Below are 48,317 nucleotides of genomic sequence, written 5' to 3'. Positions count from 1 at the left end.
GTGGGGGCAGGTGCGGTGCTTGCGGGGCTGCGGGGCTCGCGGCGCGGTTTGCGCTCGCGCTGTTCGCGCGGCTCGCGGCGCGGTTCGCGCTGGCGGCCTTCCGGCGCGGTACGGCGGGAGCGTGACGGGCGCTCGGTCTCGGCCTCGGCCTCGGGGCTGACAGCCTCGCTCTCGACCGACGGCCCGACCTCGGCGCGCGGGATCGCCTGACCGATCAGCTTCTCGACCGCGGCCATCGACTTCTGGTCGGACGGCGCCACGATCGTCACCGCAGTACCGGTGCGGCCGGCGCGGCCGGTGCGGCCGATCCGGTGGACGTAGTCGTCGGGGTGATGCGGAACGTCGAAGTTGAAGACGTGGCTCACTTCCGGAATGTCGAGGCCGCGGGCCGCGACGTCGGAAGCGACCAGGATCGGCAGATCACCCTTGCGGAAGGCTTCCAGCGCGGCCATGCGCGCGGTCTGGTCCATGTCGCCGTGCAGCGCGCCGACGCTGAAGCCGTGACGCTGCAGCGACTTCGCGAGCAGCGCGACTTCGCGCTTGCGGTTGCAGAAGATGATCGCGTTCTTGAGGTCGTTGGCGCCGCGGATCAGCCGGCGCAGCGTCTCGCGCTTCTCGTGCGGCTCGCGGCCGCAAGGAACCTGCGACTGGGTCACCGTCACTGCGGTCGAGGCCGGCTTGCTGACTTCGACCTTTTCGGGATTGTGCAGGAAGGTCTCGGTGATGCGCCGGATTTCGTTCGGCATCGTCGCGGTGAAGAACAGGGTCTGGCGGGTGAACGGGACCAGCTTGCAGATCCGCTCGATGTCCGGGATGAAGCCCATGTCGAGCATCCGGTCGGCTTCGTCGATGATCAGCATCTCGACGCCGGTGAGCAGCAGGCCGCCGCGTTCGGTGTGGTCGAGCAGGCGGCCCGGGGTGGCGATCAGCACGTCGACGCCGCGGGTGAGCTTGAGGTCCTGATCACCGAACGAGACGCCGCCGATCAGCAGGGCGACGTTGAGTTTCTGGCCGGCGCCGTATTTGTCGAACTGCTCTTTGACCTGGGCGGCGAGTTCGCGGGTCGGCTCGAGGATCAGGGTTCGCGGCATCCGGGCCCGGGCGCGGCCCTTTTCCAGCATCGTCAGCATCGGCAGCACGAAGGCTGCTGTCTTGCCGGTGCCGGTCTGGGCGATGCCGAGGACGTCCTTGCGGGCGAGGACGTGGGGGATCGCCTGCTGTTGAATGGGAGTGGGCGAAACGTAACCGGCGGCGGCGACGGCGGCTTGGACTTTCTCGGAAAGTCCCAGATTGGAAAAAGACATCGAGCCTCTGTTGTCGGGGCGCGGCCTGATTCTAACACCATCGGCCGGAACTCGGGGGTCACGCCACTTAATCGAACCGCCGCATGGATTCTGCGAAATCTCTGTCGCGCTCAACCCCGGAGCGGCTAGCAATCGTGCACGGGGAAGTCGGATCGCGGACAGGCGGCTCAATCTGGGTATCACTTGACGCAATACCGGGCCGCATCACGGGCGGAACATAGGCCGGAATCGGCCAAAGTCAATGCGCCGGCGCATGAAACGGCTGAAATAGCTTAATGTTTTTGCGTCTCGGGGCCCCGATCGGGGCGGCAGCGGCGCAGCGTTTCGGTCGGCGATTCCCCGAACGCCTCCCGGTAGTCCTGAGCGAACCGGCTCGGGTTGGCGAAGCCGCAGCGGAGCGCGACGCCGATCAGCGTCGTCGCGGCGCCGGTCTCCAGCAGCTGCTTGGCGTGATTGAGCTTGGCGCGCTTGACGTAGGCCGACGGCGAGTAGCCGCGATGCTTGAGGAAGGCGCGGGTGAGGGTGGAGATGCTGACGCCGGCAATCCGCGCGACGTCCTCGACGCTGATGTCTTCGTCGCGGTGGCTCTCGACGTAGTGCTCCGCGGTGCGGACGTAGCGCGGCACGTCGTCACTCACCGCGTTGGCATTCTCAAGCAGATGGCCGAGATTGTGCCGGCTGCAATACAGCAGCGCCGTGATGCAGGACTGCTCCAGATGGAGCAGCACGTTCTTCGGCCACACCGAGTAGGCCGAGTCCAATCGTGACGCGAGCAGCGTCGTCAGCTCTCTGAAGCCGAGATAGCGTGGCTCGTCGTTGCAGATCGCCGGCTCGAACAGGATCGGTTGCCGCGGCTTGAAGCCGACCAGTGACGAGACGGTCCGCTCCAGCACCCGCTGCGGCATTCGCAGCAACAATTGTCGCGAGTTCTGTCCGAATTCGAGCTGGGCGCTCACCCCCGGCGAACAAATACAAGCTGCGCCTTGCGACAGTTCGACGCGGCGATTGCCGCTGGTGAGTAGCGCATCGCCCTCCAGGCAAAGATGCACCAACGCGATCTCGCGTTCGGGGATCAGTAGCCGGGTCGCACCGGAACTGTGGACGAAATACAAGCCGATATGCGGCAGCTCGGCGAGGTTGGTCCGCATGAAGAAGTCGCTGGGATTCGAGACGATCATGTCGACGCCGTAGCGCCGCAGGATGTCTCTCGCTTCAACCGGATCGTGGCTCCGCACCAGCGGGAAATCCTGCAGTAATTCCTGATCCGAGTATGAAACGATGTCTTCCGAATTCATCTGACGCTCACGCTGACTCCAGTGGATGGTCTCGCTATTTCGACCCTTGTGACAGCTTTGTCGACCCGTCTCCCGGTTTTGTCCTACCTGACCGAATTTGTACTTACTCGCGCTTAGCAGCCTGCTGATACGGACGATGATCGGTGTTGCGTGTTTGGGGCACCACCGTCGGGATAGCGAGCTCTTTGATCAATTTGCGCATCACACGACCACGCCGTGAAGCAGCGAGTTTATCGGAAGCCCGCCCCGTCGGCGCTAACAACATCGGCCAATGCTCGAACGTATGGTGCGACGGGTCGGCACATTAAGGGTTGGGGGTACCTGCCATGCAGCTTTCGAACGTCAAATTGCTCTACAAGATCATCGGGTGTTTCTTATTGCTCAGTGTCGTCGTCGGCTTCGGAGTCTGGTTCGCCGCTTCGAAGATGGAGGAGATCAACCGAACCTACGCGTCGATGCTCGAAAACGAAGTGCAGGGCATGAAAGCGAACTTCCGCGCCAACGCCCGCCTGTTCAATTTCGGACGGATGTCATGGCGGATCATCGCCGAAACCGATCCGGCGGAAATGCAGAAGCTCAGCCGGGAGATTACGGCCAATCATAAGGAATTCAGCGATTTCATCGCGCAGGCGAAAAAAGGCCTGCCGCAATTTGCCGCGGACTTCGATCGGATCGATCGGATGTTCGACGACATGATGACGAAGGAATACCCCCCGCTCGAGCAGGCCACAATGGCCAACAACAACGAGCTCGCGGTCCGTCTGGCCAAGGATATCGCCAAACACAATCAAGCCGTGCGCGATGCTCAATTTGCAATCAGCAATAAGCTCGACAAGGAGCTGAGCGATCGCTCGCAGGCGGCGTCGGCCGATGTCGCCAGCACCATCAAGCTGACGGTTCTGCTGGTCGGCGGCGGCTTCCTCGCCGTGCTGGCGCTTGCCTTTGCGATCGTGCAGTTCGGCATCGCCCGTCCGATTGGTCGGCTGGTCGGCGATCTGCAGGCGATGGCGCGAGGCCAGGACGTCGAGGTCTCGGGGACCGAACGCGGCGACGAAATCGGCCAGACCGCCAATGCGGTCAACGGCATCAAGCTGATGCTCGCCGAGAAGGCCCGGCAGGAGGCCGCGGGCAAGGCCGAGCAGGACCGCATCATTGCGGTCCAGCGCAAGCAGGAGATGGAGAAGCTCGCGCATCAGTTCGAGGCCGCGGTCGGTGAAGTGATCCGCGCGGTGTCGTCCGCCTCGACCGAGCTCGAAGCGTCGGCGACGACGCTGACCTCGAGCGCGCAGCGTGCGCAGGAAGTCACCACATCGGTCGCGGCGGCTTCCGAGCAGGCCTCGGCGAATGTGCAGTCGGTGGCGTCGGCGACCGAGGAGATGGCCTCGTCGGTCACCGAGATCAGCCGGCAGGTTCAGGACTCCGCGCGCATCGCCCATGAGGCGGTGACTCAGGCGCAACGCACCAACGAACGCGTCGGCGATCTGTCGCAGGCGGCGACGCGGATCGGCGATGTCGTCGAACTGATCAACACCATCGCCGGCCAGACCAATCTGCTGGCGCTCAACGCCACGATCGAAGCAGCGCGCGCCGGCGAGGCGGGCCGTGGCTTTGCGGTGGTGGCGGCGGAAGTGAAGGCGCTCGCCGAGCAGACCGCCAAGGCGACCGGCGAGATCAGTCAGCACATCGGCGGCATCCAGGCTGCGACGCATGAATCGGTGAACGCGATCCGCGAGATCGGCGCCACGATTTCGAAGATGTCGGAGATTGCGTCGACCATCGCCTCGGCGGTGGAAGAGCAGGGCGCCGCGACGCAGGAGATCTCGCGCAACGTCCAGCAGGCCGCGCAAGGTACGCAGCAGGTCTCTGCAAGCGTGGTCGACGTGCAGCGCGGCGCCAACGAGACCGGCTCGGCATCGACGCAGGTGTTGGCCGCGGCGCAGTCGCTCGCCAATGACAGCAACCGGCTGAGGATGGAAGTCGGCAAGTTCCTCGAGACAGTCCGCGCGGCGTAAGCGCCGCGGCTCTTCTGCGGACAACCAGTTGCCCCGGGTGCGGACTGCCAAAGCCCGCACCACCCGGCCGGATCGTGGCCGCCATCGACGTCCTTTTCGGTTGAACCGTGCTCGGGTTCTGACCGACTATGGCGCAGGCGGACGCGATCCGGCCGCTTCGTTTTGAGGGACTGGAATGCGATCGATCGGAAGGGCCGGCACGCGGCACGGAGCTGCGCTACTTGCGGCCGTCACCTGCGTGCTTGCGCTGCTGGTCGCCGGCCCCGCATCGGCTGCGAAGCGGGTCGCGCTGGTGATCGGCAACGACGATTACCGCAACGTCCCCAGGCTGCAGAAGGCGGTCAACGACGCCCGCACGATTGGCGACGCGCTGAAGACCCTCGGCTTCCAGGTGATGGTGGCCGAGAACCAAACTCGCGCCGCGTTCAGCCAAAGCCTGCTGGCGTTCGACACCACGATCGAACCCGGCGACACCGCGTTCTTTTTCTACGCCGGTCATGGCTTCGAGATCGCGGGGCAGAACTACCTGCTGCCGATCGACGTGCCGGCCGCCACCGAGGGCCAGGAAGAACTGGTGCGCGACGCCTCGATCATGGCGGACCGCATCATCGACCGGCTGCAGAACCGCGGCGCGCGCACCGCGATCCTGGTGCTCGACGCCTGCCGCAACAATCCGTTCGAACGCCGCGGCGTGCGCGCACTGGCGGGGCGCGGCGGGCTCGCGCCGATGACGACGCTACCTGAAGGCGTATTTTCGATTTTCTCAGCCGGCCCGCGGCAGACCGCGCTCGACCGGTTGTCCGATAACGACAGCAATCCAAACTCGGTGTTCACCCGGGTGTTCGTGAAGCAGTTGCTCGATCCCGGCGACAACCTGGTGCAGGTGGCGCAGCGCACCCGGCGCGCCGTCAGCGAGATGGCCGATACCATCGGCCACAAGCAGGTCCCGGTGTATTTCGACCAGATGGTCGACGACGTCTTCCTGAACGGTCGGCCGCAGCCGAGCGCCGCCGCGACGGAGCCTTCGCAGAAGGTCGCCGCACTGCCGCCAGTCGCGCCGCTGAAGCCGCCGGCCTCGGAGACGCTGAACGCGCCGATCGCCAGCTTCTCCCGGCACAATGGCGGATGGACGGTGTCGTTCTCGATTGCCGATCCGACGCTGGGCATCTCGTGGCGGATGGGCGAGGGCGCATTCCGCGAAACCGGCTTCATGGATGCGCTCGATCCGCGCACCCGCAAGCGGATGCCGAACCCGTCGATCCAGCTTCCCGCGGACGCGCCTGCCGGCACCATCGAGCTGCGCTACATCGATGCGCAAGGCGAGATGCAGGGGCCGTTTCCGATCAAGTTCGAACCGGAGGCGGCGCTGATCCGCGATCAGCGCAAGATCCTCGACATGACGGCGACGAGCTGGCTGTCGTTCCGCGAGTACAATGGCCTGCTCGTGTACTACACGCACCTGATGTCGTATCGCTGCGCGATCCGGGAAGTCCGGATCGGGATCGACAGCGCGGTGCCGGACAAGGTGCTGAAGATGCCGCCCTGCGATATGCGCGATCCGATCGCGATCCCGAGCAGCGCGCAGCCCTATCTGAAGCTGGCGCCGAACGTGCAATCGGTGTCGGTCGAGCTGACCTACCGCGACGGCAGCGTGTCGGAGATCAAGACGTTCCGCCGGTGAGGCTCGTGTCGCTGCGATCGGCTGGGGGCTCGGCTGGAGTAGCACAGGTCCGTCATGAGGCGCCCTTCGCCTCGATCAGTGCACGAACGCGCTCGGCCACCTGCGGCGAGGCAGGATTATAGACGATCATGCCGAGCTCGGGGCGCCCCTCGACCGCGAAGGACGAGAACTCCAGGTCCAGACGACCGGCCTCGGGGTGTTTGATGCACTTGACGCCTTCGCCATGCGCGACGACGTCGTTGTCCTGCCACAGCGCGGCGAATTCGGTGCTGAGCCGGCAAAGCTCATCCACCAGTCGGGAGACCTCTTCAGTACCGGCGGCGCCGGCGCGGGCCACGTCGGCACGGAACGCGCCGACGACGAAGCGCGCCACGCTGCTCCAGTCCTCCTGCCGGGCTCGCTTGCGCGCATTGCCGAACAGCAGGCGCAGGATGTTGCGTTGCTCGCGCGGCAGCTTGCTGTAGTCCGTGAGCAGTGCCGCGGCCGCCTTGTTCCAGCCGACGACGTCCCAGGTTGCGGTCTTGATAATCGCCGGACTGAGCGGCATCGCATCCAGCACCCGCTGCAATCGCGGTGAGATGCCGTCGGCGGGCGTGTATCGCACTTCCGGCGGCCGGCCGAGGCCGAGCATGAACAGATGCTCCCGCTCGGGTTCGGTCAGCATCAGGCCCTTGGCGATGCGATCAAGCACCGCGGCCGACGGCGCGCCGCCGCGGCCCTGTTCGAGCCACGTGTACCAAGTGGAGCTGATATTGGCGCGCTGCGCCACTTCCTCGCGCCGCAGTCCAGGCGTGCGGCGCCGACCGATGGAGAAACCGAGTGCGGCCGGGTCGAGTCGGGTCCGGCGGCTGCGCAAATAGGAACCGAGCGCGTTCTGATCAGGAGTCACGTCTGATCCTATTGATTATTATACCAGGATAATGTCACGGCTTTAACAGGTTTAGACATACCGCCAGATTTGCCGCCGAACAAACTCGGAGGTGTCTGATGCGTGTCTTCCTCACTGGTGCGACCGGCTTCGTCGGCTCGCACGTCCTCAAAGAACTGCTTGCCGCGGGCCATCAGGTGACCGGGCTGACCCGCTCCGATGCGGGCGAGCGTTGGCTGGCTCAGGCAGGCGCCAGCGTTCATCGCGGAACATTGGAAGATGCCGGCAGTCTCGCGCGCGGGGCCGAGCAGGCGGATGCCGTGATCCACACGGCGTTTGATCACACCTTCTCGCGCTATCTTGAGAATTGCGCCAAGGACGCGTGCGTGATCAGCGCGATGGCGGAGGTGCTGAAGGGCTCGGACCGGCCGCTGATTATTACGTCGGCGACTGGCATCGGCGCTCCGGGCGCCGGTCTGCCGGCCGTGGAGGAGGTGGTCGACTGGGCTCACGCTTTGCCGCGGATCGCCAGCGAGCGCGCCGGCCGGGAGGCCGCCGACAAGGGCGTCTCGGTAGCGGTGGTGCGGCTGCCGCAAGTGCACGACACCGAAAAGCAGGGGCTGATCTCGCCTCTGATCGACATCGGCCGGGCCAAGGGTGTGTCGGCCTATGTGGGTGACGGCAGCAACCTTTGGTCGGCTGTCCATATCGACGATGCCGCGCGCCTGTATCGGCTCGCTCTCGAACATCACCAGGCTGGCGCCCGCTATCATGCGGTCGCCGAGGAAGGCGTCAGTATGCGCCGGATCGCCGAGACGATCGGCGCAGGTCTCGGCGTTCCGGTGGCCGCGTTGCAGGCGGACGAGGCGGTCGGTCACTTCGGCTGGCTGGCGCCGTTCATGGCGATGGACATGCGGGCGTCGAGCGCCGCAACGCGTAGCCGGTTGAACTGGACACCTACCGGCCCCGACCTGCTCACCGATCTAAAGGCGATGGACTATCGCAAGCTGCGCACGGCGAGCTGACCATCGTGAGGCGGCCGCTTGCCGCGTGCCGTCTCACGCCTTGCGCGAAATGAAGATCAGCAGCAGCCCGCCGAATGCGGTCGAGGCGCCGTACCACATCCATTGCGACTGGTTGATCATGAAACTCTGAGCCGGCCATTGAATGAGGCCGGCGCCTTGGCCGGTCCAGACCAGCCCCACGAGCAGGGCGATGACGCCGATGACGAGAAACAATGTGCGCATGGACGAATTAGGCACGGTTTGGCCGACCGGCACAAGACCCGCGAAGGTCGACCTGGACTAGCCGCCGCTGAGTGAGCGGCTGATGCGGGTGACAATCGGATCCCAGCGGCGCTTCTCGGCCGCGGGATAGTTGATCAGCACGCAGTGCATCACGCCCGCCGCACGATTGCAGCGATTGTACCAGTGTGAAAAGAGAACGACCATCGCTCCTGTTTCCCATCCCGGCCGGCTGCTGAAGCGAGAACTGGCGGCGCGGAAACTCAGCGCCAACCGGCTGGCGCTGGACATAGGCGTTCCGTCTGGACGGATCACCGACATTCTCAACGGTCGTCGGTCGATGACTGCGGATACCGCGGTGCGGTTGGGTCGTTATTTCGGAAATGCTCCGCAGTTCTGGCTCGATCTGCAGAGCCAGTACGACATCGCCGTCATCGAGCGTGACAAGGGCGCGGAGATCGACCGTCAGGTGCGGCCGGCGGACGCCGCCTGACCGATCGAGTCTTCACACGTCCAGCAGCTCGTCGCTGGCGAACTCGGCCTTCTCGGAGATGAAGGCGAACCGGGCTTCCGCCTTAGTGCCCATCAGCCGCTCGACCGAATTGGCGGTGCCGTCGCGGTCGTCCGGGAGCAGCACGACGCGCAGCAGCGTGCGCTTGGCCGGATCCATCGTGGTCTCTTTGAGCTGCGCCGGCATCATCTCGCCCAGACCTTTGAAGCGGCCGACATCGACCTTGGCGTTGGCGTTGAATTCCTTCCGCAGCAGCTCTTCTTTGTGGGCGTCGTCGCGGGCGTACACCGTCTTGGCGCCATGGGTTAGCCGGTACAGCGGCGGCACGGCGAGATAGAGGTGGCCCTCGTCGATCAGCTTCGGCATCTGCCGGTAGAAGAAGGTGATCAGCAACGAGGCGATGTGGGCGCCGTCGACGTCGGCGTCGGTCATGATGATGATGCGCGAATAGCGCAGATCTTCCTCGCGGTAGTTCACCCCGGTGCTGACACCGAGCGCTTGGATCAGGTCCGACAGCTGGGCGTTCGCCACGACCTTGTCCTTGCCGGCGGAGGCGACGTTGAGGATCTTGCCGCGCAGCGGCAGCACTGCCTGGGTCGAGCGGTCGCGCGCCTGCTTGGCGCTGCCGCCGGCCGAGTCGCCCTCGACGATGAACAGTTCGGAGCCTTCGGCCGCGGTCGAGGTGCAGTCCGCCAGCTTGCCGGGCAGCCGCAGCTTCTTCACCGCGGTCTTGCGCGAGATTTCCTTTTCCTGGCGGCGGCGCAGTCGCTCCTCGGCGCGCTCGATCACGAAGTCGAGCAGCTTCGTGGCCTGCACCGGGTTGCCGGACAGCCAGTGGTCGAACGGATCCTTGATCGCCTGTTCGACGATCTTCTGGGCTTCGGCGGTGGCGAGGCGGTCCTTGGTCTGGCCCTGGAATTCGGGCTCGCGCACGAACACCGACAGCATTACCGCGGCGCCGACCATCACGTCTTCCGAGGTGATCGACGAGGCGCGCTTGCCCTGGCCGGCGCGCTCGGCGTGGTCCTTGAGGCCGCGGAGCAGGGCGCTGCGCAGGCCGGATTCGTGAGTGCCGCCGTCGGGCGTGGGCACGGTGTTGCAGTACGACGACAGGAAGCCGTCGGCATCGGCCGTCCAGGCGACCGCCCATTCGCACGCGCCGTGCGCGCCGTTGCGGCCCGACTTGCCGGCGAAGATGTCCGGGTGCACGAGCGTGTCGTTGTGGATCGCCGCGCCGAGGAAGTCCTTCAGGCCGCCGGGGAAGTGAAACTCGTCCTCGGCCGGGACGTCCTCGATGCCTTTGAGCAGTTCGGGATCGCACTTCCAGCGGATCTTCACGCCGCCGAACAGATACGCCTTCGAGCGCGCCATCTTGAACAGACGCTGCGGCTTGAACGCGGCTTTGGCGCCGAAGATCTCGGTGTCGGGCTTGAAGCGGACGCGGGTGCCGCGGCGGTTGTTGACCTTGCCGAGGTCCTCGAGCTTGCCCTTGGGGTGGCCGCGCTCGAACACCATGCGGCTGAGCTGCTGATTGCGCGCCACCTCGACTTCAAGACGCGACGACAACGCATTGACGACGCTGACGCCGACGCCGTGCAGACCGCCCGAGGTCTCGTACACCTTGCTGTCGAATTTGCCGCCGGCGTGCAGCGTGCACATGATCACTTCGAGCGCCGACTTCTTCGGAAATTTCGGATGCGGATCAACGGGAATGCCGCGTCCGTTATCGGACACGGTGAGGAAGCCGTCGGCCGACAGCTCCACCTCGATGAAGGTGGCGTAGCCGGCCAGCGCTTCGTCCATCGAGTTGTCGATCACTTCGGCGAACAAATGGTGCAGCGCCTTTTCGTCGGTGCCGCCGATATACATGCCGGGCCGGCGCCGGACCGGCTCCAACCCCTCCAGCACCTCGATGTCCGCGGCGGTATAACCGTCCTCGGCGCCGCTCGGCTTCGCCGCCGCCTTGGGCGCGGCGGGCTTTGGCGCAGCCCCGAACAGGTCGCTGGCTGATTTCGATTTCGAGCTTGCCTTCAATGCCTTGGCCATGAGTCCTGGAGTCTGTTCTGATGTCGTGCGAACGGCCGAAGCCGTACGAATCGCTGTGTTGCACTATGCCATGGAAGGGCTACGGGTGTGACGCTGGGTCGAGACCCGGCCAGCGCAGGGCGCCGACAGGGGCTGCAGGCCGGGCGGATGCACGAGAATGTGCACCCCGCAAACCGGTGCCGACCGACTACCGGGAGGCCATATAGGCTCCTCGGGCAGGGTTGAATAGAGCCGACGCGCCTCGGGACCCTGCGTTGCAGCGATACCTTAATACCGGCAATGGCTTGCGCCGGATCAATCTTCCGGGCTGAGGCGCGAGGTCGCGCCGGCTGGCCGCATTGCGGCCATGTCGGTCTGGTCGGGAGGGCGTGTCGCATGTTGGACCGGCCATGGTCCGTGCTATTGCGACAGCCATATGAAAGGTCGCGTCGGGGGACGGCGGCCATCTGAAAGACAATGGAAGCCTATATCCACGACATCGCCGAGTTCGTGCGCCAGCATCAGGCGTGGGCCGCACCCGTCGTCCTGGCGCTGGCCTTTGGCGAGTCGCTCGCCTTCATTTCGCTGCTGATCCCGGCCTGGGGCGCCCTGGTTGCGATCGGGGCGCTGATCGGCGTCTCCGGCCTCAGCTTTTGGCCGGTGTGGATCGCGGGCGGCGTCGGCGCTGCGCTCGGCGACTGGGTCTCGTATTGGTTCGGCTACCGCTACAAGGACAACGTCGCCCAGATCTGGCCGCTGTCGAAATATCCCGGGCTGCTGCGGCGGGGCGAGGACTTCGTCCGCAAATGGGGCGTGCCCAGCATCTTCATCGGTCGGTTCTTCGGGCCGCTGCGCGCCTCGGTGCCGCTGGCGGCCGGCATCTTCGAGATGCCGTTCTGGCCGTTCCAGATCGCCAATGTGGTGTCGGCCTTGGTGTGGTCGGCGGTACTGCTGCTGTTCGGCGACGGCCTGTCGATCGGGCTCGGCTGGATGCTGCGGTCGGTCTGACGGTCCCGATCAAATGCGCGTCATGACGTGATCGCGCCATGAAACGCGCCATGAGTTGCGGCTTAGACTGCGCCGCAATCACCAGCGAGGACACGCCATGGATCTGACCCGACGTCACGCCCTCACTGCGACTGCCGCGCTTGCGGCGGTACCGCTGCTGCGCAGCGCGCCCGCCCACGCCGCGGCGCCGGTCGCCGACAAGCAGGCGCCGAGCTACTACCGCTACCGGGTCGGCGACGCTCAGGTGAATGTGGTGTCCGACGGCATCAGCACCTTTCCGCTGGTCGACGGCTTCGTGCTCAACGCCATGAAGGACGATGTCGGCGATGCGCTGGAAGCGGCGTTCCTGCCCAAGGACAAAGTCTCGATCCATTTCGCGCCGCTGGTGATCAACACCGGCGGCAAGTTGGTGGTGCTCGACACCGGCAACGGCCCCGGCGCATTCGCGTCGAGCAAGGGCAATGTCGGCCAGTTCGCCGGCAACATGGCGGCCGCAGGGGTCGACCCGAAGGCGGTCGACCTGGTGGTCATCTCGCATTTCCACGGCGACCATATCAACGGCCTGCTCGATGCGTCGGGTCAGCCGGCGTTTCCGAACGCCGAGGTGCTGGTCCCGGCCGCGGAGTGGAAATACTTCATGGACGACGGCGAGATGAGCCGGGCGCCGGCGGGCCGGATGCAGAGCGTGTTCCAAACCGCGCGAAAAGTGTTCGACACCGGGCTCAACAAGAAGGTTACGCCGTACGAGTGGGGCAAGGACGTCGCGCCCGGCCTGCTGGCGGTCGAGACCCGCGGCCATACCCCGGGCCACACCTCGTTCGTGCTGTCGTCCGGCGCCGACAAGGTGTTCATCCAGTCCGACGTCACCAATGTGCCGGCGCTGTTCGTCACCCATCCGGGCTGGCACCTGATGTTCGATCAGGATCCGGCGATGGCCGAGACCACCCGCCGCAAGACCTACGACATGCTCGCCGCCGAGAAGATGCGGGTGCAGGGCTTCCACTTCCCGTTCCCGGCGATGGGCCATGTCGAAAAGACCGCCGACGGCTACCGCCTGGTGCCGTCGCCGTGGAATCCGGTGATCTGAGATCGTTCCTGAGGCCTGAGAATCTCGTCATTGCTTCGTGGCGGAGCCTGTGCCCGGACGGCGCGGAGCGCCGATCCGGGTGCTGCTCGCAACGACCGAGGGCTCAGGCTGCGAGCCGCGGGGCGAGGTGGCGGATTAGCGCCACGGCTTCCGGCGGCGGCTTCTGCTCGACCCGACGATACACCCGGCCATCGCGGGTGCGGGTCATCAAGCCGTTGTCGCACATCATGCGTCGCAGCAGCGCGTGATCGCCGAAGCCATGATGGCCGAGCAACAGCTCGTTGAGCTGTTTCTCGCTGAGCTCGCGGCCCGCTGGCACGCGCGACCACATCACCCATAGGCAGAGCAGGCGATGGCTGGCCTTCTTCGGCCATCGTGTCAGCACGCCACTCGCATCGAAGTAACGGGTGGCCTGCGCGACCTTCTGCAGATCGGGGGCCGGCTCCGGTTCGGGCTGGCGCTGCAGCATGTCCTCGGCGTCGAACTGGGCGCGGAAATGCTGGAAGTTGCGATAGCCGGCCGAGCGCGCCAGCAGGTTCAGCATCTCGACATGGCCGAGCTTGTGGCCCTGGGCGTCGAGCTCGCGGTTGAGCGCGCGCGCCAGCGCGGACACATCCTGGGTGGCGAAGGGGAAAGCAGTTCTAGTCATGACCTCATCCTCGATCGTGCCGAACGATGAATGTCGTTGGTCGCTGACTTACGACGGCGGCACGGGATAAGTGTCTGCCGATCAAGGAAACAGGCAGGTTTAGCTTCCCCGAGGGGACAGCGACGCCTTGGTGAACTGCCGACCAGTACGCGGGGAAATACAGCTCCATCGCGCGATTGGCAAGCTATGCGTGCGGCAGCGCCGTCATGAGCGAGACCGAGATCTGCGCCCGTGATGGGTTGACCTGGTACGTAACCGCTCCTATCAACGCGCTATGCTCAACGCGCTCACCACCGCAAAAGCCCGCCGCCGCATTCCCGCGGCATGGGTTGACGCGCGCGTCTGACAGCGTCCTCCCTGCCGCCGGTTACGGTCCGCGGCAGGTGAGCTTCAAATCCCCCTTACGCGCATCGATCCGGCGGCTCCCGTTCAAACCAGGAGCTTATCGCCATGTATGCGCCACCCCAGTTCAAGCCCGACCGGTCCGCCTGCTTCAAGCCCGACCGGTCCGCCTGCCTTGCGTTCGCGGCGGCGCGCGGTTTCGGCCTCGCTTGCGCCCATGACGCCGCCGGGCCGATCGCTTCGCCGCTGCCGTTCGCCATCCAATATGCTAGCGATGGCACCCCGCTGTTGTCGTTCCACATCGCGCGCAATAACCCGCTGGCGCGCTGCGCCGATGCCCGCACACCCCGTGGCTGATGGCGGTGACCGCCGGTCATGCCTATGTGTCGGCCGACTGGTACGCATCGCCGGATCAGGTGCCGACCTGGCTGTATCGCAGCGTGCAGCTGACCGGCCCGGCGGCGGTGATGTCGGCCAGCGAATTGGAGGCGCAGCTCGACGATGTCAGCGCCGTGTTCGAGGCCGCGCTGGCGCCGAAGCGGCCGTGGACGATGGCCAAGATGGCGGCCGGCCGGCGCAATGCGATGAAGCAGGCGATCGTCGGGGTGATGATGCGGGTCGATGCGGTGGCGGGCAGCTTCAAGCTCAACCAGCACAAGTCCGACGCCGATCACGTCGCGGTCGCCACCGCGCTGGCGCGTCAGCCCGACGCCGGCTCGCAGGAAATCGCGGCCGAGATGGTCGCGCTGCGGCCGCATCTGGATTACACCGTGCCGGCACTCGCCGGCGAACCCGCTTGATCAAGGAGCTTCACATGACCCTGACCGACAGCCCCCTCCCAGGCCAGGCGAAGGCTGCGAGCGGCAAGCCGGTGGTGTTCATCGACGGCGCCGCCGGCACCACGGGCCTCGGCATCCGCGAGCGGCTGGCCCGCCACGGCCAGGTCACCGTGAAGGACATCCCCGACGACAAGCGCAAGGATCCCGGCGCCAAGCGGGCGCTGATGGCCGAAGTCGATCTCGTCATCCTGTGCCTGCCGGACGATGCCGCCAAGGAGACGGTAGCGCTCATCGACGACCTCGGCGCGGCGGCCCCGAAGGTGCTCGACGCCTCGACCGCGTTCCGGGTCGCGCCGGACTGGGTCTATGGCTTCGCCGAGCTGGCGCCGGACCAGGCCGACAAGATCCGCGCCGCCAAGAAGGTGGCCAATCCCGGTTGCTACCCGACCGGCGGCATCGCGCTGCTGCGGCCGCTGGTCGACGCCGGCCTGCTGCCGGCCGACCATCCGGTGACGATCAACGCCGTCAGCGGCTATTCCGGCGGCGGCAAATCGATGATCGCGGCCTACGAGGCCGGCACCGCGCCGGCGTTCGAGCTGTATGGCCTCGGCTTCGCGCACAAGCATCTGCCCGAAACCCAGAAGTACTCGGCCCTGTCGCGGCGGCCGATCTTCATTCCCTCGGTCGGTAACTTCCGTCAGGGCATGCTGGTATCGGTGCCGCTGCATCTCGATACGCTGCCGGGCAAGCCGGCGGTCGCAGACCTGCATGCCGCGCTGGCGCAGCGCTATGCCGGCAGCACCTATGTGTCGGTGCCGCCGCTCGATGCTGCGCCGTACGCGGGCGGCCGGATCGAGCCGGAAGCGCTCAACGACACCAATCAGCTCGAGCTCTACGTGTTCGGCAGCGACACGCACCGCCAGGCGGTGCTGGTGGCGCGGCTCGACAATCTCGGCAAGGGCGCCTCCGGTGCCGCCGTGCAGAACATGCGGCTGATGCTCGGCTTGCCTGATACTGGCGGGATCGATTAGCCGTCTCGCTTTGCTGTGGAGTGGCTCCCGTCCTCTCGGTCGGGAGCCTCGTCATTTTTGGAACCTGACATGACTCAAGCTTTCGACGACGACACGCTGCGGTTCTACCGCGGCAATGCCACCGCTTACGCCGAGCGGCAGCCGCGGAGCGCGACGCTGACCAAATTTCTGGGCGAACTGCCGGCCGGTGCCAAGCTCCTCGAGCTCGGCTGCGGGGCCGGCTACCAGGCCGAAGCGATGCTCGCGGCCGGTTTCGATGTGGACGCGACCGACGGCTCCCCGGAACTCGCGGCGGAAGCCTCGCGCCGGCTTGGGCGACCGGTCCGCACCATGTTGTTCCATCAGCTCGACGCGATCGACGCTTACGACGCGGTTTGGGCTCACGCCTGCCTGCTGCACGTGCCGCGCGATGAGCTTGCCGACGTGCTGAAACTGATCTGGCGGGCGCTGAAGCCCGGCGGCCTGTTCTATGCCAGCTACAAGTCCGGCGACAGCGAGGGGCGGGACAAGCTCGCGCGCTACTACAATTACCCGTCCGAGGAGTGGCTTCGTGGGCGTTATGCGGAAGCTGGCACTTGGGCATCGGTCGCGGTCGAGACCAGCGAAGGCAAGGGGTTCGACCAAGAACTCGCTCATTTCCTTCATGTAACGGTCCGGAAGCCGGAGTGACTGCTTACCGTCACGGAGTTCCCGGGCGGCTGTGCAAAGTGAGACACAGTGTTGCTGTTGCGTCTCACCAAGTCGGACGCTGTTCAGTTAGCGCACGGTTAGTACCGCGGCTGCAGCATATGCGATTAGCTTGCAGTGATAATTGAGTGAGTTGTGCCGGGCGTCCTTGCCAGCGCCCGGCGACCTGAGCCAAGCTCCACGCGGGAGGCCGAAGGCGGGATCGCTTTCGGTTGCGACAGCAGGTGGGGGCGGCAATGGCGAGTGTGCAACCGGCGGCGCGGCCGTCGAAGCGGTTCCAGATCGCACTGATCAAACCGTCGCATTACGATGACGACGGCTACGTCATTCAGTGGTTCAGGTCCTTCATCCCCTCAAACTCACTGGCGGTGGTTTACAGCCTGGTAGAGGACGCCCGGCAGCGCCGCGCGTTGGGCGACGTCGAGATCGATATTACCGCTGCTGACGAGATCAACACCCGAACGCGTATTCCGCAGATCATCGAGCGGTTCCGGACCCACGACTTCTTCGGGCTGGTGTTCATCGTCGGGGTGCAGTCCAATCAGTTCCCGCGCGCGATGGACATCGCCCGTCCGCTGCGGGCTGCCGGCGTTCCGGTCGCGATCGGCGGCTTCCACGTCTCCGGCTGCATCGCGATGCTCCCCGGGATCCAGCCTGATCTGCAGCAGGCGCTCGACCTCGGCGTCACCCTGTATGCCGGCGAGCTCGAAGGTCGCTGCGACGAGCTGCTGCGTGACGCCGCCAGCGGCGCGCTGAAGCCTCTGTACAACTATCTGAACGACCTGCCGTGCCTGGAGGGCGTGCCGACGCCGGTGCTGCCGCGCAAATTCCTCAAGGGTACGTTCAGCCTGCAAACCTCGTTCGATGCCGGCCGCGGCTGTCCGTATCAGTGCTCGTTCTGCACCATCATCAACGTCCAGGGCCGCAAATCGCGCGGCCGCAGCGCCGACGATATCGAGCGCTTGGTGCGCGCCAACATGGCGCAGGGCGTCAACTGGTTCTTCATGACCGACGACAATTTCGCCCGCAACAAGGACTGGGAGGTGATCCTCGATCGGCTCGCCGCGCTGCGCCGCGAATTTGCTGCGACCGGGCAGAAGGACATCAAGCTGGTCATCCAGGTCGACACGCTGTGCCACAAGATCGATGGCTTCATCGAGAAGGCGCGGGCTGCGGGTGTGGTCCGCACATTCCTCGGATTGGAGAGTATCAACCCGCAGAATCTCGCTTCGGCGAAGAAACGTCAGAACAAGATCACCGAATATCGGCAGATGCTGCTGGCCTGGAAAAAGGCCGGGGTGATCACCTATGCGGGCTATATCCTCGGCTTCCCGCACGACACGCCGGAGAGCATCGCCGAAGATATTGCGATCATCCAGAAGGAGCTGCCGCTCGACATCCTCGAGTTCTTCTGCCTGACGCCGTTGCCGGGCTCCGAGGATCACCAGCGCCTGTTCAATCAGGGCGTGGCGATGGACAGCGATCTCAACCGGTTCGACATCGAACACGTGGTCACGCCGCATCCGAAGATGAGCCGGGAGGAGTGGCAGGGCGCGTACCTCAAGGCTTGGGAGCTGTACTATTCGGCCGAGCACATCGAACGGATGATGCGCCGCGCCGCCGCGACCGGGGTCGGCGTGTCACGGCTGGCGTCGATGATCTTCCTGTTCTCATCGATGGTCCGGATCGAGAAGGTGCACCCGCTGCAGGGTGGCATCATCCGGCTGAAATATCGGCTGGACCGCCGCCCGACGCTGCCGGTCGAGCCGGCGCTGGTGTTCTATCCGAAGCTGATCGCCGAGAGGGCTCGCAAGCTGGTTCAGAACGTCCGGCACTGGTTCTGGATCGACGGCCTGCGCCGCAAGATCCGCAGCGACCCGAACCGGATGAGCTACACCGACACCGCGATCACCCCGGTCGGCGACCACGAGGTCGAGGAGCTGGAGCTGTTCACCCACACCCAGGCCGCCCAGGACGCCGTGGAGCACATCCGCAAGATCAACCAGCTCACCCACGCCAAATCGGTGGCGTAGGCGGCAGCTGCTTGTCTCCGTCATTCCGGGGCGCGCGCCAGCGCGAACCCGGAATCTCGCGTTATCGTCAAGGAAGATGCCGCACGGTGCGCGGCGGGCGCCGTGCATAAGCACGTCGAGATTCCGGGTTCGCCAGCTTCGCTCGCGCCCCGGAATGACGGCGAGGCGAAGCTCTTTCGGATCTGTTCTCAAGTTCCCGCCGTCATGCTTAAATCGCTCCGTTCCATTCAAACGGCTTCGGAGGCGGAATGACGGTGGCTCCTGTGCTGGTGATCCTCAGCGCGGCGACGGCGTTGGGGCTTTATCTCGGGCTGCTTTATCTGCGCGGCGACCGCAAGCAGGGGCTGGTCGCGCTGCACATGCTGCTCGGCTTTGGCGGGCTCGAGACTCTCGTTATGCTGCTGCACGGCACGCCGGATGGAGCTGCGACGACGGATAGCGTCTCCTTCGGCAAGATCGCGGCCGGTTTGTTCGCAGTATCGGCCTTCTCCGGCTTCATCGCCGCGCTGGCGCGGCGCTCGCCGGTCGGCGCTAACGTCCTGCTCGGCACGCACGTCACCGTCGGTCTCGCCGGTTTCGCGCTGCTGCTGGCTTGGGTGTCGGGGACGTAGCGTCGGTCCCTCGGCCTCAGCGGGCCGCGGTGAGCAGTTCGCCGTCGTCTGCGGCAGCGGGCGCCAACTTCAATTGCGCCTCCTGTTCGATCAGCCGCAATGTCTGCGCCAGATGGCGCTCGGTCGTTGCCACTACACCGTCCCGGTCGCGGCTGCGATAGAGCGCCAGCAGTTCGGCGTGATCGCGGTTGTTCATGTCGCGGATGTCCGGATCGGCGAACAGCGACAGGACAACATAAGGCGAGGCGGCATGGGCAAGGTTGTAGACCACGCTGCCGAGGCGGCCGCCGGTGGTGTTGCCGGTCAGGGCGGCGTGAAATTCCTCGTTGAGATTGGCCCAGCTTTGCGCTGAGACCTTGCCGCACATCTTGCGATGGCAAGCGTCGGCGCGGGCGAGATCGTCGTCAGTGACGCGATCGAAGGTGCGGGCGGCCAACAGAGGCTCCAGCCGCATCCGCATCTGGTAGATCTCCTGCACGTCGTCCAGCGTCAGCCCGCGAACGACGGCGCCGCGCCTTGCGTCGAGTGAGATCAGCCCTTCCGACAGCAGGTCGCGAAATGCTTCGCGCACCGGCGTCGTACTGACGTCGAGCTGACGCGCGATCTCTTCCTGCCGCAGCCGCGTGCCGGCCGGATAGCGCCCCTGCAGAATCTTGGTCCGCAGATCGAGCAGGACATGCTGGCGGACCGTCGTGGGCTGTCCACGTCTCCGCATCTTTCACTCCCTTAAGTGCCGATCGCCGAGGCGATCACGAGGCAGCCGCCGGCAGCTTCGTATCGCGCGCGGATTAGTCGTCGTTTCAATCTCGATATCACAGAACGTGCCCGGACCGGTGCCGCTTCGGTGTGCACAATGCACAATGCATTGGAGCGGCGGGATGGGACGAAGCACGGCGGCGGCGAACGCCGCGAGGGCGGGCGACCTTCCGCTAATCGCCTGCGCTGCAGCGGGAATTGGCGTTCTTCGACCTTTGTCGAATGTGCTGGCATGGGCTTTGCAAAGCATTCGCAAAGGAGCAAATCCATGGCAGAGCCGCAGATCCAACTCAGCGTTCGAGACGTCCGCAAGGTGTTTCCCGGAAAAGGGGGGCCAGTGCCGGTTCTCGACGGACTGTCCTTCGACATCTACGAGCGCGATTTCGTCAGCATCATCGGGCCGAGCGGTTGCGGCAAGACCACGATCTTCAACGTGATCGCGGGACTACTGAATGCCGATAGCGGCAGCCTGATCTATCGCGGTGAGCAGGTCAGCAGTCTGCGCGGCCGCATCGGCTACATGATGCAGAAGGACCTGCTGTTTCCCTGGCGGACGGTGCTGGAGAACGTGCTGCTCGGCCTGCGCGTGCGCGGCGTCGCCGATGCCGAAGCGCTCGACACCGCGCGCGAGTATCTGTCGACCTTCGGTCTATCGGGATTCGAGAAAGCCTATCCCAAGACCTTGTCGGGCGGCATGCGCCAGCGCGTGGCGCTGATCCGGACGCTGATCATGGATCCCGACATCCTGCTGCTCGACGAGCCGTTCTCCGCGCTCGACTACCAGACGCGGCTGTATCTCGAAGGCGTGCTGATGGAAGCGGTAGAGACCTTCAACAAGACCGTCATTCTGATCACCCACGACGTTGACGAAGCGGTCGCCTTGTCCAAGCGCGTCGTCGCCCTGAGCGGGCGGCCGACGCGGGTCAAGAATGTCCATCACATTGACATCGAGCGCACCGGTCCCGTGGAGGCGCGCAGCGATCACCGCTTCTCCGATTATTTCCACATGCTCTGCGGTGAGCTCGACATTCAGACCCGAAAAGTGAAGTCTAACTGATGACCAGCGCAACAGACGTCGCACCCCGTACCGGCGGCACTGCCATCCGGCCCAATCGCGAAACGATCAGCCTGACCCAGCGTCTGGTCGTCACGTTCGACACGCATCTCGGTCGCACCGCGCTGCAGGCGCTCGCGGTGGTCGCGTTCTTCCTGCTGTGGGAGCTCGGAGTCCGCATGGGCTGGATTTCGGAGTTCCTGGTCGGGAAGCCGTCGGGGATCTGGGTGCGGTTCGAGACTCAGTTGCTCGACGGGTCGCTGTTCGTCGACAGCGGCTACACGCTCTACGAAGCTCTGATCGGCTTCGTGGTCGGCACCATCGTCGGTTCGGTTCTCGGTCTGGCGATGTGGTACTCGACCTTCATCGCCCGGATGGTCGAGCCCTTCATCGTGGCGCTCAACAGCGTTCCGAAGATTGCTCTCGCCCCGGTGATCCTGCTGTGGTTCGGCACAGGCTTGTTGTCGAAGGTGGTGCTGGTGGTGTCGATGACGGCGCTGGTGGCGCTGATCGCAGCGTATCAAGCCGCCAAAGACAGCGATAAGGATCTGCAGTCGCTGATGCTGTCGATGGGCGGCTCCAAACACCAGATCTTCTACAGCGTGGTCGTTCCGTCGTCGCTGCCGGCGATCATCGCGACCTTCCGGATCAACATCGGTTTCGCTCTGGTCGGTGCGGTGGTCGGAGAGTTCATCTCGTCCAAGCGTGGCCTTGGCCATCTCGTTTACAACGCATCGAGCCTCTACGACCTCAACTCGGTCTGGGTCGGCCTATTCGTCCTGATGTTTATGGGCTTCGTGCTCTACCACGGGATCGATGCGCTCGAGCGCTACCTGCTGCCCTGGAAGCAGGACACCGGACACGTCCGGATTCAGGCCTAGACGCGGCCGCACCAACTCCCACCACCTCCTTCACCCAACCTCGGAGCCGAAACCTTATGCGTTCGATCGGAAAACTTGTCGGTGCAGCCACCGTCGTGGCGTCGTTAGTAGCTTCGACGGTGGTCCCCACCGCCGCGATGGCCAAGCAGGTCAAAATCTCTCAGGCCTTCCAGTCCATGCTCTACCTGCCGTTCTACGTCGCGCTGGATAAGGGCTTCTTCAAGCAGCAGGGCCTCGACGTCGACAAGGAGACCGCAGGCTCGCCGACCACGGCGTTGTCCGCAGTCCTGTCGGGGAGTGCGTCGTTCTCGATCCACGGCCCGGAATGGACCGCGATCGCCAACTCGAAGGGCGCAGATGTCGGCATCATCTGCAACGTGGTGAATGGCGCGGCCGTGTGGGTGGCTGCCGCACCCGACTTCAAGTACGACACGCTCCAGGATCTGAAGGGCCAGAAGGTCGTGGCCGGCCTGATGCCGACCACCAGCACCTCGCTGTTCATGAAGTTGCTCAAGGACAACGGCATGAAGCCTGACACTGACGTCGATCTGCTGCAGGTGCAGATCGGCTCCGAGCCGGGGCCATTTCTCGGCGGTCAGGCCAAGGTGGCGGTGCTGTATGAACCGGGCCTGGATCAGGTGGTGGCCAAGGGCATGAAGGTGGTGATCGGCTTCCCGAAAGCCTACGGTCCGTATGCGTTCTCGTCGATCACCGCTCGCAAGAACGTCGATCCGAAAGATGCACAGGCGGTGGTCAACGCGATGGAGCTGGCGCTGCGCTTCATGAAGAACAATCCCGATGAAGCGGTCGCGATCGCCCAGAAGGAATTCCCGACGCTCGATCCGAAGATCGTCGAAGCGGCCGTCCGGCGGATGATCGCCGAAAACGTCTATCCGAGCAGCGTGCAGACCACGCAGCAGGCCTACGAGACCGCGATGCAGACCCAGATCGCGCTTGGCAATCTGAAGCTGGCGCCGAAGTACGAGGACTTCGTCATTCAGGATTACGTCAAGCCGGCGCTCGCGCTGAAATAACCATGGCCATTACGCCGGCGATCGGAGGCGATCGCCGGCGTCTTCTTTTGCGTTTCAAGGACGATCTCAATCATGTCGCATCCGCTGGGACTGCTCGCAGTCCATCGCGCGTTCCGTGAAGGAACGTTGAGCTCCGCCGATTACATTGCCAGTTGCACCCAGCGCGCCGACGAGGTCGAGCCTTGGCTGAAAGCGTTCTGTCATCGGCTGCCCGGAGAACAGCTCACGGGAGGAGAGGGACCGCTCGCCGGCATCCCGATCGGCATCAAGGACATCATTGCGACGGCCGGCATTCCGACCACCAACGGATCACGGGTCTATGCCGACCACATCCCGGATCACGACGCGCCGATCGTGGCGCGCATCAAGCGGCTTGGCGGCATCGTGTTCGGCAAAACGGTGAGCACTGAATTTGCTTGGCGCAGCCCTGGGCCAACGGTCAATCCCAACAATCCGCAGCACACGCCCGGCGGTTCGTCGAGCGGATCGGCGGCCGCGGTGGCGGCCGGCATCGTGCCGATGGCGCTCGGCACCCAGACGGTCGGTTCGGTGGTACGACCCGCTGCCTATTGCGGCATCGTGGGCTTCAAGCCGAGCTTCGGCGCGATTGTTCGCGACGGCGTTCACCCATTGGCGCAATCGCTCGATCACGTCGGGTTCTTGACCCGATCTGTCGAGGACGCGGCGTTCGCATTTGGCTTGCTGGCCGACGGCGCCGACGCGGGGGCGGCAGCCCAAGCCGTCGAGGGAGACGTGCTTCCTGTCGCCTCGTCACTGCGGCTCGGTGTGGTTCGCCCGCCGATCTGGGATCGGGTCAGCGCCGAACAGAACCAGGCGTTCGAGGCGGCGCTGGAGACGCTCCAGCGCGCAGGGGCCAGCATCGTGCCGCTTGAGCTTCCGGAGCGCTATTGGAAGGGATTCGATGCCGCGGAGATCATTCTGGTGGCGGAGGCGGCCGCGATCTTCAACGGGCTGATCACGCAACATCCAGATCTGACCAGCCCGCAGCTCAAGGAGCTGGTGGCGACCGGCAACGCGATCAGCGCACCGCGCTACATCGAAGCTCGCCAACTGCAGGCATCCCTGCGGGAGGAGCTTCCGCGGCATCTCAGCGGTCTCGACGGCATCCTGACGGTGCCGGCGCCCGGCGAAGCTCCGGAAGGGCTGGCCTATACCGGCGACGCCAGCTTCTGCGCGCTGTGGACGATGCTCGGCGTGCCGGCCCTGACGATGCCGATCGCCCGGTCTGGCCGCGGCCTGCCGCTTGGTCTTCAAGTGGTTGGAGGCTTTGGCGAGGACGCCAAGCTGCTGCGCACCGCTCGGGTGGTCGAGGCGAAGCTGGCGAACTGACTCGATCGACGCGCGGCTAAAGCTTTGCCGCCTCGCGTCGATCAGGACCTCACCTTGACGTAGCTGCCCGGCGCATCTTCCAGCGGCGGGTAGGCTTCGTTTCCGATGGCGCGGGCGGGGACCTGTTCGTCGTCGAACGCGCCGATCCAGGCGCGCCAGTCCGGCCACCACGACCCCTTATGCTCCTCGGCCCCGTTCAGCCAGTTGGCGACCGAGCCGGCGAAGATGTCGGGATTGGTCCAGAACTGGTACTTGTTCGCCGCCGGCGGATTGATCACGCCGGCGATGTGGCCCGAGCCTGACAGCACGAATTTCACCGGACCGCCGAAGAACTGCGAGCCGTACAGCACCGACTCCGCCGGAGCGATGTGGTCTTCGCGGGTGGCGAGATTGTAGATCGGCACCTTGACCTTGGCCAGGTCGAGCGTGGTGTTGTCCAGCACCATGGTGCCGGCCGACAGCTTGTTATCGAGATAGCAGTTGCGCAAGTAGTAGGAGTGGTTCGCCGCCGGCATCCTTGTGGCGTCGGAATTCCAATGCAGCAGGTCGAACGCCTGCGGCGGCTGGCCCTTCAGGTAGTTGTTGACGACGTAGGACCAGATCAGGTCGTTCGGGCGCAGCATGTTGAAGGCCATCGCCATCTTGGCGCCTTCGAGCACCCCGGTGACCTTCATCTCGCGCTCGACCGCGGAAATCTGTTCCTCGTCGACGAATACCATCAGGTCGCCGGCATGGGTGAAGTCGACCTGCGTGGTCAGGAAGGTCGCCGAGGTGACCCGCACCCGGCGGCGCTCGGCGAGCCAGGCGAGCGTCGAAGCGAGCAGGGTGCCGCCGACGCAGTAGCCCAGCGTGTGCACCTTCATCTCGCCGGTGACCTTCTCGACCACGTCCATCGCGGTCAGCGGTCCGAGCTTCATGTAGTCGGCGAAATCCTTGTCGGCGAGGCTCTTGTCCGGGTTGACCCAGGAGATCACGAACACGGTGAGGCCCTGGTCGACGCACCATTTGATGAACGACTTCTCGGGCTTCAGGTCGAGAATGTAGTACTTGTTGATCCACGGCGGCACGATCAGCAGCGGCGTGCGCTGCACCGTCTCGGTGGCGGGCTCATACTGGATGAGCTGCATGATCTCGTTCTGGAAGATCACCTTGCCGGGGGTGACCGCCATGTTGACGCCGACCTCGAGCCCGGCCGGATCGGACTGCCGGATCTTGAGGTGGCCGCGGCCGGACTGGATGTCGTCGGCCAGCATCTTCATGCCGCGCACCAAGTTGTCGCCGCTGGCCTCCAGCGTGTGACGCGTCAGCTCGGGATTGGTCATCACGAAGTTGGAGGGCGCCAGCGCGGTGGTGAGCTGCTGGACGTAGAACGCCGCCTTGCGCTTGGTGTGCGGATCGATCTCGGCGTTCTTGACCAGTTCGTCGGCCCACTGCGTGGTGAGTAGATAGGCCTGCATCAGGAAGTCGTAAAACGCGTTGGCCTTCCATTCCGGTGAGGCGAACCGCTTGTCTCGCGGCGAGGGGGCGATCGCCGGTTCGGCCTGTTCGCCGGCGAGGCGCTTGGAGGCCGCGCCCCAGAGTTCGAGATACGACTTGCCGAGCCGCTGCTGCAGCTCCTTGGAACGGTCCTGGTCGGACAGCCAGTAATTGGCGACGGTGGAGAAGCTCTTCACCATTTCGGTCAAACCGGCGGGCGGATGACCGTCCGGTGGTACGGCACCGTTTTGCGACTTCATCATCGTCGCAAGCGCCTGGCTACCAGTCTCCATCGCCTGCGCCAGATTGCGGGCGAATGCGTCAGGATCGAACTTCGGGGCCGCCTTGGGTTCTGCGAGCATGTCGGTCATGAATCAACACTACAATCCAGTGCAGAAAATCCGCTGAGATTTGTCGTCGCGCCCCCGGATGATGGCATAGTTCGGTAAACGTCGCTGATTTCGATGTGCTGCAGTGCGACAAATTGCGCTTGATTTAGCCACATTGGCATCCCACTGAGGCGGTCGGGTCGGTTAATGTCGCCGCTCGGCGCTGGCCGGTTCGAGGCGAAATGAGTTAAGGTTTAATCCTCGAGTGCGACGATTGTTGCGAGCGGCGACGATCGGGAAGGCGGGGCCGCGTGAAGGCAAGCAGGGTGATGCGAGTGGCAGGCACGGGTGGACGGACGGGACCCGGCATGCGGGCTGCTGTGGCAGCTGCGCTGGTCGTGGCCGGCTGCGCGCTCGGCGGCTGCTCGGTCTCGCTGTCCGACATGCCGCTGCTCGGCAGCAGCGATGCCCCCGCCAAGCCCAAGCAAGCCGACGCTTTTCCGGCCGTGAACGACCTGCCGGCCAATCGCGATGAAGCGGTGCTGGCACCCGCCGAGCGCAATAAGATCGAGCAGGAATTGATCGCAGCCCGCGAACGCCAAGCGAACGCGAATGCCGCTGCGGGTGCAGCCGCGCCGGCCGCGGGCACCGCGGCCGCCAGAACGGCGGCGTCGAGATAGCCGGACCGACGCCGCCATCGACGACCCGCCGCCGGGGCAGGTGACGATCGCGAGCGGGCTGCATGTCAGCCTTGTCGCAAACAGCCGCAAATTCGATCGAATCAGGGCGTTGCTGCACGTTTATCGGATTCCCCTCCGATCAAGAACGCGGTAACGATCCCACCGTTACCCGGAGTCGAGGACCATGGAAGAATTCTACCGCATCCGCCGCTTGCCGCCCTACGTGTTCGAGCAGGTCAACCGGGCCAAGGCCGCCGCGCGCAACGCCGGAGCCGACATCATCGATCTCGGGATGGGCAATCCGGACCTGCCGGCTCCGCCGCACGTCCTGGAGAAGCTGAAGGACACCCTCGGCAAGCCGCGCACCGACCGCTATTCCGCCTCCCGCGGTATCACCGGTCTCCGCAGGGCCCAGGCCGCTTATTACGACCGCCGATTCGGCGTGAAGCTGAACCCCGACACCCAGGTGGTCGCGACCCTCGGCTCCAAGGAAGGCTTCGCCAACGTCGCCCAGGCGATCACCGCCCCCGGTGACGTCGTGCTGTGCCCGAACCCGAGCTATCCGATCCACGCCTTCGGCTTCCTGATGGCCGGCGGCGTGATCCGCTCGGTGCCGTCCGAGCCGACCCCGGATTTCTTCGCCGCGGCCGAGCGGGCGATCATCCATTCGATCCCCAAGCCGATCGCGCTGATCGCCTGCTATCCGTCGAACCCGACCGCCTATGTGGCCAGCCTCGACTTCTACAAGGATCTGGTGGCGTTCGCGAAGAAGCACGAGATCATGATCCTGTCGGATCTGGCCTACGCCGAAGTCTATTTCGACGACAACAATCCGCCGCCGTCGGTGCTGCAGGTGCCGGGCGCGATGGACGTCACCGTCGAGTTCACCTCGATGTCGAAGACGTTCTCGATGGCCGGTTGGCGCATGGGCTTCGCGGTTGGCAACGAGCGCATCATCGCCGCGCTGGCCCGCGTGAAGTCGTATCTCGATTACGGCGCCTTCACCCCGGTCCAGGTCGCCGCCACCGCCGCGCTGAACGGTCCCGACGACTGCATCAAGGAGATGCGCGAGACCTACAAGAAGCGCCGCGACATCCTGGTCGAGAGTTTCGGCCGCGCCGGCTGGGACATCCCGCCGCCGTCGGCGTCGATGTTCGCCTGGGCGCCGCTGCCGCCGGCCTTCCGCGAGATCGGCTCGATGCAGTTCGCCACCCTGATGGTGGAGAAGTGCGGTGTCGTGGTGTCGCCCGGCGTCGGCTTCGGCGAGCACGGCGAGGGCTTCGTCCGCATCGCGATGGTGGAAAACGAGCAGCGCATCCGCCAGGCGGCGCGTGGCGTCCGGCGCTTCCTTGAAAGCGGCGTCGAAACGTTGCACAACGTCGTGCCTCTCGCTGCTCAGCGATAGGCCCGTCATTGGGGGCCGCCCGCCGGCCTCCGGGTTCTTCCCCAAGAAACGCCGGTTCCGGCAGCAGGTCAGCGCGTCATGGTCGCGCCACTCAGAGTGGGTATTGCGGGTCTCGGCACCGTGGGTGCCGAAGTCGTCCGCGTCATCGAACGGCAGGAGCGGACGTTGTCCGCTCGTTGCGGCCGCCCTGTGCGCGTGGTCGCGGTCACCGCGCGCTCCAAGGCCAAGAAGCGCGGGCTTGATCTGTCCGGCATCAAATGGGCGAAGAGCCCGCTGGCGATCGCCACCGATCCCGAGGTCGATTGCTTCGTCGAACTGATCGGCGGCGCCGGCGATCCCGCCGGTCCGGCGATCGAGGCGGCGCTGGCCGCCGGCAAGGCGGTGGTCACCGCCAACAAGGCGCTGATCGCCAAGCACGGCCTCAAGCTGGCGTCGCTCGCGGAGAAGCACAACGCGGCGCTGAACTACGAGGCCGCCGTCGGCGCTGCGATCCCGGTGATCAAGACGCTGCGCGAGGGCCTCGCCGGCACCGACATCGACCGGATCTATGGCATTCTCAACGGCACCTGTAACTACATCCTGACCCGGATGGAGCAGGAGGGGCTGTCGTTCGACGACTGCCTCGCCGATGCCCAGCGGCTCGGCTATGCCGAAGCCGATCCGACCTTCGATATCGACGGCCACGACACCGCGCAGAAGCTGGCGATCCTCGCCAGCCTCGCGTTCGGCACCAAAGTGTCGGAGAGCTCGGTTTACGTCGAGGGCATCCGCTCGATCACGCCGGAAGATCTCCGCGCGGCCGATGATCTCGGCTATCGCGTCAAGCTGCTCGGCGTCGCGGTCCGCACCGCCAAGGGCATCGAGCAGCGCGTGCATCCGACCATGGTGCCGAAGACCTCGTCGATCGCCCAGGTGATGGGCGTCACCAACGCCGTCTCGATCGACGGCGACGGCATTCCGCCGATCACCCTAGTCGGCGCCGGCGCCGGTGCCGCTGCGACCGCGTCCGCGGTGGTGGCGGATATCGCCGATGTTGCCCGCGGCATCCGCGCAGTGCCGTTCGGTCGGCCGGTATCCGGGCTGAAAGCCACCGCGAAGGCGCCGATGCAACGCCACGAGGGCGGCTATTACTTGCGGCTGCTGGCGCGCGATCACGCCGGCACCGCCGCGACCATCGCCAAGCGGCTTGCCGAGCAGGACATCTCGATCGAGTCGATCGTGCAGCGGCATCCGCACCGCAGCGTCGATGCCAATGGCAAGGCCGCCAAATCGTCGGTCCCGGTGCCGGTGATCCTGATTACTTACGCCACCGCTGAAGACGCGGTGCGCCGCGCCCTGCAAGCCGTGCAGCGCGACAAGGTGATCAGCGGCCGGCCACAGGTGATCCGGATCGAGAAGAACTGAGTTCGACCATTTGTACAGCCCCCGCCGCAAGCGCGGGGGCGCTGTTTTGAGGAGCTGGGCCGATGTCGACCACCATTTCCGTTCCGCCGCAATTGCTGCTGGAACGCATCCTGACCCTGGAGATCGTGCGTGTGACCGAGCGCGCCGCGGTGTCTGCGGCGCGGCTGCGCGGCCACGGCAACGAGAAGGGCGCGGACCAGGCCGCGGTCGATGCGATGCGCCGCGAGCTCAACAAGATGCCGATCGAAGGCACCATCGTGATCGGCGAGGGCGAGCGCGACGAAGCGCCGATGCTGTTCATCGGTGAGAAGGTCGGCGCCGGCATCAATGCCGGTCCGAAGGTCGACATCGCGGTCGATCCGCTCGAAGGCACCACGCTGTGCGCCAAGAACATGCCGGGCTCGATCGCCACCATGGCGATGGCCGAAGGCGGCACGCTGCTGCACGCGCCCGACGTCTACATGCAGAAGATCGCGATCGGTCCGGGCTACGACAAGAACCTGATCGACATCGATGCGCCGCCGGAAGACAACATCCTCCGCTTGGCGCAGGCCAAGGGTGTGCCGACTCACGGCATCACCGTGCTGGTGCTCGATCGTCCGCGCCACGCCGAGCTGATCGCCAAGATCCGCGCCACCGGCGCCGGCGTCCAGCTGATCACCGACGGCGACGTTGCCGGCGTGATCCACTGCGCCGACCCGGACAACACCGGCGTCGACATCTACATGGGCACCGGCGGTGCGCCGGAAGGCGTGCTGGCCGCGGCGGCGTTGCGCTGCATCGGCGGTCAGATGCAGTGCCGGCTGCTGCTCGACACCCACTCCAAGCGCAACCGCGCCGAGTCGATGGGCATCGAAGATCCGAACTTCGTGTACCAGATCGAGGACATGGTGAAGGGCGACTGCCTGTTCGCCGCCACCGGCGTCACCGACGGTTCGCTGCTCTCGGGCGTCAAGTTCCGCAAGGGCGTGATCCAGACCGAGACCGTGGTGATGCGGTCGGTCACCGGCACGGTGCGCTACATCAAGGCGGACCACCGCCAGCTCGAGAAGTTCCACCTGGATTAAGATAAGGAGATCGTCGGATGGCCGTCGAGATTCGTCCCGTCGGCCCCGACGAGCGGGCCGCCTGGGAGCCGCTGTGGGCCGGTTACCTCGCGTTCTACAAGGCGACACTGGCGCCCGAGGTTTCCGACGTCACCTGGGCGCGGTTTCACGATCCCGCCGAGCCGATGCATCTGCTCGGCGCCTATGTCGACGGCAAGCTCACCGGGATCGTGCAGTTCATCTATCACCGGTCGTGCTGGACGGTCGGCAATTACTGCTATCTGCAGGATCTGTTCGTCGCCGACAGCGCCCGCGGGCTCGGCCTCGGCCGCAAGCTGATCGAAGCCGTGTACGCGCGCGCCAAAGCTGACGGCTGCAGCCGCGTGCACTGGCTGACCCAAACCGGCAACGCCACCGCACGGCTGCTTTACGACCGCATTGCCGAGGATTCCGGCTTCATGCAGTATCGGAAGGTGCTGTAGTCACACCCGTCATCGTCATTTCGAGGAGCGGAGCGACGAAGCAGTACAGCTCCGTGCTCGCGCTGGATTGCTTCGCTACGCTCGCAATGACGATTTAGTTGCGGCAAGGGGAGAGAAACAAATGGCCGGAAGAGCCGAACCGACAAACGTGCAAGCCCTGATCTTCGACGTGTTCGGCACCGTGGTCGACTGGCGCACCAGCCTGATCGAGGACTTCACCGCGTGGTCGACGACACGTGGCATCGGCGGCGATTGGACCGGGCTGGTTGATGCGTGGCGGCAGGCCTACGTGCCGTCGATGGATGAAGTGCGGAAGAACCCGTCGCGCGGCTTCATCAAGCTCGATGATCTGCACCGCCGCTCGCTGGAGCAGCTAGCGCCGCAGTTCGGGCTCGACAATCTCAGCGACGACGATCTGACCTATATCACCACCGGCTGGCACCGACTGAAGCCGTGGGCGGATTCGGTGCCCGCGCTGACGCGACTGAAGTCGAAGTTCATCATCAGCCCGCTGTCGAACGGCAACGTCGGACTGCTGACTCGGATGGCGAAGAATGCCGGGCTGCCTTGGGATCTCATTCTCGGCGGCGACTTGTTCGGTCACTACAAGCCTGATCCCGAGACGTATCTAGGCGCCGCGCGTCTTCTCAATCTGCCGCCAGAGCAGGTGATGATGGTCGCCGCCCACAACAATGATCTCGCCGCCGCGCAAGCGCTGGGCTTGAAAACGGCGTTCATCCCGCGTCCGACCGAGTACGGTCCGCTGCAGACGATCGACTTCGATGCTACCGGCGACTGGACCATCGTGGCCGATGATCTGGCCGGTGTCGCCGATCGGCTCGGGTGCTGACCCGCGAGAAGGTCAATCCTCTCGCTTCACTCGCACTGATAGGCAGCGGGCTTCTCCTGCCGCCGTCCTGGCGGTTTGCGCCGTCGGCGCTTCGTGCTTATCTGCGCGGACCATGACGCCTCCCATCTCCGTTTTGCCGGCCGAAACCGTGCCGGCGTTTCTCGGCGTGACCCGCTCTGCCACCGGCAAGGCGTGGCGCGACCGACTCGACGCCCGCGCCACTGCGAAAGCGCAGGCGATGGTGCAGCGCTATCAATTGCCCGAGATGCTGGCGCGGGTGCTGGCCGGGCGGGGCGTGGAGATCGACCAGGTCGAGGACTTTCTCGATCCGACGATCCGCAAGCTGATGCCAGATCCGGCGTCGCTGACTCAGATGGAAGCCGGTGCCAAGCGGATCGCCGACGCCGCCTCGCGCGGCGAGAAGGTCGCGATCTTCGGCGACTACGACGTCGACGGTGCGACTTCGTCGGCCTTGCTCGCCTGGCATCTGCGCCATTGCGGGCTCGATCCTTTGATCCACATTCCGGATCGCATCTTCGAAGGCTACGGCCCGAATATCGACGCGATCCGTATGCTCGCCGGCAAAGGCGCGACGCTGCTGATCACCGTGGACTGCGGCACCACCAGCCTGGAGCCGCTGGCGGAAGCGCGGCGGCTCGGGATGAGCGTCGTGGTGATCGATCATCACCAATGCGGCGACGAGCTGCCCGAGGTCGAAGCGCTGATCAATCCGAACCGGCCCGACGATCTGTCGGGGCTCGGCCATCTTGCTGCGGTCGGCTTGGTGCTGATGACGCTGGTCGCGGTCAATCGCGAGCTGCGGCATCGCGGGTTCTGGACCACCGAGCGGCCGGAGCCGAACATGCTCGACATGCTGCACCACGTCGCGCTCGGCACCGTGGCCGACGTCGCGCCGCTGGTCGGGCTCAACCGCGCCTTCGTCGCCAAGGGCCTGATCGCGATGCGCCGCCGCGATCACGTCGGCCACACCGCGCTGATGGATGTGTCGCGGCTGAACGGTCCGCCGGAAGCGTGGCATCTCGGCTTCATGCTGGGGCCGCGGATCAACGCCGGCGGCCGTATCGGCCGCGCCGATCTCGGCGTCCGGCTGCTGCTCGAATCCGACGTCTCTGAAGCCGCCCGCATCGCCGCCGAACTCGATCGCCTCAACAGCGAACGGCGCGAGATCGAACAGAGGGCCGAAGCCCAGGCGGAAGCCGAGGCGATGGCGTCGCTTGGGCTCGAGGACAAGGGCGCGGTGATCGTCACCGCGTCCGAAGGCTGGCACCCGGGCGTGGTGGGGCTGGTCGCGTCGCGGCTGAAAGAGAAGTTCGGACGGCCGTCGTTTGCGATCGCGCTGGAGCCTGGCGGTATCGGCACCGGCTCGGGCCGTTCGATCTCCGGCGTCGATCTCGGCAAGGCAGTGCGCCAGGCGGTGCACGATGGGCTGCTGCTCAAGGGCGGCGGCCACGCCATGGCGGCCGGCGTGACGCTGCGCAAAGAGCGGCTCGCCGAATTCCGGGCCTGGCTGGAGACGACGCTGGCGGATGACGTCGCCAAGTCGCGCCACGTCAACGAACTGTATGTCGACGGTGCGGTGTCGGCGCGCGGCGTCACGACAGAGCTGGCAGCGACGCTGAACCGGGCAGGGCCGTTCGGCGCCGGCAATCCGGAGCCGATCGTCGCGCTGCCGGCGCATCAGCTCGTCTATGCCGACGAGGTCGGCCAGGCGCATCTGCGGCTGCGCTTCAAGGCGGGCGACGGCGCGTTCGTCAACGGCATCGCATTCCGCAGCGTCGGCCAGAAGCTCGGCAACGCCCTCACCGAGAACCGCGGTCAGACGCTCCACGTCGCCGGCTGCCTCAGCGTCGACCGCTGGCAAGGCGCCGAACGCGTGCAACTCCGCGTCATCGACGTCGCGGTCCCGGATGCCGGGCCGACGATGATCAGGTGAGCAGCGCGAGCCGCGCTCGCGAGCCCAGAATGAAGACGCGAACTCCTGAAACTGTCGTCATCGCCGGACTTGATCCGGCGATCCATCTTTCAAGAGTGATGGATGGCCGGGTCGAGCCCGGCCATGACGTGAGTTGCGATCAATGAACGGGATGCCGGAAGCTAAGTACAAATCTCGCCCTGGATGATCATTTCCCGGAACAGCTCGACCGCTTTGGGATTCAGTGCGCCTTCTTCGGGCAGCACCAGCGGCAGATCGGGCGGGGCCAGGATGGCGAACTGGCGGCCCCATTCGTAGACCCAGGCGAGGCCGTCCTGGAACATCACCTCGTCGTCATAGCGCGGAGTGCGGCCCGAGCGGGCCTCGGCGAAGCCGCGGCGGAAGGTGGTGTTCCAGACGATTTCGTCCAGTGGAGCTTGGAAGGTCTCGGCCTGAGGGCGCACGTCGGTCATGGCTCAAATCCGGCGATACATCCTGAAGAAACGGAGGAAGGGTATTATTCCACGGCTCGGCCGGGGCAAAACCCTGACTTTCGGTCAATCGCCCCGGTCGTGTTTGGCGGGGATCAGATAGGCCGGGATCAGCCGGCGGATCAAGCGGGCCGTCACGTGGCGGAAGCCCGGATGGTGCAGGCAGACGCCGCCGAGCAGGCCGACCACGCAGCCGACGACGGTATCGATAAACCGCGCCTCGATGATCTGGTGCGCCGGCTCCTGGCCGAGCGTCGCGGCGTCGGCGAGGAAGATGGTGAGCGGGGTGATGAAGATCACTGCGAAGCCGTAGTGACGGATCACCGCCGTCTCGATCACGAAGCTCAGCGCGATCACCGCAAACGCGATGCTCCATTTCTCCAGCGGCAGTGCCAGCAGCACCGCGGCGAGGCCGAGGCCGATCGCGGTGCCGAGCAGGCGGTGCAGATGCCGATTCCAGATCGCACGCACCGACAGGCCCTGAATGACGGCGAGGCAGCTCACCGGCACCCAATACGGCCGCTCGAGCTGCAGCGCCTGAGCCAGAGCCAGCGCTAATCCGACGAAGATGCCGATCACCACGGAGTCGAGCACGACGTGCTCGAAATCGTCGATCGCCAGCGGCGGCACCGGCAGCGGATCGCGGATCCGCAGCACGACGATCGAGTAGATCATCGCGATCAGGGTCGCGAGCAGGCTGCCGAGCACGAACAGCCCCGCCTTCAGCGGCAGCTGCATCAGGTCGCTCGGCGTATAGGCGGCGATCGCCGCGGCCATCACGAAGAACATGCTGCCCGGTGGGCCGACCCGATAGAACCGGCACAGCATGGTGACCACGATAGCCGTGAAGGTGATCGCCGGCACCAGCAACCACGGCAGCAGATGCACCACCAGCCCGAGCGTGTAGCAGGCGGCATAGCCGAAGCCGGCGGCCATCATCGACACCATGCGGTGGTGCAGCGGGGTGCGCGGCAGATACAGAAACGCCATGCCGCCGAGCGACGAGATCAGGCCGTAGTCGAGATGATCGAAATAGGCGCCGATCAGCATCGGTACGCCAGCGGCGAGTGCCGCGGAGAACGGCATCTGCCACGGCCGGTCGCTGGGATTGAAGGTGACGAGCTCGCGCCACTCCTCGTGCGCCAGCGCCTTGATCCGGTGCCACGTCCAGTGATGTTGAATCATCGAACAGCCTGCGGCCTCTATCCACCCTGCCGCAGTCGTGCCAGCACCTTGAGCCCGCCATAGCCGTCGGCGGGCGATAGGCCGGTCTTGAGCTGAAAGTCGCGGATTGCCTTCATGGTGTCGTTGCCGACCCGGCCGTCAGTGCCGCCGGTGTCGAAGCCGGCGCGGGTCAGCCGGGTCTGCATCTCCTGCACCTCGGCGAGCGTCAGCGCGCGTTCCGATCCGGGGAAGGGATGGATGAACGGGCTGCCGCCGAGAATGCGATCTCCGAGGTGGCAGATCGCCAGCGCGTAGTTCATCGACGGATTGTAGCTCTTCACCGCGTAGAAGTTCGGCCCGATCAGAAATTTCGGGCCGCCGTCGACCGGCACCCACATCGTTGCGCTGGCCGAGGAATTGGGAAATGGCTGGCCATCGGCGCGGGTGACGCCGGAACGCGACCACTCCAAATAGCTGCGGCGCCCGCTGCCTGTGCCGCCGGGGCCCTCGACCTCGTAGCCCCAATGCTCGCCGCGGCGATAGTTGCCGCGCCGGACCAGATACTTCGCGGTCGAGCCGAGCGCGTCGTCGGGCCGGCCGAACGGCGACACCCGTCCGTCGCCGTCATAGTCGATGCCGACGTTCAGCCACACCTCCGGCATCCATTGGCTGTGGCCCATCGCGCCGGCCCAGGAGCCGCGCATTTCTTCCGGTGTCGACCAGCCCTTGTCGACGATCCGCAGCGCGTTGATCAGCTCGGTTTCCCAATACGATCGCCGCCGCGGCTCGCGCCACGCCAGCGCGGCGAGGGACGGAAACACCGGCCGCATATGGTTCTGCTGCACCAAGGGATCGCCATAAGCGCTCTCGACGCCCCAGAGCGCGAGCAGCGTGCCGCGCTCGACGCCGAAATCGCGCTCGATCCGCGCGAACAACGCTTCGTTCTTGCGTAGCGCCTCGCGGCCGGCGGTGATCCGCCAATCCGACACCCGCCGGTTGATGTACTGCCAGAGCTGCTCGTTGAATTCGGGCTGCTTCTGGAAATTCTTGAACACGCTCATGTCGGGTTCGAGCGATCCCATCACCCGATCCCAGGTGCGCGGCGAGATGCCCTTGGCGAGCGCCTTGGCCCGGAACGCGTCGCGCCATTCATCGAAGCCGGCCGGCGCCGCGGCCGCAGCCGCGGCGGGCAGCATCACGGCGGCGCCGACGGCCGCCTGGAGCAGGTGGCGACGGGTGAGGGAGGTGGGGGAATCGTGATCGACCATGGCCGGCAGTTTAGCGGCATTGAGGTCGTCCCCAAAGCCGCTGCGCCTCGATAGCAGCTGCGCACGCGGGCCGCCGATTGTTCCAACGGGCGGCAGCGACACGATGTCTCCGCCTGTGCCCTTGTACCGCCGCGCTCTGCGCCCAACTGGTGACACCGACCTGCCTTCCGCAGCCTCGGGCATTCGAGGCGCGATACAGCCGACAGACAATGAGGAGTTGAGGTGGACCGCGAATCCGAGATTGGGCTGGACCTCGAAGAGCCGGACCTCGAAGAGGCTGCGCCCAGCGACGGCTCCGACCTTGGCAGCGCCGTTGCCCAGGCGGCGCCGACGCGCCGGCTGCTGATGGTGATCAATCGGGGCAGCCGCTCCGGCAGCCAGGCCGTCGGTCTGGCCGGCTCCAAACTCAGCGCCGCGGGTTTCGACCTGGTGGTTTCGGCACCTTCAAGTCGCCACGAGGTCGCGCCGTGGATCGAAGCCCATGCCGAAGGCGCCGCAGGGGTGGTGATCGCCGGCGGTGACGGCACGCTGAACGCGGCTGCGCCAGCCTTGGTCACGACCGGGCTGCCGCTCGGCATCATTCCGGCGGGGACCGCCAACGATCTGGCGCGGACGCTCGGCCTGCCGCTCGATATGGAAGCCGCCGCCGATGTGATTGCGGCGGGACATCGCAAGACCATCGACCTCGGTGACGTCAACGGGCACAAGTTCTTCAACGTCGCCAGCGTCGGGCTGAGCGCCGATCTGGCGCGCGAACTGAGCGGCGAGAGCAAGCGCAGGTTCGGCCGCCTCAGCTACGCGCTCACCGCCGCGAAGGTGCTGAGCAAGGCGCGGCCGTTCCATGCGGTGATCGTGTCGGGCGACGAGCAGGTGCGAGTGAAGACCATGCAGGTCGCGGTCGGCAACGGTCGTTACTACGGCGGCGGCATGGCGGTGGAGCAAACCGCTGAAATCGACGACGGCCAGTTCGATCTGTATTCGCTGGAGTTCGCGCAGGTGTGGAAGCTGCTGGCGGTGGCCTACGATTTCCGCAAAGGCCGCCACGTGCTGTGGCGCGAGGTGCGTGCCGCGCGCGGCACGTCGTTCGAAATCCGCACCCGCAAGCCGCGGCCGGTGAATGCCGACGGCGAACTGGTGACGTTTACGCCGGCCCGGTTCGAGCTGCTGCGCAACGCGGTCAGCGTATTCGCGCCGAAACACCCGCCGCCGCATCCTTGAACAACGCCAACGAAAAAGCCCGCCGGGATGCGGCGGGCTTTGCGGCAGTCAGCAGGGCTGATTGCAATTAGTCCTTGGCGCGCTCGACGTAGGAGCCGTCTTCGGTCAGCACCACGATGCGGGTGCCGGTGCCGATGTGCGGCGGGACCTGGGTGCGGACGCCGTTCGACAGCACCGCCGGCTTGTAGGACGACGACGCGGTCTGGCCCTTGGTCACCGGCTCGGTCTCGACGACTTCGAGCGTGGCGCGCTGGGGCAGGGTGATCGCAACCGCGGTGGTGTCGTGCATCGACAGCTTCACCACCATGCCTTCTTGCAGGTAAGGCGCAGCCGAGCCGACGACGTCCTTGGCGACCTGGACCTGATCGTAGGATTCCGGCTCCATGAAGTGGAAGCCTTCGCCATCTTCATACAGGAAGGTGTAATTGCGCTCTTCGATGGTGACCTTCTCGACCTGGTCGGTGGTCTTGTAGCGCTCCGAGATCTTCACGCCGTCGCTGATTCGGCGCATTTCGATCTGGCTGACGGGCGTGCCCTTGCCGGGATGAATGTTTTCGGCAGACAGGACGACGTAAAGCTTCCCATCTTGCTCGAGGACGTTGCCCTTGCGAATAGAACTGGCGATGACTCTCAAAGGAATGTTTCCTGTCGTTCAGGTCCGGGCCCGATCCGGGCGTTGGTATCCCGAGGCCGAAACGGTTTCGGGGCGCAACATACTGATTTGTGGCGCTGATGCCAGTGTTTTGCGCGGCCGGATGGGGGCGACTTGAGATGGAGGCGACAAGCCAACCGTCGCCCTGGTGGAACAGGGATAGGTATCTGGACCGTCAGCCGTTTTTGCGCGCGCGGGGGGCGGTGACCCGGGCCGTGCGGGCTTGGTTCGAGGCGGCGGGCTTTACCGAGGTCGAGACCGCGATCCTGCAGATTTCACCCGGCAACGAGACCCATCTGCACGCGCCGCGCACCGAACTCTTGGGACCGGACGGCGAGCGGCGCTCCCGATACCTGCGAACCTCACCGGAGTTCGCCTGCAAGAAGCTGCTGGCGGCCGGCGAGACGCGAATCTTCGAGCTTGCCCGGGTGTTTCGCGACCGTGAGCGCGGCCGCGTGCATCTGCCGGAGTTCACCATGCTGGAGTGGTATCGCGCCGAGGCGCCGTACCAGCAGGTGATCGACGACTGCGTCGCGCTGGTCCGCGTCGCGGCCACGGCCACCGGCATCGAGACGTTTTCGTTCAGGGGGCGGCGCGCCGATCCGCGCGCCGAGGCGGAGCGGCTGACGGTGGCCGATGCGTTCGCCCGTTTTGCCGGCATCGATCTACTTGCCACGATCTCGAACGGCGAGGGAGATCGCACGGCGCTGGCAAACGCGGCCGCCGCACGCGTGCGGATCGCCGATGACGACACCTGGTCCGACATCTTCAGCAAGGTGCTGGTCGAGCATGTCGAGCCCCGGCTCGGCGATGGAAGGCTGACGGTGCTGAGCGAATACCCGGCGCCTGAGGCGGCTCTGGCGCGGACCAAACCGGACGACCCGCGGGTCGCCGAGCGGTTCGAGCTGTATGCCTGCGGCGTCGAGCTCGCCAACGGCTTCGGAGAACTCACCAATGCGGCCGAGCAGCGTGCGCGCTTCATCTCCGCGATGGATGAGAAGGAGCGGCGCTACGGCGAGCGCTATCCGCTCGACGAAGCCTTTCTCGCGGCGGTGGGCGAAATGCCGGAGGCCAGCGGCGTCGCGCTCGGCTTCGACCGCCTGGTGATGCTGGCGGCCGGCGCAACCACGATCGATCAGGTGGTGTGGACGCCGCCGGCAGGCGAGGGCGTATGACCAAAGTCACCCGATTGAACACGCCGGCAGCGGCGACGCTGCGTCAACCCGACGAACTGATTGCCGAGGGCCTCGCCACTGCGGACGACCGCGCGATGCTGAGCGGGGTCGCGTCGCGCTATGCGATCGCGGTGACTCCGGCGGTCGCGGCGCTGATCGATCGCGACGATGCCGACGATCCGATCGCGCGGCAGTACATCCCGCGCGCCGAGGAATTGTCCTCGCTCGCTTTTGAGCGCGACGATCCGATCGGCGACGCCGCGCATGCGCCGGTCGAAGGCATCGTGCATCGGCATCGCGACCGCGTGCTGTTCAAACCGGTGCATGTCTGCGCGGTGTATTGCCGGTTCTGCTTTCGCCGCGAGATGGTCGGTCCCGGCAAGGACAATGCGCTGTCGCGCGAGGCGACCGCTGCCGCGCTCGACTACATCCGCGCGCACAACGAGATCTGGGAAGTGATCTTCACCGGCGGCGACCCGCTGATGCTGTCGCCGCGGCGGCTCGGCGAGATCATGGCCGAACTCGCCGCGATCGAGCACGTCAAGATCATCCGCTTTCACACCCGTCTGCCCGTCGCCGATCCGGCGCGGATCACGCCGGATCTGGTGCGGGCGCTACGCGGGCCGGGCAAGACCACATGGCTCGCGCTGCATGCCAACCACCCGCGGGAGCTGACGGAGGCGGCGCGCGCGGCGTGCGCGCGGATCGTCGACGCTGGAATTCCGATGGTCAGCCAGTCGGTGCTGCTCCGGGGCGTGAATGACAACGCCGCGACACTCGAGGCGTTGATGCGCGCTTTCGTCGAGTGCCGGATCAAGCCGTACTACCTGCACCACGGCGATCTGGCGCCGGGGACCGCGCATCTCCGCACCACGCTCGCCGAGGGCCAGGCCTTGATGCGCGCATTGCGCGGCAATGTGTCTGGACTTTGCCAGCCGGAGTACGTGCTCGACATTCCCGGCGGCTACGGCAAGGCGCCGGTTGGCCCCAATTATTTGTCGGACGCCGATGGAACCGAGCCGGATTCGCGCTATCGTGTCGCCGACTATTGCGGCGAGGTGCATCTGTATCCGCCGCGGTCGGAATGAGCGGCGGTACTCTGTCGCTGGTGCAGTCCGGCAACTGGGCCGGGAATGATGCGTTGGTGCTGGGGTTGGGCGGACCATTGGCCGATGCAGACTGCCGTGATGTTGGCGCGATCGGCGCCCAGCCTCGCGGCGGGAGCGTGAATGGAAGGAGAGCTCCGATGAAATCTGTGATGATCGCCGCCGCGATCCTGACCCTGAGCGGCAGCGCGGTGTTGGCGCAATCCGGCAGCGGCACAGGCGGTTCGGCCGGCTCGACGATGTCGCCGGACGTGTCCGGGGGCGGGGCGGGGCTCCGGCAAGCGCCGATCGGGCATCTGCAGCCGCGCCGCAACGACACGCCGCCGGAGCGGACGATCGATCAGATCGATCCGGCGGATGCGGCGCTCGACCGCAAGATCAAGAGCATCTGCCGCGGCTGCTGACGCGAACCGCGGCAGACGTCGCGCAATCAGGTGCTCTTACGGGCGGCGAGCGCCATCGCGATCAGCGAGGTGCCGCCGAACACCAGATTGATTCCGATCAGCAGGCCGATCGCCCAGACGGTGCCCGGCCAGCCCGAGATGATGATGAACGCCACCAGGATGTCGGCGATACCGGCGGCGAGCATCCAGCCCCAGCGCTCCGACATCCGTCCGCGATGCTGGAAGGCGTACATGATGGTCGCGACACCTTCGGCAAGGAAATACACGCCGACGATGAAGGTGAGGGTCAGCGTGCCTTGCAGCGGCATCGCGATCAGCACCAGACCGGCGACCAGCGCCAAGACGGCCGACAGCAGCGACCACCAGAAGCCGGGGCCCTTGCGCGCCCAGATCGAAAACCCGACGCCGGCCACACCGGCGATGAAGAACAGCCAGCCGAGCATGATGGTGAAGGTGATGCTGGCGAGCAGCGGCAGCAGGATCGCCGCAAAGCCGATGATCAGCAGCAGAATGCCTTCGAACAGATAGGCCTTCCAGTGATCGCGGATGGCCGCCTCGACGCGCGCTTGCAGGCGCTCGACGTCTTCGGGGCGAAGGCTGTCATCTGGCAGAGACATGGGACTTCTCCTTTAATGGTTCCCATTCAGGAACCTACCCCGCGCAACGCACCTCGGCGTTAATAGTTCAACGGTATTCGGCGTGCTGGTCCGAGGTGTGCAGGCGAATCGAAACGGCGTCGGGAATCAGTTAATTGTAGCGTTCGATTGCGACGACTTTGGCGGGAGACGACCGATGGTCCCAGCCGTTTTGCATCTGGTCGCGTTGGCGCTTGCGATCACGCTGTTCGTGTTCGCCTGACTTCAAGCGCACAGGACTTCAGGCTGCGAGTGCCCACCACCCACCGATCATGAGGATCGGGCGGGGAGAGTTCAATTGCGCGTGCCTCTTGTTCGCGTCCAATTCACCCGCCGGCAAACACTTGCGCAACCATGTCCTGCGCGGTCGGCGACCGAATCTGCACATTGGATTCGCTGGGCATCCGAAAAGGGAGTATAAAGAAAAATATTCAATTTAAAATTGTGGTTGCGGCGTTCGCACCACAAGCAATCAGTCTCCGTTAGGAGGCGGCATGTGCAAAGACAAACGGCCCCACTGCAGCAGGTGCGGTGCTCGCACGGGGCTCGCCCGGGTGTCCCCGGTGCGATCGATCGAACTGCGAATCTATGAATGCGCCAGCTGCGGCCAGACTGATTACTATGAGGTCAGCCCAGACCCGCACGCATCATGGGGATTGCTGGCCGGAGACCGACTGGCTGGGATCCTTGCAGCGCTCAAAAGGAATGATGGCGCTCCCTAGCGGAATCGAACCGCTCTCTCCACCGTGAAAGGGTGGCGTCCTGACCGATAGACGAAGGGAGCGAAGCCGCCGGACTGGCGCGATCCTTCAAGGATCGCAAGCAGGCGGAAACGCACGGTCTAACCCGAAACGGCTGTTTCAGCAGGCGCCGGAACGGGCCCGCGGCGAAGCAGCGGGCGAACGTATAGTGGCGTTTTTCCGGAGGGGCAAGCGCTCTCCGCAGCGATCTGCCGATACCCCGACTTTTCGCTAAATCTTGCAACGATTTTTCAACAGCCCGGGACCTAGAGCAGAGACGGTCCTGAGCGATCGGGGCCCGCGAACGCTCACTTTCTGCTTCGCTCCGGCCGCGGCGTTGTACCCTCCGGCGAGCGATCCAAGCAGGCCGAGGACGACATCATGGCCAAGGACAAGACCAAGCGCGAGGCGCGCAAATCGGTACGCCAGAGCGGCTGGATCACGCTCGACGGCGGCTTTGCCGCGCGGCCGTGCGAGGTGCTCGATCTGTCGAGTTCAGGGGCCAAGCTGGTGCTCGGCGAAGCGGAGTCGCTCGGCTCACGGCTGCGGCTCGGCTTTTCGCGCGACGCGCGTCAGGGTCGGCAGTGCGAAGTGGTGTGGCGACGCGGCACGACGCTCGGCGTCAAGTTCGTCAATTGAGGCCACGTTGATGCGCTGAAGTGCCGACACAAAACGGGCTCCAATGTTCGCGGAGCCCGTTGTGACCGGCAAAAAAGCGTGGCGAGCGATGTCAGCTCAGTGGCCGAAGAACAGCCACAACAGAATGATAATCGGGATCGGAACGCCGATCAGCCAAAGTAACAGTCCTCGCGCCATTGATGTCCTCCGTTGGTTGTTCGACCAACGCGAGGTCCTGCGCGTCGTTCCGCATCACCAAGCGGATGCGGGCGATCTCTGCTGGACGGGACCGCCAGCGCCTTACCAATGGCCGGTGTTCGGCATCGAGGCCCACGGCTCCTGCGGCGGCAGCGCGTCGCCCTTTTGCAGCAGCTCGACCGACTGCAGATCCGGCGAGCGTACGAACGCCATCTGCCCGTCGCGCGGCGGGCGGTTGATGGTGATGCCGAGCTCCATCAGCTTTGCGCAGGTCGCGTAGATGTCGTCGACTTCGAACGCGAGATGGCCGAAGAAGCGGTCCTCGCCATAGGTCTCTTCGTCCCAATTGTGGGTCAGTTCGATCGTCGGAGCCGGGCGGCCCTTCGACTGCTTCACCAGGTCCTCGTCTTCCGGCGCGCACAGGAACAGCAGCGTGAACTTGCCCTTATCGTTGTCGATGCGGCGGACCTCCTTGAGGCCGAGCGCGCCGACGAAGAATTTCAGGGCGGTGTCGAGATTGCGGACGCGGAGCATGGTGTGCAGGTAACGCATGTGCGGGTGGTCTCCTTGAGAAAGGTGCCGGGGATTCTGCGACGGAATGGCCGCCATGAAAAGCGCAGGCGGCGCGCTCGCGGCGCCGGCCATGATGTCCGGACCGGACGTCAAAACGATGAAGGTCCGGAGCCGAGGCTCCGGACCTTATGCGCGCTCGGGGAGGTGTGGCGAACGAGAGGCGAGGGCACTGAACATCGTGACTTCGCATCCGATCGCGGGCGGACGACCGACGAAAAAGAGCCCCGCCTTGGAGGTCGCGCGGGGCTCTTTCAGAGGAGGTCATCCGTTGAGACGGGTTCAACTATCCGACCACGGCAGCCCTCTTGCAATTCAAAAAAATGTGGCTTCGAATCTGAGCACGGGAACCGGCAACTTCTCCGCGGCGGATGCGTCGATGTCGGCGCAGCCTCGTCGCCCCGGTTCGCTCGCGGCGCGCGGACGCTCGCGCGACGACAGGGTAAGTTTGAAATGATCCAACCATGATCGCACCCAGCCTTTCCAGCGGGGTCGAACAGCTCGGCGACATGATCGCGCACGCTTCGTCGATCGTGCCATTCACCGGCGCCGGCATTTCGACCGAGTCCGGCATTCCTGATTTCCGATCGCCGGGCGGCTTATGGAGCCGCAATCAGCCGATTCCGTTCGACGAGTTCGTGGCACGCCAGGATGCGCGCGACGAAGCCTGGCGGCGACGCTTCGCGATGGAGCAGACCTTTGCGAAGGCGCGGCCGACCCGCGGTCATCGCGCGCTCGCATCGCTGTACAAAGCCGGCAAGGTGCCGGCGATCATCACGCAGAACATCGACAATCTGCATCAAATGTCCGGCTTCGCCGAACACGACGTCGTCGAGCTCCACGGCAACACCACCTACGCGCGCTGCATCGGCTGCGGCAAACGGCATGAGCTGGAGTGGGTGCGCGAATGGTTTTTCCGCACCGGGCACGCGCCACATTGCACCGCGTGCGACGAGCCGGTGAAGACCGCGACGGTATCGTTCGGTCAGTCGATGCCGCCGGAGGCGATGCGCCGCGCGACCGATCTGGCGCAGCATTGCGATCTGTTCATTGCGATCGGTTCGTCGCTTGTGGTGTGGCCCGCAGCGGGCTTTCCGATGCTGGCCAAAGAGTGCGGCGCCAAGCTCGTGATCATCAACAGAGAGCCGACTGAACAAGATGAAATGGCCGATCTAGTGATCCGTCACGACATCGGAGAAACGCTTGGACCGTTCGTCGGTAACTGAAACCTCGTAAGATTCGCAGGCTTTCAAGGCTGTTTATAGTTGTCGCGTAACGATTTTTTTGTCTTTGCCGTTTGGACCACGGTGTTATCTTCGAATCAACAGATTCGCGGCGGCGCAATCCTGAGTAGTTTGAGGGAATGCTCGGCGAATCATCCTCGTCGCGGATGCGACGAATTTGTTGATGACGTGCGGGGTCCGGGGTCATGGGGTCGGACGGATTTGAGTCCAAAAGGCCGGGCGTTTTGCCCGTAGCCAGCGCTGCGAAGCCGAGAGCAGCGGAGTTTCCGGTAGGCGATTTCTCGCCGCGGGACTTCGGAGCCGGCGCACATGGCGACCTTTCAGTTCCCCGCGATCTGAATCCGCGCGATGCCTTTACGGGTCTCGGCGAAGCCGCGAACCTCGTCGAGATCAGCGGCGTCATCAAGTGGTTCGACGCTTCGAAGGGCTACGGCTTCGTGGTTCCTGACAATGGCTGGCCCGACGTTCTGCTGCATGTCACCGTGCTGCGCCGCGACGGCTACCAGACCGCCTATGAGGGCGCCCGCATCGTCGTCGAATGCGTGCAGCGCGCCAAAGGCTACCAGGCATTCCGCATCGTCTCGATGGACGAGTCGACCGCGATCCATCCGGCCCAGATGCTGCCGGCGCGCACCCATGTCAGCGTGACGCCGACCAGTGGGCTCGAGCGCGCGCAGGTCAAATGGTTCAACCGGCTGCGCGGGTTCGGCTTCCTGACCTGCGGCGAGGGCACGCCGGACATCTTCGTGCACATGGAAACGCTGCGCCGCTATGGCATGACCGAGCTGCGGCCGGGCCAGTATGTGCTGGTGCGGTTCGGGCCGGGCTCCAAGGGCATGATGGCGGCCGAGATCCAGCCGGAGAACGGCGCACCCGGGCTGTCCTCGCACTGAACGGCAGCCGGACCGCAAAGGGCGCGCACACGCGCCGTTCTTGATCGCGCCATCCTTGATCGCCAATTTGTGAATCGGCTGACGCCCGCCGCGCATGCTGTTTGCGCGGCGGAAATGCGTTCAGCATGATCCCGGCGGCGATGCGCGGCCGTGGCGCCCCGCGAAACACAGGTTCGATTCCATGCAGGCTTCTGAAATGTTCAAATTCCGCCGGCTGCGGTGGCTGGGTGCGCTCGCGATGGCGGGGATGCTGTGCGGCCTTCTGGTGCAGGGTGCGGTCGCGGCGCAGATGCAGACGCTCGAGATCGTCGGTAAAACCGGCGTGCACGTCTTCACTGTCGAGATCGCCACCACCGATCAGGAGCGGGAAGTCGGCCTGATGTACCGCAAGAGCCTGCCGGACGGGCAGGGCATGCTGTTCGACTTCCGCCCCGAGCAGCAGGTCTCGATGTGGATGAAGAACACCTACATCCCGCTCGACATGATCTTCATCCGCGGCGACGGCACCATCCTGCGGATCGCTGAGAACACAGAGCCGCTGTCGACCCGGATCATCGCTTCGGGTGGGCCGGTCGCGGGTGTGCTCGAGGTCTCGGGCGGCACCGCCAAGAAGCTCGGCATCGCCGCCGGCGACCGGGTGGCGCATCCGTTGTTCAAGTCGCGCTGAGGCCGGCTTGCTGGGCTGACGTGAACCGTGTATCGACGGCCGTCGGCCCAGAGATCCGGGTCATGGATCGGGTCATGGATCGGGGTATAGCGCAGCCTGGTAGCGCGGCAGTTTTGGGTACTGCAGGTCGTTGGTTCGAATCCAGCTGCCCCGACCACCCGTCTTGCTTCATTTCACGATGGCTTCGCCGCGGCCTCCCAGGGCACGCGGCCGGTGCCGATTGTGCCGTAAGACCTGAGGCTGCTGCGGAGCTTGGCCGATGAAGATCGCGCTGGCGATCGTGTCGCTGTTCCCGAGCGGTGGGCTGCAGCGGGACTGCATGGGCATCGCCCGGCGGCTGATGGCGCGCGGCCACGACGTCACCATCCTGGCCTCGCGGCGGCAGGGCGAGTTGCCGACCGACCTGAACATCGAGCTGTTGCCGGTCAGCGCCTGGAGCAACCACGGCCGCGACCAGCGCTTTGCCGAGGCGGCGGCGCAGCGCAAACCGGACTTCGACCGGTTCGCGGGCTTCGGCAAGCTGACCGACCTCGACGTGCTGTACTGCGCCGACGGCTGTGACAAAGCGCGCCCGGCGCGGTGGTCCGATCGCTTCACCGCGCGTCGCCGGATCAAGCTTGGGCTGGAGGCGGCGAGTTTCGCACCCGGACGGCCGACGCAGTGTCTGTTGCTGAGCCAGAACCAGCTCGACAGTTTCCAAACCGCCTGGGGCACCGAGCCGGAGCGGCTGGCGTTGATGCCGCCGACGATTGATCCCGGCCGGCGCCATCCGGAGTTTCGCACCGACGGCACCCGCGAGTGCATCCGCGGCGAGCTCGGTGTCGTCGGCGATCCCGTCGTCTGGCTCGCGGTGGCGGCGCATCCGCTGACCAAGGGGCTCGACCGCGCGGTGGCGGCGCTTGCGGCGTTCCCGGAGGCGCGGCTGGTGGTGGCCGGGGTTGCCGACGACAGCAAGCAGGGGCGGCTGATGCGCCGGCTCGCCGGCGACGCCAAGGTGTCGCACCGGATCAGCTTGCTCGGCATGCGCCGCGACATTCCCGAATTGATGGCGGGAGCGGATGTTTTGATCCATCCGGCGCGGGTCGACACCACCGGCACCGCGATCCTGGAAGCGGTGGTCAACGGCCTGCCGGTGATCACCACCGCAGTGTGCGGCTATGCCCGGCACGTTGCAGCCGCCGATGCCGGCGTGGTGCTGCCGGAGCCGTTCGGTCCTGGCAACCTGAATGAGGCGCTGCGTCAGGCGACGGCGCCGGGGCGCCGCGTGTCATGGAGCGAGAACGGCGCCCGCTACGGCGCCAGTCACGATCTCTATTCCGGGCTCGACCGCGCCGCCGCGATCATCGCCGGCGAGACGGCCGACACGCCGCCGTCTTGAAGCTGCGACCGCGCAGGCTGCGGCTCAGCAGCCGAGGCCGTGGCCGGAG

The 48,317-nt window shown here is 65.5% G+C and carries 44 protein-coding genes, 2 tRNA genes and 1 pseudogene; 32 read left to right on the top strand and 15 right to left on the bottom strand.

Annotated features, from left to right (window positions below; all coding sequences use genetic code 11):
• Together VRZ08_RS23290 and VRZ08_RS23285 are read right to left on the bottom strand one after the other, a co-directional pair.
• Positions 1-1,304 (bottom strand): DEAD/DEAH box helicase (locus VRZ08_RS23290; protein WP_414534048.1); only part of this gene is annotated, 1,304 nt, incomplete at its 3' end.
• A gap of 272 nt (positions 1,305-1,576) precedes the next feature.
• On the bottom strand, positions 1,577-2,599 hold the full coding sequence (locus VRZ08_RS23285; protein ID WP_414534047.1) for an AraC family transcriptional regulator: 1,023 nt from the start codon (positions 2,597-2,599) through the stop codon (positions 1,577-1,579).
• A gap of 326 nt (positions 2,600-2,925) precedes the next feature.
• Between VRZ08_RS23285 and VRZ08_RS23280 the strand changes: the two genes are divergently transcribed.
• Both VRZ08_RS23280 and VRZ08_RS23275 read left to right on the top strand, forming a co-directional pair.
• Positions 2,926-4,611, top strand: a complete 1,686-nt coding sequence (locus VRZ08_RS23280; protein WP_414534046.1) for a methyl-accepting chemotaxis protein — start codon at positions 2,926-2,928, stop codon at positions 4,609-4,611.
• Between the two features lie 175 nt (positions 4,612-4,786).
• The gene (locus VRZ08_RS23275) at positions 4,787-6,292 is read left to right on the top strand and encodes a caspase family protein (RefSeq protein ID WP_264073363.1); all 1,506 of its coding nucleotides are present in this window, start codon (positions 4,787-4,789) and stop codon (positions 6,290-6,292) included.
• 52 nt (positions 6,293-6,344) lie between these two features.
• On the opposite strand, the gene VRZ08_RS23270 is transcribed toward VRZ08_RS23275, so the two are convergent.
• Entirely contained in the window at positions 6,345-7,181 is an 837-nt protein-coding gene (locus VRZ08_RS23270; RefSeq protein WP_414534045.1) for a helix-turn-helix transcriptional regulator, read from the bottom strand.
• Positions 7,182-7,279: 98 nt separating this feature from the next.
• On the opposite strand from VRZ08_RS23270, the gene VRZ08_RS23265 reads away from it, so the two are divergent.
• Positions 7,280-8,185 carry an SDR family oxidoreductase gene (locus VRZ08_RS23265; protein ID WP_414534044.1) on the top strand — a complete coding sequence of 302 codons (906 nt, stop codon included), beginning with the start codon at positions 7,280-7,282 and terminating at the stop codon, positions 8,183-8,185.
• Between the two features lie 33 nt (positions 8,186-8,218).
• Here the strand turns inward: VRZ08_RS23265 and VRZ08_RS23260 are convergent, their stop codons facing one another.
• Positions 8,219-8,407, bottom strand: coding sequence for a hypothetical protein (locus tag VRZ08_RS23260; protein WP_042441071.1), 189 nt, complete (start codon positions 8,405-8,407; stop codon positions 8,219-8,221).
• 130 nt (positions 8,408-8,537) lie between these two features.
• Between VRZ08_RS23260 and VRZ08_RS23255 the strand changes: the two genes are divergently transcribed.
• Positions 8,538-8,897: a HigA family addiction module antitoxin gene (locus tag VRZ08_RS23255; RefSeq protein WP_414534043.1), complete on the top strand. Its 360-nt coding sequence runs from the start codon at positions 8,538-8,540 to the stop codon at positions 8,895-8,897.
• Between the two features lie 12 nt (positions 8,898-8,909).
• On the opposite strand, the gene parE is transcribed toward VRZ08_RS23255, so the two are convergent.
• On the bottom strand, positions 8,910-10,961 hold the full coding sequence (parE, locus tag VRZ08_RS23250) for a DNA topoisomerase IV subunit B (RefSeq protein WP_107344412.1): 2,052 nt from the start codon (positions 10,959-10,961) through the stop codon (positions 8,910-8,912).
• Between the two features lie 456 nt (positions 10,962-11,417).
• Between parE and VRZ08_RS23245 the strand changes: the two genes are divergently transcribed.
• On the top strand, positions 11,418-11,948 hold the full coding sequence (locus VRZ08_RS23245) for a DedA family protein (protein WP_263988372.1): 531 nt from the start codon (positions 11,418-11,420) through the stop codon (positions 11,946-11,948).
• 97 nt (positions 11,949-12,045) lie between these two features.
• Positions 12,046-13,035 (top strand): MBL fold metallo-hydrolase, encoded by a 990-nt coding sequence (locus tag VRZ08_RS23240; protein ID WP_414534042.1) that lies wholly within the window; start codon positions 12,046-12,048, stop codon positions 13,033-13,035.
• A gap of 103 nt (positions 13,036-13,138) precedes the next feature.
• Here VRZ08_RS23240 and VRZ08_RS23235 read toward each other — a convergent pair whose 3' ends face one another.
• On the bottom strand, positions 13,139-13,684 hold the full coding sequence (locus tag VRZ08_RS23235; protein ID WP_414534041.1) for a DUF2087 domain-containing protein: 546 nt from the start codon (positions 13,682-13,684) through the stop codon (positions 13,139-13,141).
• A gap of 450 nt (positions 13,685-14,134) precedes the next feature.
• Here VRZ08_RS23235 and VRZ08_RS23230 point away from each other — a divergent pair.
• The 5 genes and pseudogenes from VRZ08_RS23230 (at position 14,135) to VRZ08_RS23210 (ending at position 19,167) form a co-directional block, all read left to right on the top strand.
• A pseudogene (locus tag VRZ08_RS23230) lies at positions 14,135-14,826 on the top strand (FMN-binding negative transcriptional regulator).
• 14 nt (positions 14,827-14,840) lie between these two features.
• A complete protein-coding gene (gene argC, locus VRZ08_RS23225) occupies positions 14,841-15,836 on the top strand; it encodes an N-acetyl-gamma-glutamyl-phosphate reductase (protein ID WP_414534040.1) in 996 nt (331 codons plus the stop codon).
• A 69-nt stretch (positions 15,837-15,905) separates the two neighbouring features.
• Entirely contained in the window at positions 15,906-16,505 is a 600-nt protein-coding gene (locus tag VRZ08_RS23220; protein ID WP_414534039.1) for a class I SAM-dependent methyltransferase, read from the top strand.
• Between the two features lie 254 nt (positions 16,506-16,759).
• Positions 16,760-18,556 (top strand): B12-binding domain-containing radical SAM protein, encoded by a 1,797-nt coding sequence (locus tag VRZ08_RS23215; RefSeq protein ID WP_414534038.1) that lies wholly within the window; start codon positions 16,760-16,762, stop codon positions 18,554-18,556.
• A 248-nt stretch (positions 18,557-18,804) separates the two neighbouring features.
• Positions 18,805-19,167 carry a hypothetical protein gene (locus VRZ08_RS23210; RefSeq protein ID WP_011158044.1) on the top strand — a complete coding sequence of 121 codons (363 nt, stop codon included), beginning with the start codon at positions 18,805-18,807 and terminating at the stop codon, positions 19,165-19,167.
• Positions 19,168-19,183: 16 nt separating this feature from the next.
• Here the strand turns inward: VRZ08_RS23210 and VRZ08_RS23205 are convergent, their stop codons facing one another.
• Complete coding sequence (locus tag VRZ08_RS23205; RefSeq protein WP_414534037.1) at positions 19,184-19,882, bottom strand: GntR family transcriptional regulator; 699 nt, start codon at positions 19,880-19,882, stop codon at positions 19,184-19,186.
• 15 nt (positions 19,883-19,897) lie between these two features.
• On the opposite strand from VRZ08_RS23205, the gene VRZ08_RS23200 reads away from it, so the two are divergent.
• From VRZ08_RS23200 to VRZ08_RS23185, 4 genes are all read left to right on the top strand, one after another.
• Positions 19,898-20,980, top strand: coding sequence for an ABC transporter ATP-binding protein (locus VRZ08_RS23200; RefSeq protein WP_414534036.1), 1,083 nt, complete (start codon positions 19,898-19,900; stop codon positions 20,978-20,980).
• Positions 20,980-21,858 (top strand): ABC transporter permease, encoded by an 879-nt coding sequence (locus tag VRZ08_RS23195; protein WP_346294564.1) that lies wholly within the window; start codon positions 20,980-20,982, stop codon positions 21,856-21,858. Before VRZ08_RS23200 ends, VRZ08_RS23195 begins: the two co-directional genes overlap by 1 nt.
• A 56-nt stretch (positions 21,859-21,914) precedes the next feature.
• Positions 21,915-22,892: an ABC transporter substrate-binding protein gene (locus VRZ08_RS23190; RefSeq protein WP_414534035.1), complete on the top strand. Its 978-nt coding sequence runs from the start codon at positions 21,915-21,917 to the stop codon at positions 22,890-22,892.
• 72 nt (positions 22,893-22,964) lie between these two features.
• Entirely contained in the window at positions 22,965-24,242 is a 1,278-nt protein-coding gene (locus VRZ08_RS23185; protein WP_414534034.1) for an amidase, read from the top strand.
• A gap of 41 nt (positions 24,243-24,283) precedes the next feature.
• Here VRZ08_RS23185 and VRZ08_RS23180 read toward each other — a convergent pair whose 3' ends face one another.
• Positions 24,284-26,089: a PHA/PHB synthase family protein gene (locus VRZ08_RS23180; protein ID WP_164633832.1), complete on the bottom strand. Its 1,806-nt coding sequence runs from the start codon at positions 26,087-26,089 to the stop codon at positions 24,284-24,286.
• A 326-nt stretch (positions 26,090-26,415) separates the two neighbouring features.
• Between VRZ08_RS23180 and VRZ08_RS23175 the strand changes: the two genes are divergently transcribed.
• The 7 genes from VRZ08_RS23175 (at position 26,416) to recJ (ending at position 33,868) form a co-directional block, all read left to right on the top strand.
• The gene (locus VRZ08_RS23175; RefSeq protein WP_164633862.1) at positions 26,416-26,727 is read left to right on the top strand and encodes a hypothetical protein; all 312 of its coding nucleotides are present in this window, start codon (positions 26,416-26,418) and stop codon (positions 26,725-26,727) included.
• A 184-nt stretch (positions 26,728-26,911) separates the two neighbouring features.
• A complete protein-coding gene (locus VRZ08_RS23170; RefSeq protein ID WP_107344427.1) occupies positions 26,912-28,132 on the top strand; it encodes an LL-diaminopimelate aminotransferase in 1,221 nt (406 codons plus the stop codon).
• Between the two features lie 78 nt (positions 28,133-28,210).
• Positions 28,211-29,536 carry a homoserine dehydrogenase gene (locus VRZ08_RS23165; protein WP_107355597.1) on the top strand — a complete coding sequence of 442 codons (1,326 nt, stop codon included), beginning with the start codon at positions 28,211-28,213 and terminating at the stop codon, positions 29,534-29,536.
• Between the two features lie 62 nt (positions 29,537-29,598).
• The gene (gene glpX / locus VRZ08_RS23160) at positions 29,599-30,603 is read left to right on the top strand and encodes a class II fructose-bisphosphatase (RefSeq protein ID WP_107355598.1); all 1,005 of its coding nucleotides are present in this window, start codon (positions 29,599-29,601) and stop codon (positions 30,601-30,603) included.
• Positions 30,604-30,620: 17 nt separating this feature from the next.
• Complete coding sequence (locus VRZ08_RS23155) at positions 30,621-31,064, top strand: GNAT family N-acetyltransferase (protein WP_107355599.1); 444 nt, start codon at positions 30,621-30,623, stop codon at positions 31,062-31,064.
• A 121-nt stretch (positions 31,065-31,185) separates the two neighbouring features.
• Entirely contained in the window at positions 31,186-31,914 is a 729-nt protein-coding gene (locus VRZ08_RS23150; protein ID WP_414534031.1) for a haloacid dehalogenase type II, read from the top strand.
• Between the two features lie 112 nt (positions 31,915-32,026).
• Positions 32,027-33,868 (top strand): single-stranded-DNA-specific exonuclease RecJ, encoded by a 1,842-nt coding sequence (gene recJ, locus VRZ08_RS23145; protein ID WP_414534030.1) that lies wholly within the window; start codon positions 32,027-32,029, stop codon positions 33,866-33,868.
• A 161-nt stretch (positions 33,869-34,029) separates the two neighbouring features.
• Here the strand turns inward: recJ and VRZ08_RS23140 are convergent, their stop codons facing one another.
• The 3 genes from VRZ08_RS23140 to VRZ08_RS23130 form a co-directional block, all read right to left on the bottom strand.
• On the bottom strand, positions 34,030-34,320 hold the full coding sequence (locus VRZ08_RS23140; protein ID WP_011158059.1) for a hypothetical protein: 291 nt from the start codon (positions 34,318-34,320) through the stop codon (positions 34,030-34,032).
• Between the two features lie 84 nt (positions 34,321-34,404).
• On the bottom strand, positions 34,405-35,523 hold the full coding sequence (locus tag VRZ08_RS23135; RefSeq protein WP_408016312.1) for an FUSC family protein: 1,119 nt from the start codon (positions 35,521-35,523) through the stop codon (positions 34,405-34,407).
• 17 nt (positions 35,524-35,540) lie between these two features.
• Positions 35,541-36,770 (bottom strand): lytic murein transglycosylase, encoded by a 1,230-nt coding sequence (locus VRZ08_RS23130; protein ID WP_414534029.1) that lies wholly within the window; start codon positions 36,768-36,770, stop codon positions 35,541-35,543.
• A gap of 222 nt (positions 36,771-36,992) precedes the next feature.
• Between VRZ08_RS23130 and VRZ08_RS23125 the strand changes: the two genes are divergently transcribed.
• A complete protein-coding gene (locus VRZ08_RS23125) occupies positions 36,993-37,988 on the top strand; it encodes a lipid kinase (RefSeq protein ID WP_414534028.1) in 996 nt (331 codons plus the stop codon).
• A gap of 67 nt (positions 37,989-38,055) precedes the next feature.
• Here VRZ08_RS23125 and efp read toward each other — a convergent pair whose 3' ends face one another.
• On the bottom strand, positions 38,056-38,622 hold the full coding sequence (efp, locus tag VRZ08_RS23120; protein ID WP_107344436.1) for an elongation factor P: 567 nt from the start codon (positions 38,620-38,622) through the stop codon (positions 38,056-38,058).
• 137 nt (positions 38,623-38,759) lie between these two features.
• On the opposite strand from efp, the gene epmA reads away from it, so the two are divergent.
• The 3 genes from epmA to VRZ08_RS23105 all read left to right on the top strand — a co-directional run bounded on the left by epmA (position 38,760) and on the right by VRZ08_RS23105 (position 41,325).
• The gene (gene epmA, locus VRZ08_RS23115; protein WP_414534027.1) at positions 38,760-39,815 is read left to right on the top strand and encodes an EF-P lysine aminoacylase EpmA; all 1,056 of its coding nucleotides are present in this window, start codon (positions 38,760-38,762) and stop codon (positions 39,813-39,815) included.
• Positions 39,812-40,903 carry a lysine-2,3-aminomutase-like protein gene (locus VRZ08_RS23110; RefSeq protein ID WP_414534026.1) on the top strand — a complete coding sequence of 364 codons (1,092 nt, stop codon included), beginning with the start codon at positions 39,812-39,814 and terminating at the stop codon, positions 40,901-40,903. The genes epmA and VRZ08_RS23110 overlap by 4 nt, the downstream gene beginning before the upstream one ends.
• Positions 40,904-41,061: 158 nt before the next feature.
• The gene (locus VRZ08_RS23105) at positions 41,062-41,325 is read left to right on the top strand and encodes a hypothetical protein (RefSeq protein WP_107355607.1); all 264 of its coding nucleotides are present in this window, start codon (positions 41,062-41,064) and stop codon (positions 41,323-41,325) included.
• 26 nt (positions 41,326-41,351) lie between these two features.
• On the opposite strand, the gene VRZ08_RS23100 is transcribed toward VRZ08_RS23105, so the two are convergent.
• Both VRZ08_RS23100 and VRZ08_RS23095 read right to left on the bottom strand, forming a co-directional pair.
• Positions 41,352-41,942, bottom strand: coding sequence for an HdeD family acid-resistance protein (locus tag VRZ08_RS23100; RefSeq protein WP_414534025.1), 591 nt, complete (start codon positions 41,940-41,942; stop codon positions 41,352-41,354).
• A 727-nt stretch (positions 41,943-42,669) separates the two neighbouring features.
• A tRNA-Glu gene (locus VRZ08_RS23095) sits at positions 42,670-42,744 on the bottom strand.
• 337 nt (positions 42,745-43,081) lie between these two features.
• Between VRZ08_RS23095 and VRZ08_RS23090 the strand changes: the two genes are divergently transcribed.
• Positions 43,082-43,339 (top strand): PilZ domain-containing protein, encoded by a 258-nt coding sequence (locus tag VRZ08_RS23090; protein ID WP_107357501.1) that lies wholly within the window; start codon positions 43,082-43,084, stop codon positions 43,337-43,339.
• Positions 43,340-43,618: 279 nt separating this feature from the next.
• Here the strand turns inward: VRZ08_RS23090 and VRZ08_RS23085 are convergent, their stop codons facing one another.
• Positions 43,619-44,068, bottom strand: a complete 450-nt coding sequence (locus tag VRZ08_RS23085; protein ID WP_414534024.1) for a VOC family protein — start codon at positions 44,066-44,068, stop codon at positions 43,619-43,621.
• A 482-nt stretch (positions 44,069-44,550) separates the two neighbouring features.
• Here VRZ08_RS23085 and VRZ08_RS23080 point away from each other — a divergent pair, with 482 nt between their 5' ends.
• The 5 genes from VRZ08_RS23080 to VRZ08_RS23060 all read left to right on the top strand — a co-directional run bounded on the left by VRZ08_RS23080 (position 44,551) and on the right by VRZ08_RS23060 (position 48,268).
• Positions 44,551-45,312 (top strand): SIR2 family NAD-dependent protein deacylase, encoded by a 762-nt coding sequence (locus VRZ08_RS23080; protein ID WP_164573785.1) that lies wholly within the window; start codon positions 44,551-44,553, stop codon positions 45,310-45,312.
• Positions 45,313-45,515: 203 nt separating this feature from the next.
• A complete protein-coding gene (locus VRZ08_RS23075; RefSeq protein WP_414534023.1) occupies positions 45,516-46,223 on the top strand; it encodes a cold-shock protein in 708 nt (235 codons plus the stop codon).
• 181 nt (positions 46,224-46,404) lie between these two features.
• A complete protein-coding gene (locus VRZ08_RS23070; protein WP_414534022.1) occupies positions 46,405-46,890 on the top strand; it encodes a DUF192 domain-containing protein in 486 nt (161 codons plus the stop codon).
• An 80-nt stretch (positions 46,891-46,970) separates the two neighbouring features.
• Positions 46,971-47,047, top strand: a tRNA-Pro gene (locus VRZ08_RS23065).
• Between the two features lie 102 nt (positions 47,048-47,149).
• Positions 47,150-48,268, top strand: coding sequence for a glycosyltransferase family 4 protein (locus VRZ08_RS23060; protein WP_414534021.1), 1,119 nt, complete (start codon positions 47,150-47,152; stop codon positions 48,266-48,268).
• The last annotated feature ends 49 nt before the right edge of the window (positions 48,269-48,317 follow it).

The organism is Rhodopseudomonas sp. G2_2311, from assembly GCF_047501505.1.
In the GTDB taxonomy this organism is placed as follows: domain Bacteria; phylum Pseudomonadota; class Alphaproteobacteria; order Rhizobiales; family Xanthobacteraceae; genus Rhodopseudomonas; species Rhodopseudomonas palustris_H.
Note: the sequence above shows the minus strand (reverse complement) of the source record. Positions and strands in the feature narration are given on the sequence as shown.

Coding starts and splice junctions, on each gene's coding strand:
- VRZ08_RS23285 (WP_414534047.1), bottom strand. CDS start 2,599: ATGAATTCGGAAGACATCGTTTCATACTCGGATCAGGAATTACTGCAG.
- VRZ08_RS23280 (WP_414534046.1), top strand. CDS start 2,926: ATGCAGCTTTCGAACGTCAAATTGCTCTACAAGATCATCGGGTGTTTC.
- VRZ08_RS23275 (WP_264073363.1), top strand. CDS start 4,787: ATGCGATCGATCGGAAGGGCCGGCACGCGGCACGGAGCTGCGCTACTT.
- VRZ08_RS23265 (WP_414534044.1), top strand. CDS start 7,280: ATGCGTGTCTTCCTCACTGGTGCGACCGGCTTCGTCGGCTCGCACGTC.
- VRZ08_RS23260 (WP_042441071.1), bottom strand. CDS start 8,407: ATGCGCACATTGTTTCTCGTCATCGGCGTCATCGCCCTGCTCGTGGGG.
- parE (WP_107344412.1), bottom strand. CDS start 10,961: ATGGCCAAGGCATTGAAGGCAAGCTCGAAATCGAAATCAGCCAGCGAC.
- VRZ08_RS23245 (WP_263988372.1), top strand. CDS start 11,418: ATGGAAGCCTATATCCACGACATCGCCGAGTTCGTGCGCCAGCATCAG.
- VRZ08_RS23240 (WP_414534042.1), top strand. CDS start 12,046: ATGGATCTGACCCGACGTCACGCCCTCACTGCGACTGCCGCGCTTGCG.
- VRZ08_RS23235 (WP_414534041.1), bottom strand. CDS start 13,684: ATGACTAGAACTGCTTTCCCCTTCGCCACCCAGGATGTGTCCGCGCTG.
- argC (WP_414534040.1), top strand. CDS start 14,841: ATGACCCTGACCGACAGCCCCCTCCCAGGCCAGGCGAAGGCTGCGAGC.
- VRZ08_RS23220 (WP_414534039.1), top strand. CDS start 15,906: ATGACTCAAGCTTTCGACGACGACACGCTGCGGTTCTACCGCGGCAAT.
- VRZ08_RS23215 (WP_414534038.1), top strand. CDS start 16,760: ATGGCGAGTGTGCAACCGGCGGCGCGGCCGTCGAAGCGGTTCCAGATC.
- VRZ08_RS23210 (WP_011158044.1), top strand. CDS start 18,805: ATGACGGTGGCTCCTGTGCTGGTGATCCTCAGCGCGGCGACGGCGTTG.
- VRZ08_RS23205 (WP_414534037.1), bottom strand. CDS start 19,882: ATGCGGAGACGTGGACAGCCCACGACGGTCCGCCAGCATGTCCTGCTC.
- VRZ08_RS23195 (WP_346294564.1), top strand. CDS start 20,980: ATGACCAGCGCAACAGACGTCGCACCCCGTACCGGCGGCACTGCCATC.
- VRZ08_RS23190 (WP_414534035.1), top strand. CDS start 21,915: ATGCGTTCGATCGGAAAACTTGTCGGTGCAGCCACCGTCGTGGCGTCG.
- VRZ08_RS23185 (WP_414534034.1), top strand. CDS start 22,965: ATGTCGCATCCGCTGGGACTGCTCGCAGTCCATCGCGCGTTCCGTGAA.
- VRZ08_RS23180 (WP_164633832.1), bottom strand. CDS start 26,089: ATGACCGACATGCTCGCAGAACCCAAGGCGGCCCCGAAGTTCGATCCT.
- VRZ08_RS23175 (WP_164633862.1), top strand. CDS start 26,416: ATGCGGGCTGCTGTGGCAGCTGCGCTGGTCGTGGCCGGCTGCGCGCTC.
- VRZ08_RS23170 (WP_107344427.1), top strand. CDS start 26,912: ATGGAAGAATTCTACCGCATCCGCCGCTTGCCGCCCTACGTGTTCGAG.
- VRZ08_RS23165 (WP_107355597.1), top strand. CDS start 28,211: ATGGTCGCGCCACTCAGAGTGGGTATTGCGGGTCTCGGCACCGTGGGT.
- glpX (WP_107355598.1), top strand. CDS start 29,599: ATGTCGACCACCATTTCCGTTCCGCCGCAATTGCTGCTGGAACGCATC.
- VRZ08_RS23155 (WP_107355599.1), top strand. CDS start 30,621: ATGGCCGTCGAGATTCGTCCCGTCGGCCCCGACGAGCGGGCCGCCTGG.
- VRZ08_RS23150 (WP_414534031.1), top strand. CDS start 31,186: ATGGCCGGAAGAGCCGAACCGACAAACGTGCAAGCCCTGATCTTCGAC.
- recJ (WP_414534030.1), top strand. CDS start 32,027: ATGACGCCTCCCATCTCCGTTTTGCCGGCCGAAACCGTGCCGGCGTTT.
- VRZ08_RS23140 (WP_011158059.1), bottom strand. CDS start 34,320: ATGACCGACGTGCGCCCTCAGGCCGAGACCTTCCAAGCTCCACTGGAC.
- VRZ08_RS23135 (WP_408016312.1), bottom strand. CDS start 35,523: ATGATTCAACATCACTGGACGTGGCACCGGATCAAGGCGCTGGCGCAC.
- VRZ08_RS23130 (WP_414534029.1), bottom strand. CDS start 36,770: ATGGTCGATCACGATTCCCCCACCTCCCTCACCCGTCGCCACCTGCTC.
- epmA (WP_414534027.1), top strand. CDS start 38,760: ATGGAGGCGACAAGCCAACCGTCGCCCTGGTGGAACAGGGATAGGTAT.
- VRZ08_RS23110 (WP_414534026.1), top strand. CDS start 39,812: ATGACCAAAGTCACCCGATTGAACACGCCGGCAGCGGCGACGCTGCGT.
- VRZ08_RS23105 (WP_107355607.1), top strand. CDS start 41,062: ATGAAATCTGTGATGATCGCCGCCGCGATCCTGACCCTGAGCGGCAGC.
- VRZ08_RS23100 (WP_414534025.1), bottom strand. CDS start 41,942: ATGTCTCTGCCAGATGACAGCCTTCGCCCCGAAGACGTCGAGCGCCTG.
- VRZ08_RS23090 (WP_107357501.1), top strand. CDS start 43,082: ATGGCCAAGGACAAGACCAAGCGCGAGGCGCGCAAATCGGTACGCCAG.
- VRZ08_RS23085 (WP_414534024.1), bottom strand. CDS start 44,068: ATGCGTTACCTGCACACCATGCTCCGCGTCCGCAATCTCGACACCGCC.
- VRZ08_RS23080 (WP_164573785.1), top strand. CDS start 44,551: ATGATCGCACCCAGCCTTTCCAGCGGGGTCGAACAGCTCGGCGACATG.
- VRZ08_RS23075 (WP_414534023.1), top strand. CDS start 45,516: ATGGGGTCGGACGGATTTGAGTCCAAAAGGCCGGGCGTTTTGCCCGTA.
- VRZ08_RS23070 (WP_414534022.1), top strand. CDS start 46,405: ATGCAGGCTTCTGAAATGTTCAAATTCCGCCGGCTGCGGTGGCTGGGT.
- VRZ08_RS23060 (WP_414534021.1), top strand. CDS start 47,150: ATGAAGATCGCGCTGGCGATCGTGTCGCTGTTCCCGAGCGGTGGGCTG.